The following is a 57,671-nucleotide window of genomic DNA, read 5'->3' on the forward strand; positions in this document are numbered from 1 at the left end:
CAGCGCGTCCAGCAGTTGCACGGGCTTGCCGGTCAGGCCGCGCACCGACAGCCGCATCTCCTCCAGCGCCTCGCGCGCCAGCGTGGAGATCCGGTCGGACTCGCTGGTGTGGACGATGGTCAGCAGCTTCGCGCCCAGGTCGTCGTGAAGGTCGGCCGCGATCCGCTTGCGCTCGCGTTCGGTGACCTGTTCCAGCTTGGTCTCCGCGACCTGATCGAAATGGCGCTCCAGCTCTGCGATGCGCTCCTGCAGACGCAGTTCGCCTTGCAGGACGGCGAGCTCCGACTGCGTGAGCGCACGGGCGAATTCGCGGACGCGATGCAGGCCGAGTCCCAGGAGGCAGAGCGGGCCGAGGATGCCGGCCAGGCCGCTGCCGGGCAGCAGGCAGGCCGACACGACAGCGAGCATGCCGAAGCCCATCATCACGCCGCTGAGGACGAAGTCGGAGGGCGGGTACCGCTCCTCCAGCGTCGGCAGGAACATGTCCTGCCAGAGGTGCCAGAGATGCGCGGCCATCGCGACCAGCAGTTGCGCGCCCAGCCACCAGAGCGCGAAGGTGGCGATGCGCGTCGCCGGCACGGGCAGCAGCAGGGCGGCGGGGAAAAGCAGCGCCTGGGCCAGCAGCGCGCGATGCAGGCGGCGGTCGCGTCGCCGTATCCGCCGCATCAGATAATGGAACGCGCACCACAGCAGCCATGGCGCGAGGATCACGGCGATTCCCGTGCGCCAGGACGACAGCGGCGCGAGGCCGACCATGACGACCCATCCCGGCATCAGCACGAGCAGCCAGCCGATGTGGCGCTGGGCGCGGCGCTGCCAGATCAGCAGCCCCAGCACGAAGGCCATCAGCACCAGCGCGGACTGCAGGCCGTAGGCGAGCTGCGGCGCCAGGCGCGTCCACAGCGTGGCGAAGGAGCCGGCGATGGCGCCGTCGGCGCCGGCGACCGCCGCGCCCGCGACCTGGGCGAGGCAGACCGGCACGGCCAGCGACAGCGCGGCCGCGGCGCCGAACGCCGCAGGCCTGGATCCTCCCTGCGCCGGCACGGCATGTCGGTGGCCGGTGGCGTCTCCCTGTTGTTCCGTGGTCCGGTGCATGGGGGGCGATTGTGCAGGCGCGGCAAGCGCGCCGCGCACCGGCGCGCGACAATACCGCCCTCAACCCCCCTGAATACGGAGCGTTCTCCGCCTTGAACCTGCGCCACGCTTTCACCCCCGCCGACAACCGGCGTCTGTCGCACCTCTGCGGCCCGCTGGACGAGCATCTCCGCCAGATCGAGGCGGCCCTGACCGTGCGCATCACCCACCGTGCCGAGCATTTCAACGTCGAGGGCGACCGCGCGCCGGCGCAGCGCACGATGGTCTTGCTGGAGGCGCTCTACGCCCGGGCCGACCGGGCGATTCCCGGCGAGACCTTGCGCCTGGCGATCGTCGAGGCGGCCAACGACGTGGCCGCCCGGGCGAAGTCCGCCAACGGCGCCGGCGACGCCGCCGGCGACGGCAATGGCGGGGACCCCGACGGGAACGGCGTCGTGCTGCGCACCCGGCGCGCCGATCTGGCCGGCCGAACGGGCAACCAGCACCTGTACCTGCGCAGCATCGTGTCGCACGACATCAGCTTCGGCATCGGCCCGGCGGGCACGGGCAAGACCTTCCTCGCGGTGGCCTGCGCGGTGGACGCGCTGGAGCGCTCGACGGTGCAGCGCATCATCCTGACGCGTCCGGCCGTCGAGGCCGGCGAGCGCCTCGGTTTCCTGCCCGGCGACCTGACGCAGAAGGTCGATCCCTACCTGCGCCCGCTCTACGACGCGCTGTACGACCTGATGGGATTCGACCGCGTGACCAAGGCGTTCGAGAAGGGCCAGCTGGAGATCGCGCCGCTGGCCTTCATGCGGGGACGCACGCTGAATCACGCGTTCGTCATCCTCGACGAGGCGCAGAACACGACGCCGGAGCAGATGAAGATGTTCCTGACCCGCATCGGCTTCGGCAGCAAGTGCGTGGTGACCGGCGACACGAGCCAGATCGACCTGCCGCGCGGCATGCGCAGCGGGCTGGTCGACGCGGAGCAGGTGCTGGACGGCGTCGAGGGCATCGCGATCACGCGCTTCACGCGCGCGGACGTCGTGCGCCACCCGCTGGTCGCGCGCATCGTGCAGGCCTACGAGAACCAGACGGAAGCGCTGGCGCTCGAGGAAGCCCGAGCGCAGGAAGAGCATCGCGCCCAGTTCGCCGAGGAGCGCGAGGAGCGTCGCCTGCGCGCCCTGCGCTTGCGCGAGGAGGCGATGCGCTTCGAGGAACCGCCCCCGCCTGTCGTGAAGAAGGTAGCGACGAAAAAGCCGGCGGTGAAGAAGCCGGCGGTGAAGGAACCCGTTGCGAAGAAGCCCGTTGCGAAGAAGACGGTCGTCAAAGCGCCTGCCAGACCTGCGCGCAAGGGAGCTGCCCGATGAGCCGACCGGAACTGAGCCTGTCGCTGCAATTCGCGGATCCGCGCCACAAGGCGCTGCTGCCGCGGCACAAGGTGATCCGCTGGATGCGCGCGGCGCTGGAGCTGCCCGGCGAGATGACCGTCCGCATCGTCGATGCGGAGGAGGGACAGTCGCTCAACCGCGAGTACCGCGCGAAGGATTACGCGACCAACGTGCTGACCTTCGACTACACGCACGAGCCCGTCGTCGCCGCGGACCTGGTGATCTGCGCCGAGGTGGTCGAGCGCGAGGCGAAGGAGATGGGCCTGGACATCGCGGCGCATTACGCGCACATGCTGGTCCACGGCACGCTGCACGCGCAGGGCTACGACCACGAGGAAGACGACGAGGCCGAGTGCATGGAAGCGCGCGAGACCGAGGTGATGGTCGGGCTCGGCTTCGCGGATCCGTACGCCGCAGCCAAGGCCAAGCCTGCCAAGCCGGCAAAGGCCGTGAAGACCGCCGCCAAGGCGAAGCGCTGAGCGCTTCGCCGCTTCCCACTACTGCTGCGTTCCCAGGTAGCGCTTGCGCCAGAAGAAGGCGCCGAGCGCGATCGCGGTGACGCCCATGACGCCGACGGCGATCCAGAAGCCGGTGGCCCGGTGGATCAGCGGCAGGGTGTCGAAGTTCATGCCGAACACGCCGGTGATCAGGTTCAGCGGCAGGAAGATGGCCGTGAGCACGGTCAGCGTCCGCATGATGTTGTTGGTGCGCTCGCCGGTGAGCGAGAAATGCATCTGCACCGAGGTCTCGGCGGACGTCTCCAGCCGCCGCACGTGGGTCAGCACGCGCTCGACGTGCTCGAGCACGTCGCGCGACCGCACGCGCAGCAGCTCCCGCTCGCGTTCCGCGCGGGCGTCGCCGACGGGCCACTCGCCCAGCGCGTCGATCCATTCCTGCACGGCGCTGCGCTGGTCCTCGCAGAGATCTTCCAGCCGCGACAGCGTGTCCCGGGCGTGCAGCACCACCGGCCAGTCGCGGAAGTGGCCGCGCCGGTCGAGCAGCAGGTTCTGCAGCGTCGTCAGCTGGCGCGTCAGCAGCCGGCGCAGGTCCAGGTAGCTGTCGACCATGTGGTTGACCATGCGCAGCATCAGCTCGGCCGGGCTGTGGGGCAGGCGGGTGCTGCCGCGCAGGTCGCGGCCTTCCTGCTGCGCACCGAGCTTGCCCGCGAAGTGGTCCCGCAAGGAGCACTCGCCCGGATGCACCGTGATCAGCACGCGGTCGAAGACGGCGAAGCCGACCGGGCTCGTGTCGATGGCCTTCAATGCCTCGTTGACCGCCGCGGCGTGACGGGGCTCCTCGTCGGAGAGGTACTGCTCGCTGCCCGGCATCGTCGCGAGCCGCCGGAAGACCATCAGGTCGTACGCGCTCGTGTAATCGAAATGCGACGGCAGCTGCGGATTCATCAGATCCGACACATGCAGGTCGAGCAGTTGCGCGCCGGCCCAGCGCGTCAGCCGCTGCTGCAAGGTGCCGAGCTGGAGTTCGAACTCGCGCCGCGGCAGCCCGATCCACAGGAAGCCCTCCGGCGGGAGGTCCTCGGGCAGCGCGGCGAGTTCCTCGTAGAGCGCGTCGCTGAGATGGAAGATGCGCATGCGTCGGTCGGGCAGCCGGCGTTCCCTGGCGTCGGGGACGTTCAGGCGCCGGCGCGCAGCAGCCGCGCCGCGTCCATCGCGAAGTAGGTCAGGATGCCGTCGGCGCCGGCGCGCTTGAAGGCCAGCAGCGCCTCGAGCATGACCGCGTCGTGTTCCAGCCAGCCGTTGGCGGCGGCGGCCTTGATCATGGCGTACTCGCCGCTGACCTGGTAGGCGAAGGTCGGGACCTTGAACTCCTCCTTCACCCGCCGGACGATGTCCAGGTAGGGCAGGCCGGGCTTGACCATCACCATGTCGGCGCCTTCGGCCAGGTCCAGGCCGACTTCGCGCAAGGCCTCGTCGCTGTTGCCCGGGTCCATCTGGTAGGTCTTCTTGTCCGCCTTGCCGAGGTTGCTGCGCGAGCCCACCGCGTCGCGGAACGGGCCGTAGAAGGCGCTGGCGTACTTGGCGCTGTAGGCCATGATCCGCGTGTGGATGTGGCTGTCGGCCTCGAGCGCGGCGCGGATCGCGCCGATGCGGCCGTCCATCATGTCGCTGGGCGCGACGATGTCCACGCCCGCCCGGGCCTGGACCAGCGCCTGCTGCTTGAGCAGTTCGACGGTGCGGTCGTTCAGGATGTAGCCCTGCTCGTCGAGCACGCCGTCCTGGCCGTGGCTGGTGTACGGGTCGAGCGCGACGTCCGTCAGCACGCCCAGGCCGGGCACCTTCTCCTTGAGCGCGCGCACGACGCGGGGGATCAGGCCGTCCGGATTCGTCGCCTCGATGCCGTCGGGCGTCTTCAGCGCGGTGTCGATCGCGGGGAACAGGGCGATCACCGGGATGCCCAGTTCGACGCATTCCTCGGCGACCGGGATCAGCCGGTCCAGGCTCAGCCGCGACACGCCGGGCATCGACGCGATCGGTTCGACACGGTTTTCGCCTTCATGGACGAACACCGGAAAGATGAAATCGCTCGGGTGCAGCCGGTTTTCGCGGACCAGCGCCCGGGTGAAGGCGTCGCGACGCAGGCGACGGGGACGGCTGGCGGGATAAGGTGCGGGAAGTTGCATGATTTCCGAGAAGTACCACCAGGATGAGGGGCCACTAGGTGGAAAGACGTAGATTCCGAAATTCGGCAGATCTGTTAAAGTCGTTCTTGAATGATAGCCGCTGGCTGTCGTTCCCTGCTTTTCCTCCCTGAGCAGGAGCCTTAACGTGATGACAGCGATAAGGCTTTCCGACCCCGGCTGTGAAGCCGGGGTTTTTTCGCGCCCTCCATAATGCCGCGATGCTCTGGATCAAAGCGCTTCACATCATTTTCGTCGCCGCGTGGTTCGCCGGCCTGTTCTATCTGCCGCGGATCTTCGTGAACCTGGCCATGGTCCCCGCCGACAGCCACGCCGAGCGCGAACGGCTGCTGATCATGGCGCTGAAGCTGTACCGCTTCAGTTCGGGATTGATGCTGCTCGCCCTGGTCTTCGGACTGACGCTGTGGCTGTACTACGGCATCGGCCGCGGGCCGGGCAACGGCTGGATGCATGCCAAGCTCGCGCTGGTCGTCGCGGTGATCGGGTATCACCACGTGTGCCGCGCCTTCCTGCGCAAGTTCGAGATGCTCGCCAACCGTCGCAGCCACAAGTGGTTCCGCGTGTTCAACGAGGTCTCGGTGCTGCTATTCGCGGCGATCGTGATCCTGGTCGTCGTCAAGCCCTTCTGATCCGGTGATGCATCGGCGCAGTTCCGCCACCTGGCTGGCCCTGTGTTATGCCGTGCTGGTGGTCTACGCCAGCCTGTACCCGTTCTGGCCGTGGCGCATGCCGCCGAGCCTGCCCTGGCCGGGCTTCGTCGGCTTGCCGTGGCCGCGCTACTGGGGCAAGTTCGACATCTGGATCAACGTGATCGGCTACTGGCCGCTGGGCCTGCTCTGCTTCTCGGCGGTGATCCGCGGCAGCGGCAGTCTCGTGCGTGCGCTGCTGCTGACGGTGGTCGGGTTGCCGCTGCTGTCGTTCTCGATGGAGACGCTGCAGTACTTCCTCCCCGGCCGCGTGCCGTCGCTGGCCGACTTCCTGCTGAACAGCGCCGGTGCCTGGCTCGGCGGGCTGTGCGCGTGGGCAGTGCTGGGACTCGGCGGGTTGGCGCGCTGGAACGGCTGGCGCGAACGCTGGTTCGTGCCGCACAGCGCCGGCGCGCTGGCGCTGCTGGCGATGTGGCCCGTGGGATTGCTCTACCCGGCGCCGTTGCCGCTGGGGCTCGGCCAACTCTTCCCGCGTCTGCGCGAATGGGCGGAAGTGCTGCTCGAGAACACGCCCTGGGAACTCGTTCCCAAGGAGCTGACCGACGATCTGCCCCTGCCGCCCGGTCTCGAGGCCATCGCCATCGCCATGGGGGTCCTGGCGCCTTGCCTGCTGGCGTTGTCCGTGGCACGGCCTGGCAAGCGCCGGGCGTTGCTGGTGCTGGGGGCGATCGCGCTGGGCGTGACGACGACGGCCTGGTCGACGGTGCTGAACTTCGGTCCCGATCACGCGTGGGCCTGGTTGACCTCGACGACCGAACCCGGCCTGATCATCGGCGGCGTGCTGGCGCTGCTGGCGGCGTTCATGTCGCGGCGCGCGAACGCGGCCTGGGGCCTGGTCGTGCTGACCGCGCTGATCGCGCTGATGGCCGAGGCGCCCTCCGATCCCTACCTGCTCGAGAGCCTGCAGTTCTGGGAGCAGGGCCGCTTCGTCAATCTCTACGGACTGGCGCAATGGGTGGGGTGGCTGTGGCCGTTCGCCGCGCTGGCGTGGCTGCTCTACGGCGTCACCCAGAGCGACCGTCCGGGTCCGCCGCCTGCCGGGGAACGACCTGCCAAAGAGCCTTCCGCCGCGGAGCGCTCTGCCGGGCGCTCTGAAGGACAAGCGGATCGTGACGGACCGCACGAACAGCCGCTCGGTGTAAACCCTGAAACTACAATCGACCGATGAGCTCCCCCAGCTACTACCAACGCCACATCTTCTTCTGCCTGAACCAGCGCGAGAACGAGAACGCCTGCCTTCAGCACAACGCGCAGGAAGCCTTCGACCACTGCAAGAAGCGCGTGAAGGCCGAGAAACTGGCCGGCAAGGGCGGCGTGCGCGTGAACAAGGCGGGCTGCCTGGACCGCTGCGCCGGCGGGCCGGTCGCGGTCGTGTACCCGGACGCGGTCTGGTACCAGTTCGTGGACAACAGCGACATCGACGAGATCGTCGAACGCCACCTCAAGCATGGCGAGGTCGTCGAGCGTCTGGTGCTCGACGATTCGGTCGGTCGCTGATCAGGAGCCTGCTCGAATGAATGCACAGACCCAGCGCTGGCAGATCGCCGGCCCCGCCGGCGAGATCGAATGCGCGATCGACGAACCCGCGGTCGATGCGGGCCCGCTGCGCGGCGTGGTGGTGATCTGCCATCCGAATCCGACGCAGGGCGGCACGATGGACAACAAGGTGGTGCAGACGATCGCCCGTGCGTTCGTGCACCTGGGCTATCGCGCGGTGCGCTTCAACTTCCGCGGCATCGGCCAGTCGGCCGGCGCCTGGGACGAAGGCCGCGGCGAGGTCGACGATGCGCTGGCCGTGATCGCCGCGTTCCGCGATCCGGCGCAACCGCTGGCGCTGGCCGGTTTCTCCTTCGGCGGCTTCGTCGCGTCGCAGGCGGCGCTCAAGCTCGAGCAGCCGGCCGAGCGCCTGCTGCTGGTCGGGCCGGCCACGAGCCGCTTCGGCGTCGCGACGGTGCCGGCCGATACCGTCGTGATCCACGGCGAACAGGACGATGTGGTGCCCTTGAGCGCCGTCTTCGACTGGGCGCGCCCGCAGGCGCTGCCGGTCATCGTGGTGCCCGGTGTCGGGCACTTCTTCCATGGGCAGTTGCCGCTGCTCAAGACTCTGGTGCTGCGCGGCTGGCATGCCGTCGGCGAAGCGCGCGCCTAAGGATCTCTCCCGAATGAAACGCTTCCTTGCTTCCCTGGCCCTCGGCGTGGGCCTGTCCGGCTTCGTGATGACGACCGGCGCGTCGGCGCAGGCGCTGACGCCGCCCGAGATCGCGGCCCGCAACTTCGTGCTGCTGGACCTGACGACGAACCAGACGCTCGCCGAACGCGATGCCGACACGCCGCAGGATCCCGCGTCGCTGACCAAGCTGATGACGGCCTATGTCGTCTTCGACGCGCTCAAGGCCAAGCGCCTGACGCTGGACCAGACGCTGACCGTCTCCAAGCGCGCCTGGGACGAGCGCAAGGGCGACCCGTCGCTGATGTTCATCGACACGACGATGACGCCCAAGGTCGACGAGCTGCTGCGCGGCATGATCATCCAGTCGGGCAACGACGCCTCGGTCGCGCTGGCCGAAGGCGTGGGCGGTACCGTCGAGCAGTTCGTCGCGATGATGAACAAGCAGGCCCAGGCCTGGGGCCTGAAGAACACCTCGTTCAAGAACGTCACCGGCATCACCGAGCCCGGCCACAAGACGAGCGCCCGCGACATCGCGGTCATCTTCTCGCATGTGATCCAGGACTATCCGCAGTACTACGCCGACTACTACTCCAAGCGCGAGTACACCTTCAACAAGATCCGCCAGTCCAACCGCAACATGCTGCTGGGCCGCGATCCGTCGGTGGACGGCGGCAAGACCGGCTACACCGATGCGGCGGGTTACTGCCTGGCCGCCAGCGCGCAGCGCGACGTGCCCAACGCCAAGCGTCGCCTGCTGAGCGTGGTGATGGGCACGGCCTCGAAGGAGGCTCGCGCGACCGAGAGCCAGAAGCTGCTGAACTGGGGCTATTCGGCCTTCGACGCGGTGCGCCTGTTCGAGAAGAACCAGCCGATCACCACCGTCAAGGTCTGGAAGGGCGCCGCGCCGGAAGCCAAGTTGGGCGCGGCCGACGCGGTCTTCGTCGCCGTGCCGCGCGGCGAGGGCGGCAAGCTCAAGACCGACATCCAGCGCACCGATCCGCTGGTCGCGCCGCTGGCGCTCAACCAGCGCGTGGGCACGCTGAAGGTGACGACCTCGGGCGGCGCGCCGGTGGCCGAGGTGCCGCTGGTCGTGCAGCAGGAGGTGCCGCTGGCCGGCATCTTCGGCCGCGCCTGGGACGCGATCCGGCTCTGGATCAAGTGAGCCCGCTCTCCTGACCGGCACGCCAGCCGGGCAAGGCCCCTCGCTTGCCGGGGTTGGCCTGCCGGGCCGGCGGCGTACAGTCGGTGGCTGCGGCGTGACCACACTGCGGGAGCCACCGATGACCATGCCTTGGGCCGACCTTCCCTGCTACCTGAACGGCCACCTGGGCCGCCTCGGCGACGCCCGGGTGCCGGTGATGGACCGGGGCTTCCTGTTCGGCGACGGCGTCTACGAGTCGATCCCCGTCTACGCGGGCCGCCTGTTCCGCGTCGACGATCACCTGGACCGGCTCGGTCGCAGCCTGAAGGCGCTGCGCATCGAGGATCCGTATGAGCGCGAAGCCTGGCTGGACCTGTTCCACAGCCTGGTGGCGCACCTGCCGGAGGTCGAGGATCAGATGATCTACCTGCAGGTCACGCGCGGCGTCGCGGCGCGCGGCCATGCGATGCCCAAGGACCTGGAGCCGACGGTGCTCGCGTACACGCAGCCGCTGCTCGCGTTGACGCCGGAGCAGCGCCATCAAGGCTTGAGCTGCGTGACGGCGCGCGACTTCCGCTGGCAGCGCGGCGACATCAAGAGCATCTCGCTGCTGGGCAACGTGCTGGCGCGCCAGGCCGCCGCCGATCAAGGCGCCGACGAGACGGTGCTGATCCGCGACGGCTACGTGACCGAAGGCTCCAGCAGCAACGTGTGGATCGTCCGCGACGGCGCGCTGCTGACGCCGCCGCCGGGCGAAGCGCTGCTTGAAGGCATCCGGGTGCGGCTGCTCAAGGAGCTCTGCGAAGAGCTCGGCATCGCCTGCAACCTGCGCCCGATCGCGGAGACCGAGCTGAGCACCGCCGACGAGATCCTGTTGACCTCGGCGAGCAAGGAAGTCGCCCCGGTCACCCGGCTCGACCACGAACAGGTCGGCCACGGCGCGTTGCGCGGCAAGCCGGGCCCGGTGTACGCGAAACTCCACGAGGCCTACCAGCGGGCCAAGGTCTTGCAAAGCCGCTGACCGGCTCCATTTGAATTTCCCATCATGACCAGCTTCAACAACGCCCCGATCCCGCCCGAGCAATCGCTCATCGAGTACCCGTCGCAGTTCCCCATCAAGGTGATGGGGGCGCAGGTGGAGGGCTTCGTCGAGGCGATCGTCAGCGTCGCTCGGCAGTTCGACCCGGCCTTCGACGCGTCGACGGTGGAGACCCGTCCCAGTTCGGGCGGCAAGTACCTGGGCGTGACGATCACCGTCACCGCCACCAGCCGCGAACAGCTCGACGAGCTCTACCGCACGCTGACCACGCACCCGATGGTGAAGGTCGTCCTGTAAACCGGGAGCGGTCGGACCGTGTCAGGTCCGATCCGTCCGGCTCAGACTGAGCCGGCGTCTGCGGCGAGCGCCGCGTCGACCGCCTTGAGTTTGTACGGCGCCGCCTCGTCCCCGTTGCGCGCCGCGATGTCGTACCAGTAGCGCGCCAGGCGCAGGTCGCGATCGACGCCCAGGCCCGACTCGTACATCGACGCGATCAGGTACTGCGCGCCGACGTCGCCGCCCTTGGCCGCTTCGCGATACCACTGCGCCGCCTGCGGGAAGTCCTTCCCCGCACCACGACCGAGGTAGAACGCCGTGGCCACGGCCACCTGCGCATCGACGCTGCCATGCTCCGCCGCCTTCAGGTACCAGGACTGGGCCTGGACCAGATCGCGCCGGCCGTCCTCGCCCTGCTCGTGGAACTGACCGAGAGCCAGCTCGGCGCGCACGAGGCCGCGACCGGCCGCGCGCAGCAGCAATTGGCGGGCGAGCTTGGGATCAGGCTTCGGCACTTCCGCGCGCAGATGCATCATCGCGAGGTTGTAGTCGCCGAGCGCGAGGCCCTGCTGCGACAGCGCGCGGAACTGCTTCTCCGCAGCGCGAAGGTCGCCGCGCTCGTACGTGGCGAGCGCCTGCTCCAGCGTGACGCCGGCGGCGACGGCAGGGCTCGCTTGCAGCGCAAGGCAGCAGACCGCTGCTGCGGCGAGGGCCGTGATGTGACGCGGCATGGCGCGGCTCCTGAATGTCCCGATGCCGGCGATGCTAGGGCCATCGCGGCTAGCATGCCGGCATGCTGATCAAGACCCTGGGCCGCGTCGACTATGCGGCCACGCTGGACGCGATGCGCGCCTTCACCGAGACGCGCGGTCCGGAGACCCCGGACGAGCTCTGGCTCTGTGAATTCGACCCCGTCTACACCCAAGGCCTGGCCGGTCAGGCGGACAACGTCCTGGACCCGCAGGGCATCCCCGTCGTGCAGACCAACCGCGGCGGCCAGGTGACCTACCACGGCCCCGGGCAGGTGGTCGCCTACCCGCTGGTGGACCTGAAGCGGCTGGGGATCTTCGTCAAGGAATACGTCTTCCGCCTGGAGACGGCCGTGATCCAGACGCTGGAAGGCGTCGGCGTCACGGGCCACCGGGTCAGCGGCGCGCCCGGCATCTACGTGCGGCTGGACGACCCCGGGGCGCATGCCGCCCTGACCGGGCCGGCCGATCCGGCGGATCCGTTCCGCGGTCTGGGCAAGGTCGCGGCGCTGGGGATCAAGATCAGCCGGCACTGCACGTATCACGGCGTCGCGCTGAATGTCGCGATGGACCTGAAGCCCTTCCTGGGCATCCATCCGTGCGGATACGCAGGGCTTCAGACGGTGGACCTCGGTACACTCGGGGTTTTCACGGACTGGGCCACGGTGGCCCAGCGGTTCGGAGAGCGGCTCGCCGCGCAGCTCCAACCCTGAGGCCCGGCACACGGCAACCGAGAGAACGCCTGATGGCAACCGAGAACGTCACCCACGAAGCCAAGAGCGCGTCCGACTACGACGCGACCGCCAAGCAGAAGGCGCAAGCCAAGACGGCGCGGATCCCGATCAAGATCATTCCGGCGGAACAGCTGAAGAAGCCGGACTGGATCCGGGTGAAGGCCGGTTCGCCGTCGACGCGCTTCTACGAGATCAAGCAGATCCTGCGCGAGCACAAGCTGCACACGGTCTGCGAGGAAGCGTCCTGCCCCAACATCGGCGAGTGCTTCGGCAAGGGCACGGCGACCTTCATGATCATGGGCGACAAGTGCACGCGGCGCTGCCCGTTCTGCGACGTCGGCCATGGCCGGCCGGATCCGCTGGACGTGGACGAGCCGCTGAACCTGGCCAAGACGATCGCGGCGCTGAAGCTGAACTACGTGGTGATCACCAGCGTGGACCGCGACGACCTGCGCGACGGCGGCGCCGGTCACTTCGCCGAATGCATCCGCAAGGTGCGCGAGCTGAGCCCGCGCACGCAGATCGAGGTGCTGGTGCCCGACTTCCGCGGCCGCATGGACCGCGCGCTGGACATCCTGAAGGCCGCGCCGCCGGACGTGATGAACCACAACCTGGAGACCGCGCCGCGCTTGTACAAGGAAGCGCGTCCGGGCTCGGACTACCAGTTCAGCCTGAACCTGCTGAAGCGTTTCAAGGAAGCGGTGCCGGGCGTGCCGACCAAGAGCGGCATCATGGTCGGCCTGGGCGAGACCGACGAGGAGATCCTCCAGGTCATGCGCGACATGCGCGAGCACAACATCGACATGCTGACGATCGGGCAATACCTGGCGCCGTCGGGCCACCACCTGCCGGTGCGTCGCTACGTGCACCCGGACACCTTCAAGATGTTCGAGGAAGAGGCCTACAAGATGGGCTTCACGCACGCAGCCGTCGGCGCGATGGTGCGCTCCAGCTACCACGCGGACCAGCAGGCGCATGCCGCGCTGGAGAAGGTGGAAGCGGAGAAGGCGTCGGCGGCTTGATGACGCTGATCGCCTGAGCGATCGAAGACACATGGACGGCCCTTCGGGGCCGTTTTGCATGGGCGTCGACTGCAGAGGGAGTTGGCACCCGGTTGGGTGGGCAGTGCGCCATGACTTTCGTTGGCGCTCCGGCTCCGGCCTACAAACGCCGTTTCTCCAGCCGGCTCCTGCGCGTCAGCGCGCTTCCGACCTCATGCCCAAGAATTCGAGCGCCTTGATGCGCGCACTGGCCGGCGCGATGCTGTGTCTGCCGTTGGTGTCGATCTCCGCGTCGGCGTCACCGGCGTCGGGGCAGGTTCCCGGCAGTCCGCAGGCGAAGGCAAAGCCGCGGATCGCGGTCGCGAAGAACAGCGCGACCTTCCGCGGCGTCATGACGCTCGACGTCGATCTCACCGACACGCGACGGCGGATCGTGACGATCCAGCAGCGCATCCCGGTGCAGCGCGCGGGCGAGATGACGCTGCTCTATCCGCAATGGGAGACGGGGAGTCACGCGCCCTCGATTTCCGCGCACCGCCTGGCGGGTCTGGTCGTCAAGGCCGACGGCAGGACGCTGCCGTGGCGGCGCGACCCGGCACGCGTGCACGCCTTGCGCATCGTCGTGCCCGCCGGCGCGCAAGCGCTCGACCTGAGCTTCCAATATCTGGCGCCGCTCAGCCGTGATCCCTCGGCCACGATCGTCGACGGCTTCGTCGGGGTCTACTGGAACCGGATGCTGATGTACCCGTCGGGCTGGAAGGCCAGCGACCTGCCGGTGCAGGCGACGATCAAGCTGCCGGCTGGGATGGTGCCGGCGACCGCCTTGTCCGGCGCGCCTGACGGCGAACGGATCCGCTTCGATCCGGTGTCGCTCGATCGACTGATCGATTCGCCGGTATTCTCGTCTCGGCATGTGGTGACACGCGAGATCACTGGCGGTGCGCGCCCCGTGCGCGCGAACTGGCTGGCCGCGGAGGCCGAGGTGGTCAAGGACGTCGATCGCTTCGACGCGAAGATGCAATCGGTCCAGCGCGAAACGGAAGCGATCTTCGGCGTGCCGCCGTTCAAGCGCTACGACTACCTGATCGCCCTCGACGACCGCCTGCCCGGTCCCGGCGGCATCGAGCATGCCGACTCGGGCGAGGTCGTGCTGCCCGCGAATCTGTTCTCCGAGCCAGCGGAGTCGACCTCCGTCATCGACGTCATCCCGCACGAGCTCATCCATGCGTGGAACGGCTTGTGGCGCGTGCCGGCGGACATGGCCGTGTCCACGCCGAACGAGCCGTTCACCGGCACGCTGCTGTGGGTCTATGAAGGCCAGACGGAGTTCTGGTCGCGCGTCGTCGCGGCGCGTTCGGGACTGCGCACGGTCCAGCAGACGCTCGGCGCTCTCGCGCTGGATGCGGCCATCGTCCAGCATCGCGCGGGCCGCCAGTGGAAATCGCTCGCCGACAGTGCCAACGATCCGCTGATCCAGGACGGGACCGTGTACTGGCGCGACTGGCAGCGGCGCGAGGACTACTACATCGAGGGCGTGCTGTTCTGGCTCGACATCGACGCGCGTCTGCGCCAATGCAGCCACGGCGCCCGGGGCCTGGACGACTTCGCCACGCGCTTCTTCAGCGCGGCGGACCAGAAGCCGGGCGAGCGGCAACGGCCTTATTCGGAAACCGACGTCGCTGCGACGCTAGCCCGCATCTGCCCCGGACCGTGGGCGGGGACGCTTCGCAGGAAACTCGATGCCCATGATGACGACGGCGTGCTCGACGGTCTCGCCGCGCACGGCTGGCGCCTGGTCTTCCGCGACACGCCGACCGAGTACTTCCGCCTCTACGAGGCCAGCGAAGGCGTGCTGGACCTGACGTGGTCGGCGGGCATGACGGTGACGAAGGACGGACGCGTGAAGGTGGCGACGTGGAACGGCCCGGCCTTCCGAGCGGGCATCGTGCCCGGCACACGGCTGAAGACCGTCAACGATGAACCCTACAACGCGGAACGCCTCACGACCGCGATCGCCGCTGCCGCCAAGCAAGGCGGCCTGCGGCTGGGCATCGTGGTTGACGGAACGCAGGAGACCGTGACGGTCGATGCTTCGCAGGGCCTGCGCTATCCGGCGCTGGAACGCATCGAAGGCACGCGGGATTCGCTGTCGACGCTGCTGGCGCCGCGCCGGCCGGTGGCGCCAGGCGGGAAGCCACCTGCGGGACGTTGAGCGCGGGCGCTCCACGACGCGAGGGGGCTCCCTCCTGGACCCCCTCGCATCATTCCGGCCCCAGTGAGACCCGCTGGTCGCGGGCCTTTGACGTTCCGGTTCAGGCCGGAGTCCAGCGCCCCGCCACGTTCTTCAGCAGCAGGTTGATCGCCGCCAGCTGCCGGTTGCGGACCGAGAGCAGCGAAGCCTCCGCATTGAAGGCGCTGTTCTGCGCCGTCGTGACGTCCAGGAAGGACACCGTGCCCGCACGGTACTGGTCCGTCACCAGCTCGAGGTTGCGCTGCGCGGCGTCCAGCGCCTCCTGCTGCAGCCGCGCTTCCTCGCGCAGGTGGTCCGTGAGGATCAGGTTGTCCTCGACCTCCTGCAGCGCGGTCAGCACCGTCTGGCGATAGGTCGAGGTGGCAACCTCGGCGCTGGTGCGCGCCTGCGCGCTCGCCAGCTTGCGCTGGCCGCCGTCGAAGATCGCCTGCGCCAGCGACGGGCCCAGTGACCAGAACAGGTTGGGCGCCGACAGCAGGTTCGACAGCGTGCTGTTGCGATAACCCGCGCTGCCGGACAGGGTCAAGGACGGGAAGTACGCCGCGTCGGCCACACCGATCTGCGAGTACGCCGCTGCCACGCGCCGCTGCGCCGCGGCGATGTCCGGCCGGCGTTCCAGCAGTTGCGAGGGCAGCATCTCGGGCACCGCCGGCGGCTTCGGCAGCGTCGCGCTTTTCGTCAGATCGAGCGCGGAAGGCGGCAGCCCCAGCAGCACCGCGATCGCGTGCTCCAGCTGGCCGCGCGTGGAGCGCGTTTCCAACAGCTGCGCCTCGGCCGAGCGCAGCTGCGTCTGCGCCTGCAGCACGTCGCTGCGCGCGGCGACGCCGCTCTGGTAGCGCGCCTGCGTGAGGTCCAGGAAGCGCTGATAGGACTTCACGCTGCGGTCGTAGAGCGCTTCCTGCGCTTCCGCGGTCCGCAGCGAGAAGTAGGTCTGCGCCAGCGTCGCCTGCGCGCTCAGTCGCGCGGCGGCCAGGTCGTCCGCGCTGGCCTGCAGCGAGGCGTTCGCGCCTTCACTCGCCAGTCGCAGCCGGCCCCAGAGGTCCGGCTCCCAGCTCGCGTTCAGCGAGGCCTGCACGCTGTTGGTCGGCCCGCGGTTGATCGAGCCGTTGGTGACGTTGCCGTCCGGGCTCTTGCTGCGCGTGCCCGAGAAGCCGGCGGACAGCGTGGGGAAGAAGGCCGAGCGGCTGGCCTCCAGCGCGGCGCGGGCACCTTCCACCTGCGCGACCGCCGCCTTCAGGTTCTCGTTGCCGATCACCAGCCGATGCTGCAGGTCGTTGAGGACCGGGTCGTCGAACAGCGTCCACCACTGCTCGGGCACCGGCTCGGGGGCGGCGGGACGCGCCTGTTTCCAGAGCGCATCCTCCTTGAACTTCACCGGCGCCGCGACCGGTGCGGGCGGATCGACGCGCGTCACCGCGCAACCGCTCATCAAGGCGATCAGCGCCGTCATCGCCGCTGCCGCCGCGATCGTGTGGAGGGCGCCCGTCCGCGGACGGGCGGCGCAGGCGTAGGTGGCGTTCTTCATCATCGGGGTCTGCATGTCTGTGCGCATGTCTGTCTGCATGTTTCAGCCCTGCAGGGTCGGCGCCGCGGGCGGCTCGGGATTCATCGGGGGCGCGACCTCTGACGCTCTGCCAGCCTTGGCCGCGCGGCGCTTCATCACGCGCTGGCGCAGCCGCTCCATCGTCACGAAGACGACCGGGGTCGTGTACAGCGTCAGCACCTGGCTCAGGATCAGGCCGCCGACGATGGCGATGCCCAGCGGCTTGCGCAGCTCGGCGCCGTCGCCGCTGCCCAGCGCGAGCGGCACCGCGCCGAAGATCGCGGCGAAAGTCGTCATCAGGATCGGCCGCAGCCGCAGCTTGGCGGCGCGGAAGATCGCCGCGCCGGCCGTGAGGTGGGCCGTCGTGCGCTGCCGCGCGATGGCGAAGTCGATCATCATGATCGCGTTCTTCTTGACGATGCCGATCAGCAGGATCACGCCGATCAACGCGATGATGGAGAACTCCGTGTTGAACATCATCAGCGCCAGCAGCGCGCCCACGCCGGCCGACGGCAGCGTGGAGAGGATGGTCACCGGATGGACCAGGCTCTCGTAGAGCATGCCCAGCACCAGGTAGATCGCGATGATGGCCGCGCCGATCAGGATGGGCTGAGACTTGAGCGCGTCCTGGAAGGCGTTGGCGGTGCCCGCGAAGGTGCCGCGCACCGACACCGGCACGCCCAGTTCCGACATCGCGTTGTTGATCGCGTCCGTGGCCTGCGACAGCGAGACGCCTTCGGGCAGGTTGAAGCTGATCGTCGACGCCGGCGAGCCGCTCTGGTGGTTCACCGACAGCGGCGTGTTGGTCGTCTCGACCCGGCTGAAGGCCGGCAGCGGGACCTGCGCGCCGGCGCTGCTGGTGACGTAGAGCTTGCGCAGCGTCTCCGGCCCCTGCAGGTACTGCGGCGCCAGCTCCATGACCACGCGGTACTGGTTCAGCGGGTTGTAGATGACGCCCACCTGGCGTTGGCCGAAGGCGTTGTTCAAGGTCGTGTCGATGGTGCTCACCGTCACGCCCAGCCGCGCGGCCGCGTCGCGGTCGATGACCAGCGAGGTCTGCACGCCCTTGTCCTGCTGGTCGGTGTTGACGTCGGTCAGGTCCGGCAGCTGCGACAGCGCGTTGCGCACGCGGGGTTCCCATTCGCGCAGGACGTCGAGGTCGTCCGCCTGCAGCGTGAACTGGTACTGCGCGTTGGCCTGCCGCCCGCCGATGCGGATGTCCTGCACCGGCACCAGGAACAGGTTGGCGCCGGGCTCGTGCGCCATCTTGTCGCGCAGCCGGTTCACGACCTGGTCGGCCGAGACCTTGCGCTCCTTCAGCGGCTTGAGCGTGATGTAGAAGTTGGCGCCGTTGCGCTGGCCGCCGCCGGTATTGCCGTTGACGTTCTCGACCGCCGGGTCGGACAGGATGATCTCCATGAAGCGGTCGACCCGCTGGCGCATCATCTCGAAGGAGCTGCCCTGGTCCGCCTGCACGCCGCCGATCAGCACGCCGGTGTCCTGCTGCGGGAAGAAGGTCTTGGGGATCGCGCCGTAGAGGTGCACGTTCAGCGCGACCACCGCGACGAGCGACAGCAGCGCCACCGGCTGATGCCGCAGCGTCCACATCAGCGAGCGCCGGTAGCCGCGCGCCAGCCCGCGGTTGAAGCGGCCGGCGGCACGAGCGAACCAGCCCTTATGCTTCTTCGCGGCACCGGGCTCGGGTTCCTTGCGCGGCTTGAGCACGCGCGAGGCCATCATCGGCGTCGTCGTCAGCGAGACGATCATCGACACCAGGATGGAGGCCGACAGCACGACCGCGAATTCGCGGAACAGCCGTCCGACGACGCCGCCCATCAGCAGGATGGGGATGAACACCGCCACCAGCGACAGGCTGATCGAGATCACCGTGAAGCCGATCTCGCGCGCACCGCGCAGCGCGGCCTCGACGGGCTGGAGGCCCTGCTCGATGTAGCGGGTGATGTTCTCGAGCACGACGATCGCGTCGTCGACGACGAAACCGGTGGCCACCGTCAGCGCCATCGCCGACAGGTTGTCCAGGCTGTAGCCGCACAGGTACATCACGCCGAAGGTGCCGGCCAGCGACACGGGCACGGCGACCGCGGGCAGCAACGTCGCGCGCCAGCTGCGCAGGAACAGCAGCACCACGAGGATGACCAGGCCGACGGCGATCGCCATCGCGCGCTGCACCTCGTCCAGCGAGGCGCGGATGGTCGGCGTGCGGTCGCTGATGACCTTGAGGTCGATCGCTGGCGGGATCGAGGCCTGCAAGCGCGGCAGCAGCTCGCGCACATGCTGGACCGTCTCGATGATGTTGGCGCCCGGTTCCTTCTGGATGAACAGCAGGATCGCCGGCTGGCCGTTGGAGGCGCCGTAGTTGCGCACGTCCTGGACCGAGTCGCTCACGTCCGCCACGTCGCGCAGCCGCAGCGCGGCGCCGTCGCGGTAGGACAGCACCACCGGCGCGTACTCGGCCGCGGTGCGCGCCTGGTCGTTCGCGCCGACCTGCCAGTAGCGGCCGGACTGCTCGACCGCGCCCTTGGGCCGGTTGGCGTTGGTGTTGGTGATGGCCTGGCGCACCTGGTCCAGCGAGATGCCGTTGGCCGCCAGCTTGTCCGGGTTGAGCTCGACCCGCACCGCCGGCAGCGCGCCGCCGCCGACATTCACCTGCCCGACGCCACCGACCTGCGCCAGGCGCTGCGCCAGCACTGTCGAGGCGGTGTCGTACATCTGGCCGCGCGTCAGCGTCTGCGAGGTCAGCGCCAGGATCATGATCGGCGCGTCGGCCGGGTTGACCTTGCGGTAGGTCGGGTTGCTCGGCATGCCGGTCGGCAGCAGCGTGCGCGCCGCGTTGATCGCGGCCTGCACGTCGCGCGCGGCGCCGTCGATGTCGCGGCTCAGGTCGAACTGCAGCGTGACGTTGCTCGATCCCAGCGCGGAACGCGAGGTGATCTCGGTGACGCCGGCGATGCTGCCGAGCGCGCGCTCCAGCGGCGTCGCCACGGTCGCGGCCATCGTGTCCGGGCTCGCGCCCGGCAGCGAGGCGGACACCGAGATCGTCGGGAAGTCCACCTGCGGCAGCGGTGCGATCGGCAGGAAGTGATAACCGAGCATCCCCGCCAGCGCGATGCCGATCGTGATCAGCGTCGTCGCGACCGGCCTCGCGATGAACGGCGCCGAAATGTTCATCGCAGGTCTCCGCCAGGACCCGCCGAGCCGACCGGCCCGGCCGGAGCGATCGGGCCGACCGGCCCAGCCGGATCGGCGATCTGCGGCGCGTCGGGACCATGGCGTTCCTCGGCGGCGCGTGTCTCGCGCTTCACGCCGCGGCGCTCGCGCCAGCGCTGCGCCATCCGCGCGAAGCCGAGATAGATCACCGGGGTCGTGAACAGCGTCAGCAGCTGGCTCACGATCAGGCCGCCGACCATGGTCACGCCCAGCGGATGCCGCAGCTCATGGCCGACGCCGGTGCCCAGCATCAGTGGCAGCGCGCCCAGCAGCGCGGCCATCGTCGTCATCAGGATCGGACGGAAGCGCAGCAGCGAGGCCTGGTGGATCGCGGCGCGCGGTTCGAGCCCCTGTTCCCGCTCGGCCTCCAGCGCGAAGTCGATCATCATGATCGCGTTCTTCTTGACGATGCCGATCAGCAGCACGATGCCGATGATCGCGATGATCCCCAGGTCCAGCCCGCCCAGCAGCAGCGCCAGCAGCGCGCCGACGCCGGCCGACGGCAGCGTCGACAGGATGGTGACCGGGTGGATGTAGCTCTCGTAGAGCACGCCCAGCACGATGTACATCGTGACCACCGCCGCCAGGATCAGGAACAGCGTGCTCGACAGCGAGTTGCTGAACGCCTCCGCCGCGCCCTGGAAGCTGGTCTCGACGCTGATGGGCAGGTCGAGGTTGGCCTGCTCGGCCTTGATGGCCTTCACCGCGTCGCCGAGCGCCACGCCCGGCGGCAGGTTGAACGAGATCGTCGCCGCCGGGAACTGCGCGACGTGGTTGATCGCCAGCGCCGCGGGGCGCTCGATGATCTGCGCGACCGAGTTCAGCGGCACTTGTACCGAGCTCGTCGACGACGCACCGGTGGCGCTGGTCGTCGTCGTGCTGCCGGGCACGTACAGCCCTTCGAGCGCGCGCGGTCCGCTGCGGAACTCCGGCGCTGCTTCGAGCACCACGCGGTACTGACTGGACTGCGTGTAGATCGTCGAGATCAGCCGCTGGCCGAAGGCGTTGTAGAGCGCGGTGTCGATCGCCGCGATCGTCACGCCGAGCCGGCCCGCCGTCTCGCGGTCGATCTGCACCCAGGCCTGCAGGCCCTGGTTCTGAAGGTCGCTGGCGACGTCGGCCAGCTGCGGCAGCGCCTTGAGCCGCTCCAGCAACTGGTCGTTGGCCTTCTGCAGGTCGCCGGTGTCCGGCGAGCTCAGCAGGAACTGGTACTGCGTCTTGGACACGCGGTCCTCGATGGTCAGGTCCTGCACCGGCTGCATGTAGGCGGTGATGCCCGGCACCTGCCGGTTCGCGTCGCCCAGCCGCGCGATGATCTCCGTCGCCGACGCGTGACGCGACGCGAAGGGCTTCAGCGTGATCTGCATGCGGCCGGTGTTCAGCGACGCGTTGGCGCCGTCGACGCCGATGAAGGATGCGATGTGGTCGACGTCGGGATCCTTCAGGAAGACCTCGGCGAGCTTCTGCTGGCGTTCGCTCATCGCGTCGAACGAGGTGCTCTGCGTCGCCTCGGTGATGACCTGCAGCAGGCCGGTGTCCTGCACCGGGAAGAAGCCCTTGGGCACGACGACGTACAGCAGGGCGGTCAGGACCAGCGTGCCGAAGAAGCCCAGCAGGGTCAGCACCGGACGGTCCAGCACCCAGTCCAGGCCGCGACCGTAGGCGCGAATCATGGCTTCGAACTTCTCGCCGAACCAGGTGCCCAGGCGCGAGTGCTTCTGCTCCACCTCGGGCTTGAGCAGCCGCGCGCTCATCATCGGCGTCAGCGTCAGCGAGACGAAGGCCGAGATCAGGATGGACACCGCCAGCGTGATCGCGAACTCGTGGAACAGCCGGCCGACGACGTCGCCCATGAAGAGCAGCGGGATCAGCACCGCGATCAGCGAGACCGTCAGCGAGATGATGGTGAAGCCGATCTGCTTGGAGCCCTTGATGGCCGCCTCCATCGGCGAGTCGCCTTCCTCGACGTAGCGGGCGATGTTCTCGATCATCACGATCGCGTCGTCGACGACGAAGCCGGTCGAGATGGTCAGCGCCATCAGCGTCAGGTTGTTGATCGAGAAGCCGGCCAGGTACATCACGCCGAAGGTGCCGATCAGCGACAGCGGCACCGCGACGCTGGGGATCAGCGTGGCGCTGCCGCTGCGCAGGAACAGGAAGATCACCGCGACGACCAGCACGATCGCGAGCAGCAGCTCGATCTCGGTGTCGTCGACCGAGGCGCGGATGGTCGTCGTGCGGTCGGACAGGATCTGCACGTCGACGGACGCGGGCAGCGTGCCCTGCAGCTTGGGCAGCAGCGCCTTCACGCGGTCGACGGTCTGGATCACGTTCGCGCCGGGCTGGCGCTGCACGTTCAGGATCACGCCGGGCGTCGTGTCGGCCCAGGCCGCCAGGCGCAGGTTCTCGGCGTCGTCGACGATCTCCGCGACGTCGCTCAGCCGCAGCGGGTTGCCGTTCTTCCACGCGATGATCAGGTTCTGGTACTCGGCGGCGGAACGCAGCTGGTCGTTGGCGTCGATCGTCGACGCGCGCTGCGAGCCGTCGAAGCTGCCCTTGGCCTGGTTGACGTTGGCCGACGCGATGGCGCTGCGCACGTCGTCCAGGGACATGCCCAGCGCGGCCAGCGCGCGCGGGTTCGCCTGGATGCGCACGGCGGGACGCCGGCCGCCGGCGATGCTCACCAGGCCCACGCCGTCCACCTGCGACAGCTTGGGCGCGAGGCGGTTCTCGACCAGGTCGTGCACCTTGATCACCGGCAGCGACGGCGAGGTCACCGCGATCGTCATCACCGGCGCGTCGGCCGGATTGACCTTGCTGTAGACCGGCGGCATCGGCAGGTCGCTGGGCAGCAGGTTGCTGCCGGCGTTGATCGCGGCCTGCACCTCCTGCTCGGCGACGTCCAGCGACAGGCCCAGCGAGAAGCGCAGCGTGATCACCGAGGCGCCGCCCGAGCTCGACGAGGTCATCTGGCTCAGGCCCGGCATCTGGCCGAACTGGCGCTCCAGCGGCGCGGTGACGGTGGTCGAGATGACGTCGGGGCTCGCGCCCGGGTAGAGCGTCGTGACCTGGATCGTCGGGTAGTCGACCTCCGGCAGCGCCGACAGCGGCAGCAGCCGGTAGGCCAGCAGGCCGGCCAGCAGGATGGCCAGCATCAGCAGCGAGGTCGCGACCGGCCGCTCGATGAAGGGACGGGACGGGTTCATGGCCATGGCCTGTTGCCCTCGGCGATCAGTTGCCGCCGCCGGAGGCCGCCTGCCGCTTGGCGCGTTCGGCGCGGCGTTCGGCGATCCAGGCCTCCCGCTCGGCGGGACTCATCTTCATGACCTTCTCTTGGACGTCGGGCGGCAGACGGTCCAGCCAGGCCGGACGTTCGCCGCCGGCTTGCGCGGCATCGTTGCGCGCTTCCGCGGACGGTGCGCGCAGCGCGGCGTCGGCCGGATTGCCGGAGCCGCTCGCAGCGCCTTGCGCCGCCGATGCCCGGCGGCCTTCGCCCCAGGCGCCGGAGGCGGCACCGCCCGGCGCGCTGGCGCCACGACCGCGACGGGGCGCGGCATTGGCGCCTGCGCGCTGCTTCGGATCGGCGGCGATGACCTCGACCTTCGCGCCTTCGCGCAGCCGGTCGACACCGTCGATGACGACGCGCTCGCCCGGTTCGATCTTGCCGTCCACGGCCATCCAGTCGCCATCGACCGCGCCGGTCTGCACGACGCGCGTGGAGACGGCGTTGTCCGCGCCGACGACGTAGACGTAGAAGCCCTGCGAGCCGCGCAGCACCGCCGCGGCCGGCACCGCCAGGCGGTTCTGCTCGGTCGCGAGCTGCAGCTTCACGCTGACCGACTGGTTGGGATAGAGCGCGTCGTCGTCGTTCGGGAACAGCGCCTTCAGCTTGATCGTGTCGGTGGCGATGTCGATGGCGTTGTCGGCGGTCGCGAGCTTGCCGGTGGCCAGACGCGTCTTGCCGTCGCGGCTCCAGGCTTCGACCGCCATCGCGGTCTTGCCCTTCAGCCCCGCGCTCACCTGCGGCAGCAGCGCCGAGGGCACCGCGAAGGTCAGCGCGATCGGGCGCGTCTGCGTGATGCTGACGATGCCGTTGGTGTCGCCGGTCTGCACGACGTTGCCGATGTCCGCCTGTTTCAGGCCGACGCGACCCGAGATCGGCGCCTGCACCCGGCTGTAGGTGACCTGCAGCCGCGCGCTGTCGACGGCGGCCTGGTCGGCCTTGACCGTGCCGGTGAGCTGGTTGACGGTGGCCTGCTGCGTGTCGACCTGCTGACGCGCGATCGCATCCTTGGCGAGCAGGTCCTGGTAGCGCGTCAGGTCGATGCGGGCGTTGTCCAGCGTGGCCTTGTCGCGGGCGAGCTGGCCCTCGGCCTGGCCGAGCGCGGCCTGGAAGGCGCGCGGGTCGATCTGCGCCAGCGTCTGGCCAGCCTTGACCTGCTGACCTTCGGTGAAGTGGATCTGCTGCAGCACGCCGCTGACCTGCGCCCGCACGACGGCGGTGTTGGAGGCAGTGATCGTGCCGATCGCGGCCGCGGTGTGGCGGATGTCCTGCAGCCGCGCGGGCATCACCGACACCGGCTGCACGCGGTTGGCGGCGAAGCGGCCGCCGCGACCGCCGCCGCCGGCTCCAGGTCCGCCTTGGCCGCCTGGACCGCCGGCACCTGCCGGGCCGCTCGCCGCCGAGGCGGACCGCCCGCCGCGCCGTCAGCGCCGCGGCCCTTCCACCACCACCAGCCGCCGGCCGCGATGGCCAGCACGACGACGCCGAGGATCCAGGGCGTCGCCCGGCCTCGTTGTCGATCGAGCTTCGAAGCGTGGGAGAGGGGGCGATGACAGTCCCCGGCGCGCCGGGCAGGTTCTTGTTCGTGTTCATTCGGGCGGGCGATGCTTGCTATGTCGCTACCCTAGTATCTGGCGACAGCAGCCTGGTGTACCCGAGGAAAAGAATCGCAAAGCGTCCGGGCTAACCCGCGTAGCCAAGGGGTCTGCGAGGCTTCTGCAAGGGGTCTGCGAGGCTTCTGCGAGGGGTCTGCGGGGCGTTCGCGAGTGGTCCGCGCGAGGGCTCGGCGCCGGGTCGAGGGACGACCTCGCCATGAAAAATGCCGCTCGAAAGCGGCATCGTCCGGGGGCAAGGGCGGGCTCAGCTTTCGGCGAGCAGCTTCTCGATGGTGCCGTGCAGCGCCGCGAAGTCGGGCTCGCCGACGAAGCGCTTGACGATCTCGCCACGCTTGTTGATCAGGAAGGTCGTCGGCGTGAGCTGCACCTTGCCGAAGCTGCGCGCGATCTCGCCGGTGCTGTCCATCGCGACGCCGAAGGGCAGGTTGCGGGTCTCGGCGTAGTTGGCGACGTAGGCCGGCGGGTCGTAGCTCATGGCCACGGCCAACGTGTCGAAACCCTTGTCCTTGTACTTCTGGTGCGTCGCGATCACCTGCGGCATTTCCTTGACGCAGGTGGTGCAGGAGGTCGCCCAGAAGTTGACCAGCATCACCTTGCCCGGCCACGCCTGCACGGAGGCGTGCTTCGAGCCGTCAAGCAGCACGTAGTTCACCTGCGGGGCAGGTTCGGGCTTCAAGCCCTCATAGGCGAGGCCGGCGCCGATACCGACGGCGGCGACCAGCAGCAGGAGTCCGGACCAGCGAGGCAGTTTCATGGGGCCGGAGTGTATGCCCGGGGCCGTTCGCCCATCACTTTGGTGGGGCTTAAGTCAGGAGCCTGTCAGGGCCCCGTCCGGGTCGGGCTTGAGGCGCGTCAGAGCGCCTTGGACAGCTCGAACAGCAGCACCGACGGCAGCGCGTCCTGCAGGTTCTGGCGCGAGATCCGCGCCATGTGCTCCGCGGTGGCCGTGGACAGCTGCGTCTGCTGCTCGCCGTCCAGCACCTCGATGAAACTGAAGCTGGGCACCTCGCCGGTGATGTCGACGCGCAGCCGGTCGAAGTCGGCGTCGCGCATCGACTGCTCGAACGCGATGCCGTGCGGCAGCCCTTCCTCGCAGAACTGCAACGCCTCGTCCATCGAGCTGACCGCGTCGATGATCAGGCCCATGTGGCGCACGGCGTTCTGGATCTCCTGACGCACTTCGCGGCGCGGCGAGACGATCAGCAGGTGGCAGCCCGCCAGCGGCTTCGAGTTGTGCGATGGCGTCGGATCGTCCGGTTCGGGCCGTTCCGGTCGCGCCGGGGGCGGCAGTTCCTGCGGCACCGCGGGCTCGTCGCCGGCCACCTGCGGGAACTCCAGCGTCAGCATCGTGATGCCGGCCTCGTCCTCGCGCAGCGGCAGCACGCCGAGGGTCAACGCGGTCTGCTCGATCAGGCGCCAGTGCAGCGAGTTCAGCGATTCCGGCGGCGCGTTGATCGCCGCCGACGGGGCGCTGCCCAGGTCCAGCGAGCGATGGGCGAAGCGGCACATCAGTCGCGCCTTGGCGGGCCACGGGGTCAGGTCCAGGCGCATCTCCAGCGACGAATGCGTGCTGGCCAGCGCCCAGTCCATCACGGCGTTCAACAGCGAGAACAGCAGCGACGCGTCGGTGATCACCTCGATCGGCTGCAGCAGCTGCCGGATCTGGATGCCGCGTGCCTGCGTCTCCCGGCTGCGTTGCGTCAGCACGCCGCGCAGCACCTGCGTCAGCGGGACGCGCTCGCGCGACAGCCGCAACCGTCCCGATGCCAGTCGTGCCAGTTGCTGACTCACCATGCCCGCCTCGCGCGCCTGCGCCACCGAGTCGCGCAGCGCCCGCAGGCCCTGGCGATCGATCTGGCCGGTGCTGATCAGCGTGTGGATCCGCTCCAGCGCCGCGCTCAGCGGGCCGGCGATCTCGGCGCCGAGCTGCTGGACGATGTCGCCCCATTGCGAATCGCTCGGGGGCTGCGCCATGTCATTGGCCGCCAACGGCGCGGCAATGGAAGGGGGCGGGCGGGACATGCTCTCTCGTTCTTGTAAGCCTCCGGCGGCATGCCGGGGCGGGGAGGCGCCATGGTTCCGCGCGGTCCGGGGGCAAGCCATCCCGTGACTCGGGGGCAATCGCCCCCTGGGTGGATGGCGTGAAATGGCTCACGGTTCTTCGGGAAATCGGGGCGGATTGCAGACGTTCCCGGACTGCAGCGGCCAGGCGTTGGCCGCCAGAGCGCAGGGCCCTGGCGTCGAGCGCCAGAACCCCGCGCTCTGCCGTCCCCGACCAGTGCCGTACTTCAAGGGCCCTGCTACCGAGGACTCCGGCCGGAGCCTTCCGCCTGGCGCTCGGCCTGGCGCTCGGCCAGCATCAGGAGGCGCTCGGTGAGGTCCCGTGGCGCGGAGACCATGACCTGATGACCGGTGGGAATCTCGAAGAGTTCCCAGCCGGGCTGGCTGCGGGCGCGCTCGCGCGCCGCGGCGATCGTGAGGAGCGCGGGACGGTTGCAATCGATGAAGGTGCGCGGGCGCTTGAGCCACGCGGCCTGGTCGAAGTCGAGCGGGCTGTCGTAGACGCCACCGGGCTGCGGGCGCTGGCAGCGCATCATCCAGTCGAAGTCCTCCGGCTTCAGCCCCATGCCGTTCGGCTCGGTCACCGGCAGATGGCCGAACTTCGAGATCGACTCGCGGCGCTGGACCTGCGTCTCCGGCGTGTGGCGGCTGGACCAGGATTCGCCCGGCTCCGGCACGACGGCGTCGAGGTAGACCAGCCGCGCGATGCGGTCCGGCATCTGGTCCGCGACGCCGGTGATCACCATGCCGCTGTAGCTGTGGCCGACGAGCAGCACATCGGTCAGTTCCTCGCACTCGATGACCGCTTTCACGTCGTCGATGTGCGTCTGCAGACGGATATCCCCGTGCGGTTGATGAGCGCGTTCGCCGACGCCGCTCAAGGTCACTGGAAACACCTGATGTCCCGCCGCCCGCAGCGGTCCGAGCACGCGTTTCCACGCCCAGGCGCCGAGCCAGGCCCCGTGCACGAGCACGATGTTCACGCCCTTGCCGGTGGATTCCTGACCTTGCTTCTCATCCTGGCTGCTCATGCAATGACCCCTTCCTCGCGCCATGCGGCGATTGCGTCAGGGCCGTGTCCGAGTTCCGCAAGAACCTCGTCCGTGTGCTGCCCCATGAGCGGCGGGGGCAATCGGTAGGCCACGGGCGTTTCCGACAACTTCATCGGACTGGCGACCACCCGCAACGCATCGCTCTGCGGATGCGCCATCGACACCACCATCCCGCGGTGCTGGACCTGCGCGTCGTCGAAGACTTCGGAGAGGTCGTTGATCGCGCCGCCCGGCACCTTGGCGGCTTCCATCGCATCCAGCCAGTGTTGCCTGGGTCTTTCCGCGACGCGCGCGGCCAGCAGCGGGACCAGGTCGTCGCGATGCCGGACCCGCTGCGAGTTGGTCGCGTAGCGCGGATCGCGCGGGAGGTCCGGCAGGCCCAGGAGCTCGCAGAACTTGACGAACTGGCCGTCGTTGCCGACCGCAACGATCAGATGGCCGTCGCTGGCCTGGAAGACCTGGTACGGCACGATGTTCTGGTGTGCGTTGCCCATGCGGCGCGGCGCGTTGCCGGTCGTCAGGTAGTTGGCACCGAGGTTGGCCAGCATCGCGACCTGCGTGTCCAGCAAGGCCATGTCGACGACCTGGCCCTGGCCGGTCGCGTCCCGGTGACGCAGCGCGGCGAGGATCGCGACCGTCGCGTACATGCCGGTGAAGAGGTCCGCCACCGCCACGCCTACCTTCTGCGGCCCGCCGCCGGGCAGTGCGTCGGCTTCGCCGGTGACGCTCATCAGGCCACCCAGGCCCTGGACCGCGTAGTCGTAGCCGGCGCGATCCCGGTAGGGTCCGGTCTGGCCGAAGCCGGTCACCGAGCAGAACACCAGCCGGGGATTGATCTCTCGGAGCGCCGCAGCGTCCAGTCCATAGCGGGTCAGGTCGCCGACCTTGTAGTTCTCGACCAGCACGTCCGCGCGCCGCGCCAGTTCCCGGATCAAGTCCTGACCCCTCGGACTGGCGATGTCGATCGCGACCGACCGCTTGTTGCGGTTCGCGCCGAGGTAGTAGGCCGCCTCGGCGGTGTCCTGACCGGCCCGGTCCTTCAGATAGGGAGGTCCCCATCCGCGCGTGTCGTCCCCCCGGGGTGACCGCCCTTCGGGGGCGCTCGACCTTGATCACATCGGCGCCGAGATCGGCCAGCGTCTGCGTGCACCAGGGCCCGGCCAGCACGCGGGAAAGATCCAGCACGCGCACGCCCGTCAGGGCCATGGCGGAGGGCGTGGGGGAGTTCGCTTCGCTCATCGGACCATTGTGGCCCCTTCATAATCGTTCGATGCGTCGCTCGGTCAGACTTGTTCCTCTCCTTGCGCTGGTGCTTGCACTGGCCACCGGCTGCAGCCCGGCGCTGAACTGGCGCAAGGTGAATCCGGAAGGGGCTCAGGCGCAGTTGATGTTCCCCTGCAAGCCTGATCGCGAGGAGCGCACGCAGCCCGGTCCGTCCGGACAGGAGGTGGCCGTGCGTTCGATGAGCTGCAAGGCCCGGGGCGTCCAGTTCTCATTGACCTGGACCGACCTCGGCGATGCCGGGGCGACGTCGGCCGCGATGCGACGCATGCATGAGGGGGTTGCCCGCCAGATGGCCGCGCAGGCGTCCGCGCCGTTGGGTGTGCGCGGCATGGCGACCGACCCGGAAGCGTTCCAGCAGTCCTTCGAGGCCCGTTCCGGTCAGCCACGCCAGCAGGTCCGGCAGGCGGTGTTCTCCCGCGGCGGCCGGCTGTATCAATTGTTGATGCAGGGTGAACGCCTGGATCCGGAGGCCTGGGACGTGTTCCTCGGCTCGGTGGAGCTCCCTCAATAAGTAAGGGCGCGCGGCGCGGGAGAGGCGGGGCATCCTCCCCACGATTGAGGGTTTGTGCGAGCGGCGCCCGCACCATGCTGCGCCGCACGATAATGATGACCATGTCCGGCCTGCTGTTGATCGCTCACGCCCCGCTGGCCACCGCGCTGAAGCAGGTGGCCGAGCACACGTTCCCGCATTGCTCGCTGCAGTTGAGGGTGCTGGACGTGACACCGGAAATGAGCGCCGACGACGTCGAGTCGCAGGCGCGCGCGTTGATCAACGCCTCCGGACACCAGCAGACCCTGGTGCTGACCGACGTCTACGGGGCGACACCGACGAATGCCGCGCTGCGCCTGCAGGGCGAGCAGGTGAAGGTGCTGACCGGCGTCAACGTGCCGATGCTGTGGCGCTCGCTGTGCTATGCCGGTGAAGGGCTGGATGCGCTGGTCCAGCGCGCCAGCCAGGGCGGTACCCAGGGCATCCTGTGCGACGCGACGGCGCCCTGCGCCTCCAACAACTCCTCGTCCCAACCTTCCTGCTCATGATCAAGTCGACCCTCACCATCAGCAACAAGCTGGGCCTGCATGCCCGGGCATCGGCGAAGTTGACGAAGTTGGCGGGGGGTTCAAGGCGGAGGTCTTCATGACCCGCAACGGCCGCCGCGTGAATGCCAAGAGCATCATGGGCGTCATGATGCTGGCCGCGGGCATCGGCGCGGAAGTCGAGCTCGAGACCTCCGGCGAGGACGAGCAACCCGCGCACGACGCGATCACGGCGCTGGTCAACGACAAGTTCGGCGAAGGCCAGTAATCAATAGGCGGGGCGCTTCGCCGCGGGCTGTCAACCGCCCAGGAAGTGCTTCCGGTACCGCGCCGGCAGATCCGCGATGCGCATGATCATCGGCAGGTCGGCCGTGTTGAAGTCCGGATCCCAGGCCGGACGGCCGAGGATGCGCGCGCCGACCCGCAGGTAGCCCTTGATCAGCGGCGGCGGTTCGACCACCAGGTCCTGGCGCAACTCGTCGACCGGCAGCGGCAGGCGCGGGCGCACCTGCCACGCGATGTCGGCCATGTGGCTGGCATCCAGCTGGCGCCACAGGCTGGCGGCGTAGTGCCCGCCGTCGCGCATGCTGATGCTGGCGCAGCCGATCATCGTGTCCAGGTCGTTGCGGACCATGAATTCGGTGAGGGCACCCCACAGCGCCATGATCGCGCCGCCGGTGCGGTGGTCCGGGTGCACGCAGGAGCGGCCCAGCTCGACCATGCGCGGACGCAGCGAGCGCAGGCGGGTCAGGTCGAATTCGGTCTCGCTGTACAGGCCGCCGGCGCGGCGTGCCGCCTCTGGCGTCAGCACGCGGTAGGTGCCGATGACCTCGCCGGGCTGTCCGTGCTTGTCGAGCGTGCGCACCAGCAGGTGCTCGCAGAAGGGGTCGAAGAGGTCGATGTCGTGCCCGGCGGGGGCGCCGGCCGGCACGCTCAGGCGGGCGCCCATCTCGTCGACGAAGACCCTGTACCTCAGGCGCTGGGCCTGGCGGACTTCGCCTTCCGTGCGCGCCCAACCCACGTGGAAGCGAGCGCGCGCAGCATCGACAACGGCATCTTGCGAGCTGGCTGGAAGTGACCTCCGAGGCGCTTCGGCAGGGCGCAGATCGGAGAAGGGCAGGGTAGGCAGCGGCAGATCCCTCATGGCAAAGCCTCGCTGAAGTGATGGCCGCGATGCTGAGCGGACGGGGTGACGCGTCGGTGACCCTCAAGTGAACGAACCGTGACAGTCGCGTGGCCGTCACGGGCTTTTCCCCCACTGCTAAAGTCGGCGCATGAGCTTTCAGGTCTTCGGCATTCCCGTTTCTCGCGGCGTGGCGATCGGCCGCGCGGTGCTGGTCGCTTCCAGCCGCGTCGACGTCGCGCATTACTTCATCGCCGCCGCCGACGCGGAGCAGGAGTACGCCCGCCTGGTGAGGGGCCGCGACGTGGTCACCCGCGAATTGCAGGGCCTGAAGGCGGAACTGCCCGACGACGCGCCGCACGAGCTTGACGCGCTCCTGGATGTCCACCTGCTGTTGCTGAATGACGAGGCCCTCGTCGATACGGCACGCGACTGGATCGTCGACCGTCACTACAACGCCGAATGGGCGCTGTCGGCGCAGCTCGAAGTCCTGGCGCGCCAGTTCGACGAAATGGAAGACGACTACCTGCGCGAGCGCAAGGCGGATCTGGAGCAGGTCGTCGAGCGCATCCTGGCCGCACTCGCGGCGGAACTGGACGACGCGCCCCCGGAGGGCCGGCCGCAGTGGTGGCCCGGGACTTCGCCGGGGAGGATCCGTTGCTGCTCGTGGCTGCGGACATCGCGCCCGCGGACATGATCCAGTTCAAGCGCAGCGTCTTCCAGGGGTTCATCACCGACATCGGGGGAAAGACCTCGCACACCGCCATCGTGGCGCGCAGCATGGCCATTCCCGCCGTGGTGGGGACGCGTGAAGCGTCGCGACTGATCCGCCAGGACGATTGGGTGATCATCGATGGCGATGCCGGTACGGTGATCGTCAACCCGTCGCCGATCGTGCTGGAGGAATACCGCTTCCGGCAGCGGCAGTCGGAACTCGAGAACGCACGACTTGCCCGCCTGCGGCATACGCCGGCGATCACGATGGACGGCCAGCGCATCGAATTGCACGCCAACATCGAGCTGCCCGGGGACACCGTGGCGGCCCTGGCGTCCGGTGCGACCGGCGTCGGTCTGTTCCGCAGCGAATTCCTGTTCATGAATCGCGATGGGGACCTGCCCAGCGAGGAGGAGCAGTTCGCCGCCTATAAGAGCGCGGTCGAAGCCATGGCCGGTCTTCCGGTGACGATCCGCACGGTGGACATCGGTGCCGACAAACCGCTGGACCGGATGTCCGTCAATGAGCTCCGGCACGAACATGTGCTCAACCCGGCCATGGGCCTCCGGGCGATCCGGTGGAGCCTGGCGGAACCGAGCATGTTCCGGCAGCAGCTGCGAGCCATCTACCGCGCGAGCGCTTTCGGAAAAGTGAAGCTGCTGATTCCGATGGTCGCCCATCTGGCGGAGATCCGTCAGGTCCAGGAGGCCGCCAGGCGCGTGAAGGCGCAGCTTGACGAGGTGGGCCAGGCCTATGGCGAGGTCGACCTCGGGGTGATGGTCGAAGTGCCGGCGGCGGCGATCATGCTGCCCCAGCTGCTCAAGCACGTGGACTTCGTGTCGATCGGAACGAACGACCTCATTCAGTACACGCTGGCCATCGACCGCGCCGACGAGGCGGTTGCCCATCTCTATGACCCGTGGCATCCCGCGGTTCTGCATCTGCTCGCAAACGCCATCGGACAGGCTCGGGCTGCAGGGAAAGATGTCAGCGTCTGTGGCGAGATGGCGGGTGATGCCGCCTTCACCGATCTGCTATTGAGTATGGGGCTCACCAGCTTCTCGATGCATCCGTCGCAGATCCCGTCGGTCAAGCAGCGCATCCTCCGGGCCGACGTGCCTCGACTGGCCGCTGGACTGCCTCGCATCCTGGAGAGCGATGAGCCGGCCAAGGCGGCGCTGGAAGTGCTGGCGCCGCAATCCAGACTGCATTGAGCCGCAGCCTCGCCGCCGGGACGGCGGCGGTCGGACACCGCACGTTCAATGAAAGCCGTATGACGGGAGTTGCGCGACTGAAAAAACTCGTGCTAGACTAGCGGTCTTCGCTGTTCACGACATTGTTTTGAACGGCGGCCTCGGAGGGTATGCCGAGGTGCCGAGTGAATAACCAGCAAAAGCCGGTTTTCATTTGGCGGCGAGATTCTCGCAGTCGACGATGAAAATAATTTCTCTGACTGCTTGACGGATTCGAAAGAAATCGTTCATAATCTCGCTTCTGCGCTGCTGACGACAAGTTAGCGACGCGACGAAGAAAGCGGCGGAAGGCTGAGGCCTGAAGCGAAAGCTGCTTCGATGTTCTTTAAGAATTTACAGCCGATAAGCGTGGGCGTCTGGACGAGCGACCTGAGAAGGTTAAATCGCTAGATGCTCACGGAAGAAAGAATGAAGCTATGAAAGTAGTCTTTGTTCGATTCCGTTGAGTTTATTCAAGATCGAACTGTAGAGTTTGATCCTGGCTCAGATTGAACGCTGGCGGCATGCCTTACACATGCAAGTCGAACGGTAACGCGGGGCAACCTGGCGACGAGTGGCGAACGGGTGAGTAATATATCGGAACGTGCCCAGTTGTGGGGGATAACTGCTCGAAAGAGCAGCTAATACCGCATACGACCTGAGGGTGAAAGCGGGGGATCGCAAGACCTCGCGCAATTGGAGCGGCCGATATCAGATTAGGTAGTTGGTGGGGTAAAGGCCTACCAAGCCGACGATCTGTAGCTGGTCTGAGAGGACGACCAGCCACACTGGGACTGAGACACGGCCCAGACTCCTACGGGAGGCAGCAGTGGGGAATTTTGGACAATGGGGGCAACCCTGATCCAGCCATGCCGCGTGCGGGAAGAAGGCCTTCGGGTTGTAAACCGCTTTTGTCAGGGAAGAAAAGACTCCTACTAATACTGGGGGTTCATGACGGTACCTGAAGAATAAGCACCGGCTAACTACGTGCCAGCAGCCGCGGTAATACGTAGGGTGCAAGCGTTAATCGGAATTACTGGGCGTAAAGCGTGCGCAGGCGGTTATGCAAGACAGATGTGAAATCCCCGGGCTCAACCTGGGAACTGCATTTGTGACTGCATGGCTAGAGTACGGTAGAGGGGGATGGAATTCCGCGTGTAGCAGTGAAATGCGTAGATATGCGGAGGAACACCGATGGCGAAGGCAATCCCCTGGACCTGTACTGACGCTCATGCACGAAAGCGTGGGGAGCAAACAGGATTAGATACCCTGGTAGTCCACGCCCTAAACGATGTCAACTGGTTGTTGGGAGGGTTTCTTCTCAGTAACGTAGCTAACGCGTGAAGTTGACCGCCTGGGGAGTACGGCCGCAAGGTTGAAACTCAAAGGAATTGACGGGGACCCGCACAAGCGGTGGATGATGTGGTTTAATTCGATGCAACGCGAAAAACCTTACCTACCCTTGACATGCCAGGAATCCTGCAGAGATGTGGGAGTGCTCGAAAGAGAACCTGGACACAGGTGCTGCATGGCCGTCGTCAGCTCGTGTCGTGAGATGTTGGGTTAAGTCCCGCAACGAGCGCAACCCTTGTCATTAGTTGCTACGAAAGGGCACTCTAATGAGACTGCCGGTGACAAACCGGAGGAAGGTGGGGATGACGTCAGGTCATCATGGCCCTTATGGGTAGGGCTACACACGTCATACAATGGCCGGGACAGAGGGCTGCCAACCCGCGAGGGGGAGCTAATCCCAGAAACCCGGTCGTAGTCCGGATCGCAGTCTGCAACTCGACTGCGTGAAGTCGGAATCGCTAGTAATCGCGGATCAGCTTGCCGCGGTGAATACGTTCCCGGGTCTTGTACACACCGCCCGTCACACCATGGGAGCGGGTTCTGCCAGAAGTAGTTAGCCTAACCGCAAGGAGGGCGATTACCACGGCAGGGTTCGTGACTGGGGTGAAGTCGTAACAAGGTAGCCGTATCGGAAGGTGCGGCTGGATCACCTCCTTTCTAGAGATGACAAGACCGTTGTCTGGCTTAGGTCAGAGAATTGAGTCGAGTCCACATAAGCGAGTTCAGCGCGCCCACACTTATCGGCTGTAGACACACAACAGTGAGTGAGAAAACGCGTGAGCCTGGTGAGCTGGCCTTGCCGGTTGGCGCGATACAGGAGCACGCAAGAAACGCGTGGGTCTGTAGCTCAGTCGGTTAGAGCACCGTCTTGATAAGGCGGGGGTCGCTGGTTCGAATCCAGCCAGACCCACCACGGGGATCGTCAAGATCTTGGGGGATTAGCTCAGCTGGGAGAGCACCTGCTTTGCAAGCAGGGGGTCGTCGGTTCGATCCCGTCATCCTCCACCAATCACTTCACATGGGTGGCAAACCACAGCGTCCAAATGGGCACTGTGGTTTGCCAGTCTCGACTTTTAGTCGGCTGTTGTTCTTTAACAATTCGTAGAGTCGAATCAGCGTTGCTGGCGGAAAGCTTAGCGCTTCGTAAAGGGGCGCGGCACCGTGCCGCCAGCGACATTTGATTGCGTCAACAAACTTCAACTCTGAAAAGAGTAGAAATTGAAGAACGGCGAACGCGTGATACTCAAATAAATGCTCAAGTTGTTGAGCATCTGTCCTTGACGACATCTGCGGATGTCAAAGTTATAGGGTCAAGTGACTAAGTGCATGTGGTGGATGCCTTGGCGATTACAGGCGACGAAGGACGTGATAGCCTGCGATAAGCTTCGGGGAGCTGGCAAATAAGCTTTGATCCGGAGATTTCCGAATGGGGAAACCCACCTCGATTAGAGGTATCGCATACTGAATACATAGGTATGCGAGGCGAACCGGGTGAACTGAAACATCTCAGTAGCTCGAGGAAAAGACATCAACCGAGATTCCGAAAGTAGTGGCGAGCGAAATCGGAGTAGCCCTCGTGTTTTAGCAGTTGGCATATCAGAACGGAATGGAAAGTCCGGCCATAGCGGGTGATAGCCCCGTATGAGAAATGTCGATTGTGGAACTAGGCACGAATAGAGTAGGGCGGGACACGTGAAATCCTGTCTGAATATGGGGGGACCATCCTCCAAGGCTAAATACTCGTAATCGACCGATAGTGAACAAGTACCGTGAGGGAAAGGCGAAAAGAACCCCGGGAGGGAGTGAAATAGATCCTGAAACCGCATGCATACAAAAAGTAGGAGCCCGCAAGGGTGACTGCGTACCTTTTGTATAATGGGTCAGCGACTTACATTCAGTGGCGAGGTTAACCGAATAGGGTAGCCGTAGAGAAATCGAGTCCGAATAGGGCGATTCAGTCGCTGGGTGTAGACCCGAAACCAGGTGATCTATCCATGGCCAGGATGAAGGTACCGTAACAGGTGCTGGAGGTCCGAACCGACTAGTGTTGCAAAACTAGCGGATGAGCTGTGGATAGGGGTGAAAGGCTAAACAAACCTGGAGATAGCTGGTTCTCTCCGAAAACTATTTAGGTAGTGCCTCAAGTATTACCTTCGGGGGTAGAGCACTGTTTAGGCTAGGGGGTCATGGCGACTTACCAAACCTATGCAAACTCCGAATACCGAAGAGTACAGCTTGGGAGACAGAGCACCGGGTGCTAACGTCCGGACTCAAGAGGGAAACAACCCAGACCGCCAGCTAAGGTCCCTAAAATTGGCTAAGTGGGAAACGAAGTGGGAAGGCTAAAACAGTCAGGATGTTGGCTTAGAAGCAGCCATCATTTAAAGAAAGCGTAATAGCTCACTGATCGAGTCGTCCTGCGCGGAAGATGTAACGGGGCTAAGCCAGTTACCGAAGCTGCGGATGCACAGTTTACTGTGCGTGGTAGGAGAGCGTTCTGTACGCCTGTGAAGGTGGGTCGTGAGGCCTGCTGGAGGTATCAGAAGTGCGAATGCTGACATGAGTAGCGTTAAAGGGGGTGAAAAGCCCCCTCGCCGAAAGCGCAAGGTTTCCTACGCAACGTTCATCGGCGTAGGGTGAGTCGGCCCCTAAGGCGAGGCAGAGATGCGTAGCTGATGGGAAACAGGTCAATATTCCTGTACCGATCAATAGTGCGATGTGGGGACGGAGAAGGTTAGCTCAGCCGGGTGTTGGATGTCCCGGTTCAAGCCTGTAGTCGTGCCTGGTAGGCAAATCCGCCGGGCTTAGATGAGGGGTGATAACGAGTCTGCTTGCAGACGAAGTGAGTGATACCCTGCTTCCAGGAAAAGCCACTAAGCTTCAGCTATTGACGACCGTACCGCAAACCGACACTGGTGCGCGAGATGAGTATTCTAAGGCGCTTGAGAGAACTCTGGAGAAGGAACTCGGCAAATTGACACCGTAACTTCGGAAGAAGGTGTGCCTTTAGTAGGTGATCCATTTACTTGGTTAGCCCAATGAGGCCGCAGAGAATCGGTGGCTGCAACTGTTTATTAAAAACACAGCACTCTGCAAAGACGAAAGTCGACGTATAGGGTGTGACTCCTGCCCGGTGCTGGAAGATTAAATGATGGGGTGCAAGCTCTTGACTGAAGTCCCAGTAAACGGCGGCCGTAACTATAACGGTCCTAAGGTAGCGAAATTCCTTGTCGGGTAAGTTCCGACCTGCACGAATGGAGTAATGATGGCCACACTGTCTCCTCCAGAGACTCAGCGAAGTTGAAATGTTTGTGATGATGCAATCTCCCCGCGGAAAGACGGAAAGACCCCATGAACCTTTACTGTAGCTTTACATTGGACTTTGAACAGATCTGTGTAGGATAGGTGGGAGGCTTTGAAACCCGGTCGCTAGATCGGGTGGAGCCAACGTTGAAATACCACCCTGGTGTGTTTGAGGTTCTAACCTTGGCCCGTTATCCGGGTTGGGGACAGTGTATGGTGGGCAGTTTGACTGGGGCGGTCTCCTCCCAAAGTGTAACGGAGGAGTTCGAAGGTACGCTAAATACGGTCGGAAATCGTGTTGATAGTGCATTGGCATAAGCGTGCTTGACTGCGAGACTGACAAGTCGAGCAGGTACGAAAGTAGGACAAAGTGATCCGGTGGTTCTGTATGGAAGGGCCATCGCTCAACGGATAAAAGGTACTCTGGGGATAACAGGCTGATACCGCCCAAGAGTTCATATCGACGGCGGTGTTTGGCACCTCGATGTCGGCTCATCTCATCCTGGGGCTGTAGCCGGTCCCAAGGGTATGGCTGTTCGCCATTTAAAGAGGTACGTGAGCTGGGTTTAAAACGTCGTGAGACAGTTTGGTCCCTATCTTCCGTGGGCGCTGCAAGATTGAGAGAGCCTGCTCCTAGTACGAGAGGACCGGAGTGGACGCACCTCTGGTGTATCGGTTGTCACGCCAGTGGCATCGCCGAGTAGCTAAGTGCGGAAGAGATAACCGCTGAAAGCATCTAAGCGGGAAACTCGTCTCAAGATGAGTCTTGCCGGGGCCTAGAGCCCCCTGAAGGGTCGTTCAAGACCAGGACGTTGATAGGCTGGGTGTGGAAGCGCAGTAATGCGTTAAGCTAACCAGTACTAATTGCCCGTGAGGCTTGACCCTATAACTTTGACACTCAAAACGTCAAGGTGAGTGGTCACGCAGATCAACTCCCATCCCGGGATGTCTGATCAAAACCGTTCTTCAATCCCTGAAGACGCAATCAAACCAAAGCTGATTTGACTCTACCGAATTGGGCCTGCTGAGCTCCTCAGCAAGCCAACCAGTCAAGCCTGATGACCATAGCGAGTCGGTCCCACCCCTTCCCATCCCGAACAGGACCGTGAAACGACTCAGCGCCGATGATAGTGCGGATTCCCGTGTGAAAGTAGGTCATCGTCAGGCTAATATCCGGAGACGCCCGGTCGAATGACCGGGCGTTCCTTTCTCTGCTTGCAGAGATCAGCGCTTCGCGGAGTGTTGATCTCTGAGGCTGAGACGGCGTCAATCTGATCATGAAAATGATCGAGAAAGATGCTTGACAAGTTCAAACGAACTCGTTTATAGTCTCATCTCTGCGCTGCTGACGACAAGTTGGCGACGCGACGAAGAAAGCGGCGGAAGGCTGAGGCCTGAAGCGAAAGCTGCTTCGATGTTCTTTAAGAATTTACAGCCGATAAGCGTGGGCGTCTGGACGAGCGACCTGAGAAGGTTAAATCGCTAGATGCTCACGGAAGAAAGAATGAAGCTATGAAAGTAGTCTTTGTTCGATTCCGTTGAGTTTATTCAAGATCGAACTGTAGAGTTTGATCCTGGCTCAGATTGAACGCTGGCGGCATGCCTTACACATGCAAGTCGAACGGTAACGCGGGGCAACCTGGCGACGAGTGGCGAACGGGTGAGTAATATATCGGAACGTGCCCAGTTGTGGGGGATAACTGCTCGAAAGAGCAGCTAATACCGCATACGACCTGAGGGTGAAAGCGGGGGATCGCAAGACCTCGCGCAATTGGAGCGGCCGATATCAGATTAGGTAGTTGGTGGGGTAAAGGCCTACCAAGCCGACGATCTGTAGCTGGTCTGAGAGGACGACCAGCCACACTGGGACTGAGACACGGCCCAGACTCCTACGGGAGGCAGCAGTGGGGAATTTTGGACAATGGGGGCAACCCTGATCCAGCCATGCCGCGTGCGGGAAGAAGGCCTTCGGGTTGTAAACCGCTTTTGTCAGGGAAGAAAAGACTCCTACTAATACTGGGGGTTCATGACGGTACCTGAAGAATAAGCACCGGCTAACTACGTGCCAGCAGCCGCGGTAATACGTAGGGTGCAAGCGTTAATCGGAATTACTGGGCGTAAAGCGTGCGCAGGCGGTTATGCAAGACAGATGTGAAATCCCCGGGCTCAACCTGGGAACTGCATTTGTGACTGCATGGCTAGAGTACGGTAGAGGGGGATGGAATTCCGCGTGTAGCAGTGAAATGCGTAGATATGCGGAGGAACACCGATGGCGAAGGCAATCCCCTGGACCTGTACTGACGCTCATGCACGAAAGCGTGGGGAGCAAACAGGATTAGATACCCTGGTAGTCCACGCCCTAAACGATGTCAACTGGTTGTTGGGAGGGTTTCTTCTCAGTAACGTAGCTAACGCGTGAAGTTGACCGCCTGGGGAGTACGGCCGCAAGGTTGAAACTCAAAGGAATTGACGGGGACCCGCACAAGCGGTGGATGATGTGGTTTAATTCGATGCAACGCGAAAAACCTTACCTACCCTTGACATGCCAGGAATCCTGCAGAGATGTGGGAGTGCTCGAAAGAGAACCTGGACACAGGTGCTGCATGGCCGTCGTCAGCTCGTGTCGTGAGATGTTGGGTTAAGTCCCGCAACGAGCGCAACCCTTGTCATTAGTTGCTACGAAAGGGCACTCTAATGAGACTGCCGGTGACAAACCGGAGGAAGGTGGGGATGACGTCAGGTCATCATGGCCCTTATGGGTAGGGCTACACACGTCATACAATGGCCGGGACAGAGGGCTGCCAACCCGCGAGGGGGAGCTAATCCCAGAAACCCGGTCGTAGTCCGGATCGCAGTCTGCAACTCGACTGCGTGAAGTCGGAATCGCTAGTAATCGCGGATCAGCTTGCCGCGGTGAATACGTTCCCGGGTCTTGTACACACCGCCCGTCACACCATGGGAGCGGGTTCTGCCAGAAGTAGTTAGCCTAACCGCAAGGAGGGCGATTACCACGGCAGGGTTCGTGACTGGGGTGAAGTCGTAACAAGGTAGCCGTATCGGAAGGTGCGGCTGGATCACCTCCTTTCTAGAGATGACAAGACCGTTGTCTGGCTTAGGTCAGAGAATTGAGTCGAGTCCACATAAGCGAGTTCAGCGCGCCCACACTTATCGGCTGTAGACACACAACAGTGAGTGAGAAAACGCGTGAGCCTGGTGAGCTGGCCTTGCCGGTTGGCGCGATACAGGAGCACGCAAGAAACGCGTGGGTCTGTAGCTCAGTCGGTTAGAGCACCGTCTTGATAAGGCGGGGGTCGCTGGTTCGAATCCAGCCAGACCCACCACGGGGATCGTCAAGATCTTGGGGGATTAGCTCAGCTGGGAGAGCACCTGCTTTGCAAGCAGGGGGTCGTCGGTTCGATCCCGTCATCCTCCACCAATCACTTCACATGGGTGGCAAACCACAGCGTCCAAATGGGCACTGTGGTTTGCCAGTCTCGACTTTTTAGTCGGCTGTTGTTCTTTAACAATTCGTAGAGTCGAATCAGCGTTGCTGGCGGAAAGCTTAGCGCTTCGTAAAGGGGCGCGGCACCGTGCCGCCAGCGACATTTGATTGCGTCAACAAACTTCAACTCTGAAAAGAGTAGAAATTGAAGAACGGCGAACGCGTGATACTCAAATAAATGCTCAAGTTGTTGAGCATCTGTCCTTGACGACATCTGCGGATGTCAAAGTTATAGGGTCAAGTGACTAAGTGCATGTGGTGGATGCCTTGGCGATTACAGGCGACGAAGGACGTGATAGCCTGCGATAAGCTTCGGGGAGCTGGCAAATAAGCTTTGATCCGGAGATTTCCGAATGGGGAAACCCACCTCGATTAGAGGTATCGCATACTGAATACATAGGTATGCGAGGCGAACCGGGTGAACTGAAACATCTCAGTAGCTCGAGGAAAAGACATCAACCGAGATTCCGAAAGTAGTGGCGAGCGAAATCGGAGTAGCCCTCGTGTTTTAGCAGTTGGCATATCAGAACGGAATGGAAAGTCCGGCCATAGCGGGTGATAGCCCCGTATGAGAAATGTCGATTGTGGAACTAGGCACGAATAGAGTAGGGCGGGACACGTGAAATCCTGTCTGAATATGGGGGGACCATCCTCCAAGGCTAAATACTCGTAATCGACCGATAGTGAACAAGTACCGTGAGGGAAAGGCGAAAAGAACCCCGGGAGGGAGTGAAATAGATCCTGAAACCGCATGCATACAAAAAGTAGGAGCCCGCAAGGGTGACTGCGTACCTTTTGTATAATGGGTCAGCGACTTACATTCAGTGGCGAGGTTAACCGAATAGGGTAGCCGTAGAGAAATCGAGTCCGAATAGGGCGATTCAGTCGCTGGGTGTAGACCCGAAACCAGGTGATCTATCCATGGCCAGGATGAAGGTACCGTAACAGGTGCTGGAGGTCCGAACCGACTAGTGTTGCAAAACTAGCGGATGAGCTGTGGATAGGGGTGAAAGGCTAAACAAACCTGGAGATAGCTGGTTCTCTCCGAAAACTATTTAGGTAGTGCCTCAAGTATTACCTTCGGGGGTAGAGCACTGTTTAGGCTAGGGGGTCATGGCGACTTACCAAACCTATGCAAACTCCGAATACCGAAGAGTACAGCTTGGGAGACAGAGCACCGGGTGCTAACGTCCGGACTCAAGAGGGAAACAACCCAGACCGCCAGCTAAGGTCCCTAAAATTGGCTAAGTGGGAAACGAAGTGGGAAGGCTAAAACAGTCAGGATGTTGGCTTAGAAGCAGCCATCATTTAAAGAAAGCGTAATAGCTCACTGATCGAGTCGTCCTGCGCGGAAGATGTAACGGGGCTAAGCCAGTTACCGAAGCTGCGGATGCACAGTTTACTGTGCGTGGTAGGAGAGCGTTCTGTACGCCTGTGAAGGTGGGTCGTGAGGCCTGCTGGAGGTATCAGAAGTGCGAATGCTGACATGAGTAGCGTTAAAGGGGGTGAAAAGCCCCCTCGCCGAAAGCGCAAGGTTTCCTACGCAACGTTCATCGGCGTAGGGTGAGTCGGCCCCTAAGGCGAGGCAGAGATGCGTAGCTGATGGGAAACAGGTCAATATTCCTGTACCGATCAATAGTGCGATGTGGGGACGGAGAAGGTTAGCTCAGCCGGGTGTTGGATGTCCCGGTTCAAGCCTGTAGTCGTGCCTGGTAGGCAAATCCGCCGGGCTTAGATGAGGGGTGATAACGAGTCTGCTTGCAGACGAAGTGAGTGATACCCTGCTTCCAGGAAAAGCCACTAAGCTTCAGCTATTGACGACCGTACCGCAAACCGACACTGGTGCGCGAGATGAGTATTCTAAGGCGCTTGAGAGAACTCTGGAGAAGGAACTCGGCAAATTGACACCGTAACTTCGGAAGAAGGTGTGCCTTTAGTAGGTGATCCATTTACTTGGTTAGCCCAATGAGGCCGCAGAGAATCGGTGGCTGCAACTGTTTATTAAAAACACAGCACTCTGCAAAGACGAAAGTCGACGTATAGGGTGTGACTCCTGCCCGGTGCTGGAAGATTAAATGATGGGGTGCAAGCTCTTGACTGAAGTCCCAGTAAACGGCGGCCGTAACTATAACGGTCCTAAGGTAGCGAAATTCCTTGTCGGGTAAGTTCCGACCTGCACGAATGGAGTAATGATGGCCACACTGTCTCCTCCAGAGACTCAGCGAAGTTGAAATGTTTGTGATGATGCAATCTCCCCGCGGAAAGACGGAAAGACCCCATGAACCTTTACTGTAGCTTTACATTGGACTTTGAACAGATCTGTGTAGGATAGGTGGGAGGCTTTGAAACCCGGTCGCTAGATCGGGTGGAGCCAACGTTGAAATACCACCCTGGTGTGTTTGAGGTTCTAACCTTGGCCCGTTATCCGGGTTGGGGACAGTGTATGGTGGGCAGTTTGACTGGGGCGGTCTCCTCCCAAAGTGTAACGGAGGAGTTCGAAGGTACGCTAAATACGGTCGGAAATCGTGTTGATAGTGCATTGGCATAAGCGTGCTTGACTGCGAGACTGACAAGTCGAGCAGGTACGAAAGTAGGACAAAGTGATCCGGTGGTTCTGTATGGAAGGGCCATCGCTCAACGGATAAAAGGTACTCTGGGGATAACAGGCTGATACCGCCCAAGAGTTCATATCGACGGCGGTGTTTGGCACCTCGATGTCGGCTCATCTCATCCTGGGGCTGTAGCCGGTCCCAAGGGTATGGCTGTTCGCCATTTAAAGAGGTACGTGAGCTGGGTTTAAAACGTCGTGAGACAGTTTGGTCCCTATCTTCCGTGGGCGCTGCAAGATTGAGAGAGCCTGCTCCTAGTACGAGAGGACCGGAGTGGACGCACCTCTGGTGTATCGGTTGTCACGCCAGTGGCATCGCCGAGTAGCTAAGTGCGGAAGAGATAACCGCTGAAAGCATCTAAGCGGGAAACTCGTCTCAAGATGAGTCTTGCCGGGGCCTAGAGCCCCCTGAAGGGTCGTTCAAGACCAGGACGTTGATAGGCTGGGTGTGGAAGCGCAGTAATGCGTTAAGCTAACCAGTACTAATTGCCCGTGAGGCTTGACCCTATAACTTTGACACTCAAAACGTCAAGGTGAGTGGTCACGCAGATCAACTCCCATCCCGGGATGTCTGATCAAAACCGTTCTTCAATCCCTGAAGACGCAATCAAACCAAAGCTGATTTGACTCTACCGAATTGGGCCTGCTGAGCTCCTCAGCAAGCCAACCAGTCAAGCCTGATGACCATAGCGAGTCGGTCCCACCCCTTCCCATCCCGAACAGGACCGTGAAACGACTCAGCGCCGATGATAGTGCGGATTCCCGTGTGAAAGTAGGTCATCGTCAGGCTAATACACCGCCAAACCCCTCGATCAGCAATGATCGAGGGGTTTTGTCTTTTCTGAATTGCTTCGGTGATTGTTCAGGTCTCGCGCACAGATATCGTTGTCGACTGCTGTCTCAGCGCGCCCGCTTGCACGAGATCTCGTACCAACTGCGTCGCCCATTCAGAAATTGGCTCATCGCCGAAGAAGCGTTGCCACACGCTGATCAGAATCGGAATTCTCAAAAGCCATTCCTTGAGGTCTTCCATTGAACTCTGCCTGATCTCTAGCATGTGGAAGACGGTCAGCGCTTTGGCGGCGTGCAGTGCATGCCGTCCGGGCTCGCGTTGGAAATACTGGAGACGCTCACGTGCCGTGATCAGGGCGGCCTGGACCGCGTGAAAGGGTGCTCCATGGCCCGGAATGACGATTCTTGGTCGAAGGGCTTCAATGATGTCGAGCGTGGCCCGGACCTCCGTGAAGGCGTCGTGGCCGTCGAGTTCGGGAAAGATGATCCCGAAGCCTCGTTCCCACAAAGCGTCGGCCGATATGAGCGTGCCGGTTTCGGGTTCGAAGAGGATCACCGAGTTGGGATCATGACCTGGCGCTGAATGGATCTGCCACTCGCGCCCGGCTTGCCGCAGCGTCTGACCCGGCATCAATTTGCCGGTAGGACTGAAACGCTCGCACTGCTGCCCAGTCACCTGATAACTCAGTGCGGACTCGTCCCAATGCTCCACGGCGGAGAACTCGCCTGGCGGTATCAGGATCGAGCATTGATATCGTTCGGCGACCGCGCGATTTCCACCGCAATGATCGGAATGGAGGTGCGTATTGGCGATGAGGCGGACGTTCTCTCGCGGCCGCAAGGCGGCAGCGACCAAGGCGAGTGTCTGGCCGACATGGGCTGCATACCCCGTGTCGACCAACACGGCGCCCTCTTCAGGTGTTGCGCCATGCAGCAGAATATTGTTGGATGAGAGCCACCCCCGCTCCAGCACGGTGATATTGGCAGGAAGCGCCGGCGGCTGATTCATCGTCGCGAGAATACGAAATTGGCAGGCAGGTTATTGACGGAGCTCGCGCCGCAAGATTTTTCCGACGTTTGTCTTCGGTAATTCATCCCGGAACTCGATGTATTTGGGGCGCTTGTAGCCCGTCAACTGCTTGTGGCAGTAGGCGGACAGATCCTCCTCGGCGAGTGCCGAGTCCTTCTTGATAACGAAGAGTTTGACCGCCTCGCCAGAGTGCTGATCGGGTACACCGATCGCGGCACATTCGAGCACCCCCGGGTGCAGATTCACGACCTGTTCGATCTCCGTGGGATACACGTTGAATCCGCTGACCAGAATCATGTCTTTTTTGCGATCGACGATGCGCGTGAAGCCATCGGCGTCCATGACGCCGATGTCTCCGGTCTTGAAGAATCCGTCCGGACCGATGGCTTGCGCCGTGTCTTCCGGTCGATTCCAGTATCCCGCCATGACCTGCGGTCCGCGGATGCAGATCTCGCCGCGCTGGCCGAGCGGGACGTCGTTGCCATCGTCATCGCGGATGGCGATTTCGGTATTCGGGACCGGCAGGCCGATCGATCCGTTGAACTGATCCAGATCGAGTCGATTGATCGTTGCAACCGGCGAGGTTTCCGACAGACCATACCCCTCGACGACGGGGCAACCGGTGATGCGGGCCCACTTCTCCGCCGTGGCTTGCTGAACGGCCATGCCTCCGCCGTTCGAGATCACCAGCTCGCTGAAATCGAGCTTCGCGAACGCCGGATCGTTGGCCAACGCATTGAAGAGCGTGTTGACCGCGGGGAACATGTTCACGCGGTAATTGCGCAGGGTGGCGATCAAGCCGGGAATATCGCGCGGGTTCGGGATCAGGAGATTCATGATCCCCATGCGCGCCCCCAGCATGTAGCAGGCCGTCAGCGCGAAGATGTGATAAAGCGGCAGCGCGCAGACGATGGTCAAGGGTTTGTCGCCGAGCTTGCCGAGCATCGGCGCAAACCACGCTTCGCTCTGGAGGATGTTGGCGACGACATTGCGATGGAGCAGCGTGGCCCCCTTCGACAAGCCCGTCGTCCCGCCGGTGTACTGGAGGAATGCGGGATCTTCGGCGCCCACGTGGACGGGCTTGAGCGACAAGCCGGCCCCGTCTGTCAAAGCCTTGTTGAAGCGTGTGACGGTGCGGCCGCCGGTGAGCGGCAAGCGGAACTCCGGCACCATCTTCTTCACGTGCCGGATCACGAAGTTGATCAACGGCCGACGCCACCAACCCAGCATGTCGCCGAGTCCGGTGAGGACCACGTGCTTGACCTGCGTCCGATCGATGACCTCCGACAAGGTCTTGGCGAAGTTCTCGAGCACGATGATCGCTTCGGCGCCGGAATCCTTCAGCTGATGCTCGAGCTCGCGCGGCGTGTACAGCGGATTGACGTTGACCACGACATACCCTGCACGCAGGATCGCGGCGATCGTCACCATGTACTGAAGTACGTTGGGCATCATGATGGCCACGCGTGCACCTCGGGACAGGCCGCGCTGCTGTAGCCAGGCACCCAGCGCGGCGGAGAGTTCGTCCACTTGCGCGAAGGTCAGGCGCTGGTCCATGCAGGCCGCCGCGTCGCGGCGTGCGTGCTTTCGGAAGGCCTCTTCAAGGAGCGCCACCAGCGAGGGATAGACATCGACGGGGATCTCAGCGGGAACGCCGGGCGGATAGTTTTTCAGCCAGGGCTTGTCGGTGTGCGTTGCAGTCATGTCTCCTCGTCGCGTTCTTGGTGTGTGGAGGGGCAAGCCCCGGAGGAACTGCCGATGCTGGCGGCTGGCACGGCCTCGTCGTAGCGGGGATGCCCTAGGCAGGCTCGTCACGTGAGGGACAACGCTGGTGCTCCGACGCGCAGGGCCGTCGATCTGAGGATTTTCCGAAGCGAAGCGCTGGTCTAGCCCGCCCCTACACTCGATCCTTTTCCCGGGAGTCCGGATGAACGGCCGGCTGCAGCGCCTCTTTTCCGTGTTTCGTTGGATCGTCGGTCCGCTGCTGGCCCTGTGGGCGGTTGGTCACTGGGGCGCCTGGATCGGCATCGCGGTGCTGGCGTTGTTCGTGCTCGGACCGCCGCTGACGATGCTGCCGCACTTCCTGGTCCTGCGCGTCGTGCCGCCGGCGCCGGGGCTGCCGACCGCTCCGTTGGGGGACTTGCTGCAAGCCTGGTGGCGCGAGGTCGTCGTCGTGACGAAAGTGTTCTGCTGGCACCAGCCATGGGCCGAGCACCGGGAGCCCGATCTGCTGCCTGAGGCGGCGCAGGCGCGCGGTCGCCGCGGCGTGGTGCTCCTGCACGGCTACAACTGCAATCGCGGCATGTGGAACGCCTGGATGAAGGCGTTGCGCGTGCGGGGCGTCCCCTTCATCGCAGTCACGCAGGAGCCGGCGTTCGGCTCGATCGACCGTTACGCGCCCCAGATCGACGCCGCCATGCGCACGTTGCAGGAGCGCACCGGTCTGGCGCCGCTGATCGTCGCGCACAGCATGGGCGGCTTGAGCGCCCGCGCCTGGTGGCGCAGTCAGGGCCATGCCCTCGATCGCATCCACCGCATCCTGACGCTGGGCACGCCGCATCACGGCACGCTGCTGGCGAAACTCGGCACCACCGAGAACGCCCGCCAGATGCGAGGCGACTCGGAATGGCTGAACCAGATGGCCCGCGATGAGCCCGCGCAGTTCGCCGGCCACTTCGATTGCCTTTACGGGCACTGCGACCAGATCGTGTTCCCGGCGGAGACGGCGATCCTGCCGGGCGCCCGTGTCCTGCACCTCCCGGCGCGCGGACATCTGCAACTGGTGTTCGAGCCGCAGGCGTTCGAGCGGGCCTTGCAACTGCTCGAAGAGCCCGCCCTGAGCGCACCGCAGAAGGTGAGCAGGGCGGGTTGAGTCAGTCGGCGATCAGGCGTCTGCTTTCAGCACGCCGCGGCGGATCTGGTCGAGCTCGATGCTCTCGAACAGCGCCTTGAAGTTGCCTTCGCCGAAGCCCTCGTTGCCCTTGCGCTGGATGATCTCGAAGAAGATCGGCCCGATCACTTCCTTGGTGAAGATCTGCAGCAGCAGCTCGTGCGGCGCGCCCTGGTGCGCGGCGCCGTCGATCAGGATGCGCAGGCGGCGCAGCTCGTCGAGGTTCTCGCCGTGCTCGGGCAGGCGTTTGGCGACCAGGTCGTAGTAGGTCTCGATCGTGTCCTGGAAGACGACACCGGTCCCGCGCATGCCTTCGATGCTGCCGTAGATGTCGTCGGTGCCGAGCGCGACGTGCTGGATGCCTTCGCCGTGGTACAGGTCCAGGTACTCCGCGATCTGGCTCTTGTCGTCGCTGCTCTCGTTGATCGGGATGCGGATCTTGCCGCAGGGGCTGGTCATGGCCTTGGACTTCAGGCCGGTCAATTTGCCTTCGATGTCGAAGTAGCGGACCTCGCGGAAGTTGAACAGGCGCTCGTAGAACTCAGCCCATTCCTTCATGCGACCGCGGAAGACGTTATGGGTCAGGTGGTCGATGTAGGTGAGACCGTGGCCCTTGGGCGTCGACTGCACCGGCTTGCCTTCGGCGTCGAGCAGCGGCACGAAATCCACGTCGTAGATGCTGATGTTGCCGATCTCGCCAGCGGCCGCACCATTCTTGCCTTGCCAGCGGTCGACGAAGTAGATCAGCGAGTCGCCGATGCCCTTGATCGCCGGGATGTTCAGCTCCATCGGGCCGGCCTTGTTGTCGAAGCCCCAGGCGCCCAGCTCCAGCGCACGGCGATAGGCGAAGGCGGCGTCCTTGACGCGGAACGCGATCGCGCAGATCGACGGGCCGTGCATCCGCGCGAAGCGTTGCGCGAACGCGTCCTGCTCGGCGTTGATGATGAAGTTCACATCGCCCTGGCGATACAGCGTCACGTCCTTGTGGCGGTGACGGGCGACGGCGACGAAGCCCATCGAGGTGAACAGCGCGCCGAGCGCGGCGGGATCGGGGGCGGCGAACTCGATGAACTCGAAGCCGTCGGTGCCCATCGGGTTGTCCCAGGGGGTGAATGCCATGTGTGTCTCCGAAACCCCGGTCAAGGGGATCTGGTCAGGAATGCGATGGCGTCACTGTAGAAGGTGGGAAGCGCAGGATTTCTGCGATCCACGTCGTGGTCACGGGGTGGTACGCAGGAATCCTGCAAGAATCCGGCCATGGACAAGCAGATCGGGCTTGATGCGATCGACCGACGCATCCTCCACGCCCTTCAGGCCGACGGCCGCATGACCTACGACGCGTTGGCGGCGCAGGTCAACCTGTCGTCGTCCGCGGTATTGCGCCGGGTCCGGCGGCTGGAGGAAGACGGCGTGATCACCGCGTACGTGGCCCTGGTGAATCCGGAGCGTGTCGGGCTCGGGCTCACGGCCTACATCAACGTCCGGCTCGAGAAGCACACCGAGAGCCACAAGCGCACGCCGATGGACCTGTTCCGCGCGGCAGTGCAGACCTGGCCCGAAGTGGTGGAATGCGCCGCCCTGACGGGGGAGATGGACTACCTGCTGCGCGTGCTGGTCGAGGACATGAGCCACTACGCGCGCTTCATCAGCGACACGCTGCTGCGTCATCCCAGCGTGCAGGATTGCAAGACGAGCTTCGTGCTCGACCGGCTGAAGAACACGACCGCGCTGCCGGTGTGACCGGATGCGCCGTCAGCGGCGTTCCAGCACCACGGCCAACTCGAACCAACCCCGCTCATGGGGCCGTTGCGCGTAGGGCGGTGCGGGCCACTTCCACAGGGCAAGCGGGAACAGCGCGCGCACCGCATTGATGTCGCAGTGGTACGGCGGGCCGACGACCTGACCCTGCTCGGACTCTTCGCGTCGGGCCTGCATGAACAGCGCCAGCAGCCGTCCGCCGGGCTTCAGCCAGCGCTGCAGCTGCTCGGCGTAGGTCGTCCATTGATCGGGGTGCAGCGCGCAGAGGCAGGTCTGTTCGTAGACGAGGTCGAGCGGTTGATCCGGACGCCAGGCCAGGACGTCCGCCTGCTCGACGCGACCCGGCAGATGCTCGTCCTTGAGCTTGGCGCGGGCGCTCTCGACGGCGGCCGGCGTGTAGTCGAGCCCCGTCACGTCGAGGCCTCCCCGTGCCAGCACCGCGAGTTCATGACCGCGACCGCAGCCCGGCACCACGATCCGTTGGCCCTTGCCGAGCAGGCCTTCGCTCAACCAGACCGCCAGCTGCGGATGCGGGCCACCGCGATCCCACCCGGTCTGTCCGGTCTCGAACCGTTGTTGCCAGAACGCTTGATCGGGGCCGGCCATGGTGCTGTCTCCTCGCGGTGTCCGCGTCTTGTGAAGCGGGCAGCGTAACGCCGCGCGAGGATCAGACGACGCCGTCGACCTCGTGGACGAGTTTCAGCGTGTGGGCCGGAGAGAGGCTCATCAGCTCGCCGATCTCGATGAGATCGTCCGGCACGGCCGGGTTCTCCCAGCTCTGCGCCGTGTGCCGCGCCAGACGAACCGCCAGCATCACGCTGCGGACCTGCGGGTCGTGGACCTTCTTGTCGTCGACGATGTGGGCGAGCAGTTCCGGCAGATGCCAGGTGCGCATCAGCGCCTGCTCCAGGTCGCCGAGCTCCACGTTGAGCACGGCCCGCTGTGCCGCGACGCTGCGCAACGTCGGGTCGGCTTCCTGACGACGCTGGATCTCGAGCGCCAGGTCGGGGGCCTCGCACCACAGCAGCATCTCGGAGAAATCGTGCAGCAGCGCGGCGCTGTGGACGACGGCCGCGTCCGGGTCGGCGCGGTGCGCGGCAAAGCCCAGCGCGAAGCGGGCCGCGCGTTCGGCGCGATGCAGCACGCGCTGGATGCCGGCGAGCGCATCCGGCCGGTCCGCCAGGCGCTGCTCGACCGTCGGCTGTTCGCCGAAGGCCTTGAAGAAGGGAGTGATGCCCATCAGCACCAGCGCGGCCGTGACCGTCTCGGTGTCGGTCAGCAGCCGGCTGGAGCGCTGCGACGCGGCATGCGCCAGCAGCTTGAGCGTCATCAGCGGGTCCTTGCTCAGGAACTCGCCGAGCAGGTGCGCATCGACCGCGTCCTCATTCGCGCGCCAGAGCTCCAGCTGCTCGGCCGTGCTGGCCAGCACCGGGATCTCCATGTCGCGGAAGCGGGCCGTCCACGCCGCCAGATCCGGCAAGGGCCGGGTCAGCGGCTGGAACGGCGTCTGCAGACTTCCCGGTCCGTTCCCGGACGGGGCAGACGCAGCGGGCGGAGCGCTCTGGGTCATGAAGCGGGGTCGTCGCGTGGGCGGCGATGCACGGTGAACGTTGTTCATCGTATATCGGCTCGGCCCCTGCGAGCTTGATCCCCACCGCGGCCACGGCGACCGCGAGCCAGAGCGGCATCACAGCCGTTGCACACCCGCGAGGGTGCCCTGCAGTTGGCCGTCGACGTAGATCCGGCCGGCGCCATCGGCGTCGACATGGAACTCCAGCCCGGTGGCCGGTGCTTCCTCCCGGCGCGCCGCCGGAGCGACGTGCCAGGCCCAGCTGATCAGGCGCCCGCCGGCGCTGAGCAGCAGGATCGCCAGCCAGCCCCGCAGGCTTTGCTGACGGACCAGGCCATGCATGCGGCCCGGCATCAAGGTGATCTCTTGCATTTCTAGTCTCCCTGGGCGGCCTGCGCCGGACCGGGAAGACATCCCGTTCCGTCGGAGGCTACCCGTTCAAGGGCTGAAGTCGTCGTGCCGCTGAAGCGCGCGCTTCAGGGCCTGCTGTTCCTGCTGGCGGCGGCCGCCGGCGGAGGGGCCGTGACGGCCCGCGGAACGGCCGTGGCCCAGGGCCACGAAGGGATTGCGCGGCTTGCGCGGTGTGATGGCGAGACGCGGACGGGGAGTGGTGAACTGGGCCATGGCAGCCTCCTGTGATGACAGACGGAAAGGGGACGGAATGGGGTCGAACAGCCTGAGCGCCTCGGTCCCGGGACGGCGCCAGACAGCGCGGCCGTTGCGGCGGGGGCTCAAAGTTGCGCAGATGATAAACATCTGATTATCAAGCGCAAGTGATTTTGCTCGGGCGTTGTCCCAGGGCGACGGGACGCGCGCAGGCGTGCGCCGGCCTTGCCGGCGCGATCGGATCAGGGGCGGAGAGTGCGGGGGAGGGGCGGGGGAAGCGCGTCAGCGCTTCTTGGCCTTCAGCGGTGCGATGCTCCGCTGCAGCTTGTGCCAGTCGTCGACATCGGAGGTCGCGGGCGCAGCGGCCTTGGGGGCCGGCGCCGGGGGGCGTTCGGTGCGGGCGGGGTGAGCACCTCGCCCAGCAGGTCCAGCAGGCGCGTGCGCGCCCGTTGCGGGTGCCGGCGGTAGTAAGTCAGCACCAGGCCGACGATGAAGCGTTCGTCGTCGTCCTGCGGCAGGCTGGGGGAGTTGTCGGCCGGGGCGGGCCGGCTCGCGCTTGATAAAGCCGTGTTGCTCTGCGAGGTACCGCCGACCGCCGGTGCGGCGGTGCCGAGCGGACCGTGTTCCTGGTCCATCCAGCCGTTGGGCTTGTGGGTCAGTTGTTCGAACTGGCGCGCCAGCCGCTCGCCGATCTGCCGCGACCGGCTCTTGATCTGGCTCCAGTAGCTGGGCTGGATCTGCAGGCGCTCGGCGAAACGGCGCTCAAGGCCGCGCAGCGCGGCGGCATCGGGATGTTTGATCGTCGCGGAGACAAACTCGTCGAACAAGCGCATCGCGTTGTCCAGGCGGATCTGCGCGACGTCTCGGTGGGCGGAACACATCCCCCAATGATAAAGCTTCGTTCACAATCGCCCGGCCCCGCCCCCGGGGCTCGCGCCGTGCCCATCGGCGTGGTAGCGCTACGGAAGAGAGGCGAGCAACCTCCGGACGCTATTCCTCGTCCTTCAGGTGATAGCCCGCCGCCAGTTGCGCCTGCGTATTGGGGGGCACCGCCTCGTAGTGGGACAGCACCATCGTGTAGCGCCCCTGGCCGCTGGTCATCGCGTTGAGGCGGTTCTGGTAGGCGCTGAGTTCCGCCAGCGGCACCAGCCCGTCGACGCCGAGCTGCCCCGGCACGCTGCCGCGCGTCCCGAGCACCTGGCCGCGCCGCGATGCCAGGTCGCCGGTGATGTCGCCGGTGGCGCTTTCCGGCGCGCTGATCTCGACCTGCACGATCGGCTCCAGCACCACCGGCCGGGCCTCGCGCACCGCCGCGATCAGCGCCCGTTTGCCCGCCGTGATGAAGGCGACTTCCTTGGAGTCCACCGAATGGTGTTTCCCGTCGAAGACCGTCACCCGCAGGTCGACCACCGGATACCCGGCCACGACGCCCTGCGCCAGCGCCTGCCGCACGCCTTTCTCGACCGCCGGCATGAACTGGCCGGGGATCGTGCCGCCCTTGACCTCGTCGCGGAACTCGAAGCCGGCGCCGCGCTCCAGCGGTTCGATGCGCAGCCACACCTCACCGAACTGGCCCGCGCCGCCGGTCTGCTTCTTGTGACGGTAATGGCCTTCCGCCTTCGCCGAGATCGTCTCGCGGTAGGCGATCCGCGGCGGCTGGGTCTGGACGTCGAACTTGTAGGTCTCCTTGAGCCGGTCGAGCAGCACCCGCAGGTGCAGTTCGCCCAGCCCGTAGACCAGCGTCTCCCCGCCCTGCGGGCCGAGTCCTTCCTCATTGCCTCCGCGCTCCAGGCGCAGGCAGGGTCCTCTTCGACCAGGCGCGTCAACACCTCCCACAGCCGCTGCTCGTCGCCATGCCGGCTCGGCCGGATCGCCACGCCGTGCACCGGTGTCGGCAGCGCGATCGGCGCCAGGTGCAGGTGCTCGTCCTCCTGCGCGTCGTGCAGCACCGCGTCGTAGTGCAGCTCGTCGATCTTGGCCAGCGCGCACAGGTCGCCGGGCAACGCCTGCTCGATCTCCACGTGCTCCTTGCCCTGCAGCATGAACAGATGCGCCACCCGCACCGCCTTGCGCGCGTGACCGACGAAGAGCTGGGCGTTCTTCCTCAGCGTGCCCTGGTGGACGCGCAGCATCGCGAGCTTGCCGAGGTAGGGATCGGACTGGATCTTGAAGACGTGCGCGACGACATGCTGCGCCGGATCCATCGCGACGATCAGCGGTTCAGCCTCGTCGCCCTCGCGCCGCATGAACTGCGGCGGATTGGCCTCGTACGGGTTGGGCAGCAGCTTCTCGATCACGTCGAGCAGCTCCGCCACGCCCGCGCCGGTGCGCGCGGACACGAAGCAGACGGGGATCAGATGCCCCTCGCGGAAGGCCTGTTCCAGCGGCGCGTGCAGCTCGGTGGCCGGCACGTCGCCGTCGTTGAGGTAGCGGTCGACGAAATCCGGATCGACCTCGACGACCTGCTCGACGAGCGCGCGATGCGCCGCGTCGACCGAGCCGAAGTCGCTCTCGCCGCTGCAGCCGAAGAAGCAGTCCTGCACCCGGGTGCCGCCCGCGGCGGGCAGGTTCAGCGGCAGGCATTCGCGACCGAAGGCTTCCTGGAGCTGGCCGAGCAGCGCCTGCGCGTCGACGCCGGGCGCATCGATCTTGTTGACGATGATCAGCCGCGTGAGGTCGCGTCCGGCCGCCGCGTCCATCATCCGGCGCACCATCAGTTCCAGCCCGTTCTGCGCGTTGATGACGACGGCGACCGTCTCGACCGCCTCGAGTGCCGGCAGCGCCTGCCCGATGAAATCGGGCGCGCCCGGCGTGTCGAGGAGATGGATGCGCAGGCCGTCGTGCGTGATGTGCATCTGCGAGGCCTGCAGCGAATGCAGCATCCGTTTCTCAAGCGGATCGTGGTCGCTGACCGTACTGCCTTTCTCGATGCTGCCGGCGGTCTTGATGGCGCCGGCCTTCAGCAGCAGGGCCTCGGCCAGCGTGGTCTTGCCGGCGCCGGCCGGACCTGCCAGCGCGAGGGTGCGGATCGCCGCGATGCCGGGATGCCGCGGCACCGCGGCGCCGCCTGGGCTGCCGGCGGAGGGGCCTTCCGTGTCGGGGGAGGGAGTGGGGGACATGGCTCGTTCCTCTCAGGCAAGAGTTGGACGTGGGTCTGGAGCCGGACTGCGGCCAGCGTAGAGGAAGCGCCCGGCCTTCACAAGGGAGGGGCATGGGCGCACCGATTGCATCCGCTTGCAACTCCGACGCGGGGTCGGCCTAGACTCATCGTCTTCACGGCGTCGTGACGCCGTCGTGGGTGGCGGGTTCCTCGGCCGCCCCTTCGATCAGCACAAGGAGAACGGGCATGAGCGTGGCGGAATGGATGTCGGCGCTGGCGGTCGCGATGGCGGCCACGGCCTGCGGCGGAGGGAGCGGCGCGAGCGCCGGGGGTGACGACACCGCCGCGCCGGCCCAGCCCGGCGGCGGCGCGGCGGCGCCGTCGATGCAGACCTTGAACAGCACGCTCGACCGCCCCTGGGGCCTCGTGCAGCTGCCCGACGGCCGGCTGCTGGTGACGCAGAAGGGCGGCACCATCGTGCGCCTGTCCGCGGCCGGCAAGACGGAGGCGACGATCTCCGGCGTGCCCAGGGTGCTCGACAGCGGGCAGGGCGGGCTGCTCGGCATCACGATCGATCCGGACTTCGCGACCGCGGGCAGCAACTGGGTCTACTTCTCCTACTCGGAAGCGGGCACCGGCACCGAGGCCGGCAAGGCCGGCACGACGGTCGCGCGCGGACGGCTCGAGGGGACGCCCTCGCCGGCGTGCAGGTGATCTTCCGCCAGGCGCCGAAGGTCGACGGCAGCGGGCATTACGGTTCGCGGCTGGTCTTCGCGCGCGACAAGACGCTCTACATCACGACCGGCGAGCGCATGAAGGGCAGCCCGTCGCAGGACCTGCAGCAGACGCTGGGCAAGGTGATCCGCGTGAACCGCGATGGCAGCATCCCCGCGGACAACCCGAGCTTCGCCGCGGGCGCCAAGCCGGGCATCTGGAGCTACGGCCACCGCAACATCCAGGGCGCGGCGCTGCATCCGCAGACCGGCGAGCTGTGGATCACCGAGCACGGTCCGCAGGGCGGCGACGAGGTCAACATCGCGCGCGCCGGCCAGAACTACGGCTGGCCGGTCAAGAGCTACGGCTGCGAGTACGGCTCGCCGGTCGGCGACGCCTGCCGCATCGGCGGGGGCACGCATGCGCCGGCCTATGTCGAGCCGCTGACCACCTGGACGCCGATCTCGATCGCGCCGGCGGGGCTGGTCTTCTACACGGGCAGCCTGTTCCCCGAATGGCGCGGGCAGCTGATCTCGGGCTCGCTGGCCGGCACGGCGCTGTGGCGCATCGCGCTGAACGGCGACACGGTCACGGGCAAGGAGAAGATGTTCGGGGACCTCGGCGAACGCTTCCGCGACGTGATCCAGGCGCGCGACGGCGCGCTGCTGACGGTGACCGACGGCGGCAAGTTGATGCGCTTGTCGCGCTGAGGCAGGCGCCCGGAAGTCCGGAAGCCCGGACGTGCTGCCGGGCCTCAGTCCCGCCGGTTCCCGCTCAGTCCAGCCGTTTCCAGTACAGCGCGGTGGATTGCAGCGCCCCCTGGGGGTTGGCGGCGAAGGACGGGATCTCGCCGGCGCGCTGGAAGCCTTGCGACTGATAGAAGGTCTCCGCGGCCGATCCGGCCTCGGTGTCGAGCGTCAGCAGGCTGAGATCGGCATCCCGCGCGGCCTGTTCGAGCACGGACATCAGTTGGACGGCGACGCCGCGCCGCCGCGCGTCGCGATGGACCATCAGCTTCATCACGTCCGCGCGATGCCGCTGATTGGGCTTGCCGCAGATCGACAGCTGCACCGTGCCG

At 65.3% G+C, this 57,671-nt stretch carries 36 protein-coding genes, 4 tRNA genes, 6 rRNA genes and 6 pseudogenes (2 of these 52 only partly in view); 29 read left to right on the forward strand and 23 right to left on the reverse strand.

From position 1 onward, the window contains the following. A protein-coding gene (locus ACQ86G_RS09540; protein WP_431260359.1) for a sensor histidine kinase crosses the window boundary here: on the reverse strand, positions 1-1,095 show its 5' portion. Its footprint begins 384 nt before the window's first position; the window shows 1,095 of its 1,479 coding nt (coding positions 1-1,095); its start codon is at positions 1,093-1,095; its stop codon lies off the left edge, out of view. A gap of 92 nt (positions 1,096-1,187) precedes the next feature. On the opposite strand from ACQ86G_RS09540, the pseudogene ACQ86G_RS09545 reads away from it, so the two are divergent. Together ACQ86G_RS09545 and ybeY are read left to right on the forward strand one after the other, a co-directional pair. Further along, a pseudogene (locus tag ACQ86G_RS09545) lies at positions 1,188-2,171 on the forward strand (PhoH family protein); the annotation flags it as partial. 272 nt (positions 2,172-2,443) lie between these two features. Beyond that, on the forward strand, positions 2,444-2,947 hold the full coding sequence (ybeY, locus tag ACQ86G_RS09550) for an rRNA maturation RNase YbeY (RefSeq protein ID WP_431260360.1): 504 nt from the start codon (positions 2,444-2,446) through the stop codon (positions 2,945-2,947). Between the two features lie 18 nt (positions 2,948-2,965). On the opposite strand, the gene ACQ86G_RS09555 is transcribed toward ybeY, so the two are convergent. Next, positions 2,966-4,060: a magnesium transporter CorA family protein gene (locus ACQ86G_RS09555; RefSeq protein WP_431260361.1), complete on the reverse strand. Its 1,095-nt coding sequence runs from the start codon at positions 4,058-4,060 to the stop codon at positions 2,966-2,968. A 41-nt stretch (positions 4,061-4,101) separates the two neighbouring features. Next, positions 4,102-5,109 carry a porphobilinogen synthase gene (gene hemB / locus ACQ86G_RS09560; protein ID WP_431260362.1) on the reverse strand — a complete coding sequence of 336 codons (1,008 nt, stop codon included), beginning with the start codon at positions 5,107-5,109 and terminating at the stop codon, positions 4,102-4,104. Between the two features lie 218 nt (positions 5,110-5,327). Here hemB and ACQ86G_RS09565 point away from each other — a divergent pair, with 218 nt between their 5' ends. The 7 genes from ACQ86G_RS09565 to ACQ86G_RS09595 all read left to right on the forward strand — a co-directional run bounded on the left by ACQ86G_RS09565 (position 5,328) and on the right by ACQ86G_RS09595 (position 10,481). Next, on the forward strand, positions 5,328-5,756 hold the full coding sequence (locus ACQ86G_RS09565) for a CopD family protein (protein ID WP_431260363.1): 429 nt from the start codon (positions 5,328-5,330) through the stop codon (positions 5,754-5,756). A 7-nt stretch (positions 5,757-5,763) separates the two neighbouring features. Continuing rightward, positions 5,764-7,002 (forward strand): VanZ family protein, encoded by a 1,239-nt coding sequence (locus ACQ86G_RS09570; protein WP_431260364.1) that lies wholly within the window; start codon positions 5,764-5,766, stop codon positions 7,000-7,002. Next, positions 6,999-7,331 (forward strand): (2Fe-2S) ferredoxin domain-containing protein, encoded by a 333-nt coding sequence (locus tag ACQ86G_RS09575; protein WP_431260365.1) that lies wholly within the window; start codon positions 6,999-7,001, stop codon positions 7,329-7,331. The genes ACQ86G_RS09570 and ACQ86G_RS09575 overlap by 4 nt, the downstream gene beginning before the upstream one ends. Positions 7,332-7,347: 16 nt before the next feature. Further along, complete coding sequence (locus ACQ86G_RS09580) at positions 7,348-7,983, forward strand: alpha/beta hydrolase (RefSeq protein WP_431260366.1); 636 nt, start codon at positions 7,348-7,350, stop codon at positions 7,981-7,983. A gap of 13 nt (positions 7,984-7,996) precedes the next feature. Beyond that, entirely contained in the window at positions 7,997-9,166 is a 1,170-nt protein-coding gene (locus ACQ86G_RS09585) for a D-alanyl-D-alanine carboxypeptidase family protein (protein ID WP_431260367.1), read from the forward strand. A gap of 118 nt (positions 9,167-9,284) precedes the next feature. Then, positions 9,285-10,166: a D-amino acid aminotransferase gene (locus ACQ86G_RS09590; RefSeq protein ID WP_088407710.1), complete on the forward strand. Its 882-nt coding sequence runs from the start codon at positions 9,285-9,287 to the stop codon at positions 10,164-10,166. 24 nt (positions 10,167-10,190) lie between these two features. Then, positions 10,191-10,481, forward strand: coding sequence for a DUF493 family protein (locus ACQ86G_RS09595; RefSeq protein ID WP_431260368.1), 291 nt, complete (start codon positions 10,191-10,193; stop codon positions 10,479-10,481). Positions 10,482-10,522: 41 nt separating this feature from the next. Here ACQ86G_RS09595 and ACQ86G_RS09600 read toward each other — a convergent pair whose 3' ends face one another. After that, positions 10,523-11,191, reverse strand: coding sequence for a tetratricopeptide repeat protein (locus tag ACQ86G_RS09600; RefSeq protein ID WP_431260369.1), 669 nt, complete (start codon positions 11,189-11,191; stop codon positions 10,523-10,525). A gap of 62 nt (positions 11,192-11,253) precedes the next feature. On the opposite strand from ACQ86G_RS09600, the gene lipB reads away from it, so the two are divergent. From lipB to ACQ86G_RS09615, 3 genes are all read left to right on the forward strand, one after another. Beyond that, a complete protein-coding gene (gene lipB / locus ACQ86G_RS09605; protein WP_431260370.1) occupies positions 11,254-11,922 on the forward strand; it encodes a lipoyl(octanoyl) transferase LipB in 669 nt (222 codons plus the stop codon). Positions 11,923-11,954: 32 nt separating this feature from the next. Continuing rightward, a complete protein-coding gene (gene lipA / locus ACQ86G_RS09610) occupies positions 11,955-12,965 on the forward strand; it encodes a lipoyl synthase (RefSeq protein WP_331616281.1) in 1,011 nt (336 codons plus the stop codon). A 193-nt stretch (positions 12,966-13,158) separates the two neighbouring features. After that, the gene (locus tag ACQ86G_RS09615) at positions 13,159-15,156 is read left to right on the forward strand and encodes a hypothetical protein (RefSeq protein ID WP_431260371.1); all 1,998 of its coding nucleotides are present in this window, start codon (positions 13,159-13,161) and stop codon (positions 15,154-15,156) included. Between the two features lie 100 nt (positions 15,157-15,256). On the opposite strand, the gene ACQ86G_RS09620 is transcribed toward ACQ86G_RS09615, so the two are convergent. The 8 genes and pseudogenes from ACQ86G_RS09620 to ACQ86G_RS09655 form a co-directional block, all read right to left on the reverse strand. Further along, positions 15,257-16,747, reverse strand: a complete 1,491-nt coding sequence (locus tag ACQ86G_RS09620; protein ID WP_431260372.1) for an efflux transporter outer membrane subunit — start codon at positions 16,745-16,747, stop codon at positions 15,257-15,259. Positions 16,748-16,762: 15 nt separating this feature from the next. Further along, positions 16,763-19,927: a multidrug efflux RND transporter permease subunit gene (locus ACQ86G_RS09625; protein WP_431260373.1), complete on the reverse strand. Its 3,165-nt coding sequence runs from the start codon at positions 19,925-19,927 to the stop codon at positions 16,763-16,765. Beyond that, positions 19,924-23,172: an MdtB/MuxB family multidrug efflux RND transporter permease subunit gene (locus ACQ86G_RS09630; RefSeq protein ID WP_431260374.1), complete on the reverse strand. Its 3,249-nt coding sequence runs from the start codon at positions 23,170-23,172 to the stop codon at positions 19,924-19,926. The genes ACQ86G_RS09625 and ACQ86G_RS09630 overlap by 4 nt, the downstream gene beginning before the upstream one ends. 25 nt (positions 23,173-23,197) lie before the next feature. Continuing rightward, positions 23,198-24,553 (reverse strand): efflux RND transporter periplasmic adaptor subunit, encoded by a 1,356-nt coding sequence (locus tag ACQ86G_RS09635; protein ID WP_431260375.1) that lies wholly within the window; start codon positions 24,551-24,553, stop codon positions 23,198-23,200. Between the two features lie 556 nt (positions 24,554-25,109). Continuing rightward, positions 25,110-25,619 carry a TlpA family protein disulfide reductase gene (locus tag ACQ86G_RS09640; protein WP_088407718.1) on the reverse strand — a complete coding sequence of 170 codons (510 nt, stop codon included), beginning with the start codon at positions 25,617-25,619 and terminating at the stop codon, positions 25,110-25,112. A 98-nt stretch (positions 25,620-25,717) separates the two neighbouring features. Then, positions 25,718-26,887 carry a hypothetical protein gene (locus tag ACQ86G_RS09645; protein ID WP_431260376.1) on the reverse strand — a complete coding sequence of 390 codons (1,170 nt, stop codon included), beginning with the start codon at positions 26,885-26,887 and terminating at the stop codon, positions 25,718-25,720. Between the two features lie 278 nt (positions 26,888-27,165). Then, complete coding sequence (locus ACQ86G_RS09650; protein ID WP_431260377.1) at positions 27,166-27,957, reverse strand: alpha/beta fold hydrolase; 792 nt, start codon at positions 27,955-27,957, stop codon at positions 27,166-27,168. Then, positions 27,954-29,217, reverse strand: a pseudogene (locus ACQ86G_RS09655) (CaiB/BaiF CoA transferase family protein). Before ACQ86G_RS09655 ends, ACQ86G_RS09650 begins: the two are co-directional and overlap by 4 nt. 70 nt (positions 29,218-29,287) lie before the next feature. On the opposite strand from ACQ86G_RS09655, the gene ACQ86G_RS09660 reads away from it, so the two are divergent. From ACQ86G_RS09660 to ACQ86G_RS09670, 3 genes and pseudogenes are all read left to right on the forward strand, one after another. Further along, positions 29,288-29,773 carry a hypothetical protein gene (locus ACQ86G_RS09660; protein WP_431260378.1) on the forward strand — a complete coding sequence of 162 codons (486 nt, stop codon included), beginning with the start codon at positions 29,288-29,290 and terminating at the stop codon, positions 29,771-29,773. Positions 29,774-29,874: 101 nt separating this feature from the next. Further along, entirely contained in the window at positions 29,875-30,300 is a 426-nt protein-coding gene (locus ACQ86G_RS09665) for a PTS sugar transporter subunit IIA (RefSeq protein WP_331616360.1), read from the forward strand. After that, positions 30,297-30,565, forward strand: a pseudogene (locus ACQ86G_RS09670) (HPr family phosphocarrier protein). Before ACQ86G_RS09665 ends, ACQ86G_RS09670 begins: the two are co-directional and overlap by 4 nt. 30 nt (positions 30,566-30,595) lie before the next feature. On the opposite strand, the gene ACQ86G_RS09675 reads toward ACQ86G_RS09670, so the two are convergent. After that, positions 30,596-31,441 carry a GNAT family N-acetyltransferase gene (locus tag ACQ86G_RS09675; RefSeq protein ID WP_431260379.1) on the reverse strand — a complete coding sequence of 282 codons (846 nt, stop codon included), beginning with the start codon at positions 31,439-31,441 and terminating at the stop codon, positions 30,596-30,598. A 130-nt stretch (positions 31,442-31,571) separates the two neighbouring features. Here ACQ86G_RS09675 and ptsP point away from each other — a divergent pair. The 11 genes and pseudogenes from ptsP to rrf (ACQ86G_RS09730) all read left to right on the forward strand — a co-directional run bounded on the left by ptsP (position 31,572) and on the right by rrf (ACQ86G_RS09730) (position 44,922). After that, positions 31,572-33,349 (forward strand): annotated as a pseudogene (ptsP, locus tag ACQ86G_RS09680) (phosphoenolpyruvate--protein phosphotransferase). Positions 33,350-33,848: 499 nt separating this feature from the next. Beyond that, a 16S ribosomal RNA gene (locus ACQ86G_RS09685) occupies positions 33,849-35,377 on the forward strand. Positions 35,378-35,556: 179 nt separating this feature from the next. Beyond that, a tRNA-Ile gene (locus tag ACQ86G_RS09690) sits at positions 35,557-35,633 on the forward strand. 19 nt (positions 35,634-35,652) lie between these two features. Next, positions 35,653-35,728, forward strand: a tRNA-Ala gene (locus ACQ86G_RS09695). Positions 35,729-36,028: 300 nt separating this feature from the next. After that, positions 36,029-38,908, forward strand: a 23S ribosomal RNA gene (locus tag ACQ86G_RS09700). Positions 38,909-39,077: 169 nt separating this feature from the next. Beyond that, positions 39,078-39,190 (forward strand): 5S ribosomal RNA (rrf, locus tag ACQ86G_RS09705). A 389-nt stretch (positions 39,191-39,579) separates the two neighbouring features. Continuing rightward, positions 39,580-41,108: ribosomal RNA gene (locus ACQ86G_RS09710) — 16S ribosomal RNA — on the forward strand. A gap of 179 nt (positions 41,109-41,287) precedes the next feature. Then, positions 41,288-41,364: transfer RNA gene (locus tag ACQ86G_RS09715), tRNA-Ile, on the forward strand. Between the two features lie 19 nt (positions 41,365-41,383). Beyond that, a tRNA-Ala gene (locus ACQ86G_RS09720) sits at positions 41,384-41,459 on the forward strand. A gap of 301 nt (positions 41,460-41,760) precedes the next feature. Continuing rightward, positions 41,761-44,640: ribosomal RNA gene (locus ACQ86G_RS09725) — 23S ribosomal RNA — on the forward strand. Positions 44,641-44,809: 169 nt separating this feature from the next. Next, positions 44,810-44,922 (forward strand): 5S ribosomal RNA (gene rrf / locus ACQ86G_RS09730). Together the 16S, 23S and 5S rRNA genes with 4 tRNA genes alongside form the textbook arrangement of a ribosomal RNA operon. 73 nt (positions 44,923-44,995) lie before the next feature. Here rrf (ACQ86G_RS09730) and ACQ86G_RS09735 read toward each other — a convergent pair. Continuing rightward, the gene (locus ACQ86G_RS09735; protein ID WP_431260380.1) at positions 44,996-45,934 is read right to left on the reverse strand and encodes an MBL fold metallo-hydrolase; all 939 of its coding nucleotides are present in this window, start codon (positions 45,932-45,934) and stop codon (positions 44,996-44,998) included. A 30-nt stretch (positions 45,935-45,964) separates the two neighbouring features. After that, complete coding sequence (locus ACQ86G_RS09740; RefSeq protein WP_431260381.1) at positions 45,965-47,659, reverse strand: long-chain-fatty-acid--CoA ligase; 1,695 nt, start codon at positions 47,657-47,659, stop codon at positions 45,965-45,967. Between the two features lie 223 nt (positions 47,660-47,882). Here ACQ86G_RS09740 and ACQ86G_RS09745 point away from each other — a divergent pair, with 223 nt between their 5' ends. Continuing rightward, positions 47,883-48,827, forward strand: a complete 945-nt coding sequence (locus tag ACQ86G_RS09745; protein ID WP_431260382.1) for an esterase/lipase family protein — start codon at positions 47,883-47,885, stop codon at positions 48,825-48,827. A 12-nt stretch (positions 48,828-48,839) separates the two neighbouring features. Here the strand turns inward: ACQ86G_RS09745 and hppD are convergent, their stop codons facing one another. After that, on the reverse strand, positions 48,840-49,964 hold the full coding sequence (hppD, locus tag ACQ86G_RS09750; RefSeq protein WP_431260383.1) for a 4-hydroxyphenylpyruvate dioxygenase: 1,125 nt from the start codon (positions 49,962-49,964) through the stop codon (positions 48,840-48,842). A gap of 138 nt (positions 49,965-50,102) precedes the next feature. On the opposite strand from hppD, the gene ACQ86G_RS09755 reads away from it, so the two are divergent. Next, a complete protein-coding gene (locus ACQ86G_RS09755) occupies positions 50,103-50,585 on the forward strand; it encodes an Lrp/AsnC family transcriptional regulator (RefSeq protein WP_431260384.1) in 483 nt (160 codons plus the stop codon). A gap of 12 nt (positions 50,586-50,597) precedes the next feature. Here the strand turns inward: ACQ86G_RS09755 and ACQ86G_RS09760 are convergent, their stop codons facing one another. The 6 genes and pseudogenes from ACQ86G_RS09760 to fusA form a co-directional block, all read right to left on the reverse strand. Further along, positions 50,598-51,209 carry a methyltransferase domain-containing protein gene (locus ACQ86G_RS09760; protein ID WP_431260385.1) on the reverse strand — a complete coding sequence of 204 codons (612 nt, stop codon included), beginning with the start codon at positions 51,207-51,209 and terminating at the stop codon, positions 50,598-50,600. A 61-nt stretch (positions 51,210-51,270) separates the two neighbouring features. Next, complete coding sequence (locus ACQ86G_RS09765; protein ID WP_431260386.1) at positions 51,271-52,173, reverse strand: HDOD domain-containing protein; 903 nt, start codon at positions 52,171-52,173, stop codon at positions 51,271-51,273. Positions 52,174-52,290: 117 nt separating this feature from the next. After that, entirely contained in the window at positions 52,291-52,545 is a 255-nt protein-coding gene (locus ACQ86G_RS09770) for a hypothetical protein (RefSeq protein ID WP_431260387.1), read from the reverse strand. Between the two features lie 66 nt (positions 52,546-52,611). Continuing rightward, on the reverse strand, positions 52,612-52,797 hold the full coding sequence (locus tag ACQ86G_RS09775) for a hypothetical protein (protein ID WP_431260388.1): 186 nt from the start codon (positions 52,795-52,797) through the stop codon (positions 52,612-52,614). A gap of 281 nt (positions 52,798-53,078) precedes the next feature. Then, entirely contained in the window at positions 53,079-53,612 is a 534-nt protein-coding gene (locus ACQ86G_RS09780) for a hypothetical protein (RefSeq protein WP_431260389.1), read from the reverse strand. Positions 53,613-53,769: 157 nt separating this feature from the next. Beyond that, positions 53,770-55,898 (reverse strand): annotated as a pseudogene (gene fusA / locus ACQ86G_RS09785) (elongation factor G). Positions 55,899-56,263: 365 nt separating this feature from the next. Here fusA and ACQ86G_RS09790 point away from each other — a divergent pair. Then, positions 56,264-57,303: pseudogene (locus tag ACQ86G_RS09790) on the forward strand (PQQ-dependent sugar dehydrogenase). A 64-nt stretch (positions 57,304-57,367) separates the two neighbouring features. Here ACQ86G_RS09790 and ACQ86G_RS09795 read toward each other — a convergent pair. Beyond that, positions 57,368-57,671, reverse strand: partial view of a GNAT family N-acetyltransferase gene (locus tag ACQ86G_RS09795; protein ID WP_431260390.1) — the 3' portion only. Its footprint extends 206 nt past the window's final position; 304 of the gene's 510 nt are visible here — the last part of the coding sequence; the start codon falls outside the window, past its right edge — the gene reads right to left on this strand; its stop codon occupies positions 57,368-57,370.

The sequence above is a fragment of the Roseateles chitinivorans genome (genome assembly GCF_050632145.1).
Lineage (GTDB): Bacteria > Pseudomonadota > Gammaproteobacteria > Burkholderiales > Burkholderiaceae_C > Roseateles > Roseateles chitinivorans_B.

What these genes read in the sequence shown, in the direction of transcription:
- ACQ86G_RS09585 (WP_431260367.1), top strand. Translation starts at nt 7,997, where the DNA reads ATGAAACGCTTCCTTGCTTCCCTGGCCCTCGGCGTGGGCCTGTCCGGC.
- ACQ86G_RS09580 (WP_431260366.1), top strand. Translation starts at nt 7,348, where the DNA reads ATGAATGCACAGACCCAGCGCTGGCAGATCGCCGGCCCCGCCGGCGAG.
- ACQ86G_RS09765 (WP_431260386.1), bottom strand. Translation starts at nt 52,173, where the DNA reads ATGACCCAGAGCGCTCCGCCCGCTGCGTCTGCCCCGTCCGGGAACGGA.
- ACQ86G_RS09625 (WP_431260373.1), bottom strand. Translation starts at nt 19,927, where the DNA reads ATGAACATTTCGGCGCCGTTCATCGCGAGGCCGGTCGCGACGACGCTG.
- ACQ86G_RS09645 (WP_431260376.1), bottom strand. Translation starts at nt 26,887, where the DNA reads ATGTCCCGCCCGCCCCCTTCCATTGCCGCGCCGTTGGCGGCCAATGAC.
- ACQ86G_RS09735 (WP_431260380.1), bottom strand. Translation starts at nt 45,934, where the DNA reads ATGAATCAGCCGCCGGCGCTTCCTGCCAATATCACCGTGCTGGAGCGG.
- ACQ86G_RS09595 (WP_431260368.1), top strand. Translation starts at nt 10,191, where the DNA reads ATGACCAGCTTCAACAACGCCCCGATCCCGCCCGAGCAATCGCTCATC.
- ACQ86G_RS09590 (WP_088407710.1), top strand. Translation starts at nt 9,285, where the DNA reads ATGACCATGCCTTGGGCCGACCTTCCCTGCTACCTGAACGGCCACCTG.
- ACQ86G_RS09620 (WP_431260372.1), bottom strand. Translation starts at nt 16,747, where the DNA reads ATGCGCACAGACATGCAGACCCCGATGATGAAGAACGCCACCTACGCC.
- ACQ86G_RS09565 (WP_431260363.1), top strand. Translation starts at nt 5,328, where the DNA reads ATGCTCTGGATCAAAGCGCTTCACATCATTTTCGTCGCCGCGTGGTTC.
- ACQ86G_RS09770 (WP_431260387.1), bottom strand. Translation starts at nt 52,545, where the DNA reads ATGCAAGAGATCACCTTGATGCCGGGCCGCATGCATGGCCTGGTCCGT.
- ACQ86G_RS09745 (WP_431260382.1), top strand. Translation starts at nt 47,883, where the DNA reads ATGAACGGCCGGCTGCAGCGCCTCTTTTCCGTGTTTCGTTGGATCGTC.
- ybeY (WP_431260360.1), top strand. Translation starts at nt 2,444, where the DNA reads ATGAGCCGACCGGAACTGAGCCTGTCGCTGCAATTCGCGGATCCGCGC.
- ACQ86G_RS09555 (WP_431260361.1), bottom strand. Translation starts at nt 4,060, where the DNA reads ATGCGCATCTTCCATCTCAGCGACGCGCTCTACGAGGAACTCGCCGCG.
- ACQ86G_RS09775 (WP_431260388.1), bottom strand. Translation starts at nt 52,797, where the DNA reads ATGGCCCAGTTCACCACTCCCCGTCCGCGTCTCGCCATCACACCGCGC.
- ACQ86G_RS09650 (WP_431260377.1), bottom strand. Translation starts at nt 27,957, where the DNA reads ATGAGCAGCCAGGATGAGAAGCAAGGTCAGGAATCCACCGGCAAGGGC.
- ACQ86G_RS09740 (WP_431260381.1), bottom strand. Translation starts at nt 47,659, where the DNA reads ATGACTGCAACGCACACCGACAAGCCCTGGCTGAAAAACTATCCGCCC.
- ACQ86G_RS09570 (WP_431260364.1), top strand. Translation starts at nt 5,764, where the DNA reads ATGCATCGGCGCAGTTCCGCCACCTGGCTGGCCCTGTGTTATGCCGTG.
- hppD (WP_431260383.1), bottom strand. Translation starts at nt 49,964, where the DNA reads ATGGCATTCACCCCCTGGGACAACCCGATGGGCACCGACGGCTTCGAG.
- ACQ86G_RS09600 (WP_431260369.1), bottom strand. Translation starts at nt 11,191, where the DNA reads ATGCCGCGTCACATCACGGCCCTCGCCGCAGCAGCGGTCTGCTGCCTT.
- ACQ86G_RS09760 (WP_431260385.1), bottom strand. Translation starts at nt 51,209, where the DNA reads ATGGCCGGCCCCGATCAAGCGTTCTGGCAACAACGGTTCGAGACCGGA.
- ACQ86G_RS09575 (WP_431260365.1), top strand. Translation starts at nt 6,999, where the DNA reads ATGAGCTCCCCCAGCTACTACCAACGCCACATCTTCTTCTGCCTGAAC.
- ACQ86G_RS09630 (WP_431260374.1), bottom strand. Translation starts at nt 23,172, where the DNA reads ATGAACCCGTCCCGTCCCTTCATCGAGCGGCCGGTCGCGACCTCGCTG.
- ACQ86G_RS09675 (WP_431260379.1), bottom strand. Translation starts at nt 31,441, where the DNA reads ATGAGGGATCTGCCGCTGCCTACCCTGCCCTTCTCCGATCTGCGCCCT.
- ACQ86G_RS09640 (WP_088407718.1), bottom strand. Translation starts at nt 25,619, where the DNA reads ATGAAACTGCCTCGCTGGTCCGGACTCCTGCTGCTGGTCGCCGCCGTC.
- lipA (WP_331616281.1), top strand. Translation starts at nt 11,955, where the DNA reads ATGGCAACCGAGAACGTCACCCACGAAGCCAAGAGCGCGTCCGACTAC.
- ACQ86G_RS09755 (WP_431260384.1), top strand. Translation starts at nt 50,103, where the DNA reads ATGGACAAGCAGATCGGGCTTGATGCGATCGACCGACGCATCCTCCAC.
- ACQ86G_RS09615 (WP_431260371.1), top strand. Translation starts at nt 13,159, where the DNA reads ATGCCCAAGAATTCGAGCGCCTTGATGCGCGCACTGGCCGGCGCGATG.
- hemB (WP_431260362.1), bottom strand. Translation starts at nt 5,109, where the DNA reads ATGCAACTTCCCGCACCTTATCCCGCCAGCCGTCCCCGTCGCCTGCGT.
- lipB (WP_431260370.1), top strand. Translation starts at nt 11,254, where the DNA reads ATGCTGATCAAGACCCTGGGCCGCGTCGACTATGCGGCCACGCTGGAC.
- ACQ86G_RS09665 (WP_331616360.1), top strand. Translation starts at nt 29,875, where the DNA reads ATGTCCGGCCTGCTGTTGATCGCTCACGCCCCGCTGGCCACCGCGCTG.
- ACQ86G_RS09780 (WP_431260389.1), bottom strand. Translation starts at nt 53,612, where the DNA reads ATGCGCTTGTTCGACGAGTTTGTCTCCGCGACGATCAAACATCCCGAT.